Raw genomic sequence first — 54,744 nt, 5'->3', positions numbered from 1 at the left:
TCGCTCCCGAGCGCGTGCTCTACGTCGGAAACGACGTCAATGACCTCCCGTGCTTCGCCGTAGCCGGCTGGCCCGTGGCGGTCGCGAGCGCCCACGACGTCGTACGCGGCGCCGCACGCGCGGTCACCACCGTCCCGGGTGGCGACGGCGCGATCCGAGAGATCGCCAGCTGGATCCTCGGCCCCTCTCTCGATTCCCTCCCGAAGTAAGGACACCCCACAGTCATGAGCAACTCCCGTCTGCGCACGTTCGGTACCCGTGAGGTCGGCCCCGGTCAGCCCGTCTACATCTGCGGCGAGATCGGCATCAACCACAACGGTGAGCTGGAGAACGCCTTCAAGCTGATCGACGTGGCCGCCGAGGCCGGCTGTGACGCCGTCAAGTTCCAGAAGCGCACCCCGGAGATCTGCACCCCGCGCGACCAGTGGGACATCGAGCGCGACACCCCCTGGGGCCGCATGACCTACATCGACTACCGCCACCGCGTGGAGTTCGGTGAGGACGAGTACCGCCAGATCGACGAGTACTGCAAGAGCAAGAACATCGCGTGGTTCGCGTCCCCGTGGGACACCGAGGCCGTCGCCTTCCTGGAGAAGTTCGACGTCCCCGCCCACAAGGTCGCCTCCGCGTCCCTCACGGACGACGAGCTGCTGAAGGCCCTGCGCGCCACCAACCGCTCGGTCATCCTCTCCACCGGCATGTCCACCCCGAAGCAGATCCGCCACGCGGTCGAGGTCCTGGGCAGCGACAACATCCTGCTCTGCCACGCCACCTCCACCTACCCGGCGAAGGCCGAGGAGCTCAACCTCCGCGTGATCAACACGCTGGAGAAGGAGTACCCGAACGTCCCGATCGGCTACTCCGGCCACGAGACCGGCCTGCAGACCACCCTCGCCGCGGTCGCCCTCGGCGCCACCTTCGTCGAGCGCCACATCACCCTGGACCGCGCCATGTGGGGCTCCGACCAGGCCGCCTCCGTCGAGCCGCAGGGCCTGACCCGCCTGGTCCGCGACATCCGCACCATCTCGGCCTCCCTGGGCGACGGCGTCAAGAAGGTCTACGACTCCGAGCTCGGCCCGATGAAGAAGCTCCGCCGCGTCACCGGTGTCGTCGCCGAGGCGGAGATCGCCGCGGCTGCCGGCGAGCCGGTCCAGGTCTGACTGTTTTGTTACGACGACGGGACGGTCGTACGTCGATGAGCCCCCGCGCCGGGAACACCGGCCCCCACACACTCGCGTTCGTCGAGAGTCCGGTGCAGCTGCTGAACGTGCTGGAGTGGGCGCATGTCCATGCCCTGCGCGGGTCGGCGGAGCCGCTGCCGACCGTGCCAGGCCAGGTACGGCGCTCGGTGTCCGGCATAGCTGCGCCAGGCGCGGAACTCACGGTCGTCGTCCTGTCCCCGACGGACCCCATGACCCGGGGCCAGCTGCGCCGCATGGCGGACCTGGCCCGGGACGAGGGATACCGGGTCCGCTGGGAGGAGGCGCGGGGCGGCACCACCGCCCCCTTCCAGACGATCGGCGGCCTGGCGGGCTCGCTCCGCCGGGCCGACCGGATCGTGATGGGCGACCCCTTCTCCCGCTACGTACAACTCCTGCTGACCATCACCCGCGCCCGTGACCTGGTCGTGGTCGACGACGGCACGGCGACGATGGAGTTCGTCGCCCAGCTGGCGCGCGGCGAACGCCTGGTCCGCTGGCACCGCAAGGGCGGCCGCCCCGGCGCCCGGGACCTGCTCTTCGCGCCGGTCTCCTCGTCCGCCCGCCGCCGCCTCACCCCGAGCGACCGCCGACGCGTCGAGGTCTTCTCCTCCATGCCGATGACGGAGACCCCGGCGGGGGTGACGGTCACCGCGAACGACTTCGGCTGGACCCGCGCCCGCTTCGGGCCGCCGCGCATCACCAAGGGCGCCGACATGGTCGGCACCTCCCTGGTGGAGACCGGTGTCGTGGACGGCGACCGCTACCTGGAGGCCGTCCAGAACCTGGCCAAGGCCCACGGCGCGACCCGCTACTTCGCGCACCGCCGCGAGAGCACCGAGAAACTCCACCGGCTGGCCGCCGAGACGGGCCTGGAGATAGTCCGCCCGGACCTCCCCCTGGAACTGATCGCCCGCCGCGGCCCCATCGGCCGTACGATCCTGAGCTTCCCGTCGACCGTCGTCCACACCCTGCCCCTGGCCCTGGTGGGCACGGGCGTCCGGGTGGCCGTCTGCGACATCGACCCGACGTGGCTGACCGAGAACGCGTCACCGCGGGCGCAGGGGTTCCTTTCCGGGGTCACCGGAACGGCGAAGGACGTGCACAGGCTGGCGGCGGTGACGAGCCCGGCATAGGCGGCGGCTCACAAGACGGTGATCACGGCTCTGCCGCGGGCGTGGCCCTGTTCCGGGTGACGTACGCCCGCGGTCGGGCCGGCGGGCGGGCAGGCCCGGCCGATCGCGGGGGCGCGCATGAGTCGCAGACGGGGCGGGGCTGTGACCGTGCTCACACCGTCCGTCGTCACATCCCCTTCACGGGGTCCGTCAGTGCAGTGACAGCGACACAGAAGCGCTCACTGAGGAGACGGCGATGGCAACACGTTCGATCACGGCAGAGGTTCCGATGACCCCCCGGATGTTCGACGATCCCGCACAGCTCGTCCCCGAGTTGGCGGACGTGTCGGCGGCGCTGTTCCGGGCCACCGGCAACGGCTCGGTACCGCGCCCGACGATCGGCCTGGTCCAGCTGCGGGCCGGTCAGATCGTCGGCAGTACGTACCTGACCGTCCTGCACACGGGTTTCCTGCGGAAGGCCGGGGAGGGGGAGGAGCGGATCACGTCGGTGGCGTCGTGGCAGGACTCGCCGTACTTCACGGCCGCGGAACGCGCCGCGCTGGCCCTGACGGAGGCGGTACTCCAGCCCTCGGCGGACGGCGAGCGGGTCCCCGACGACCTCTACGCGCAGGCGGCCGAGGTTTACGATCCGAAGGCCCTCGCCACCCTGATGTTCGTTATCGGCCAGGTCAACTTCTTCATCCCGATCGCCCTGATCGCCAAGCCGGTACCGGGGCGGGCGTTCAACGCACCGTGGAAGTGAGCCGCGGGGGCCTGCTCAGCCCGGCTGTGGTGACGGTGTCACCCGATGCCGTGGCGCAGACACTGCGGGCGGGGTTCGGCGACGGCCGGTGCGAGACGTGGTTCTCCAGCTCGTCCGGTCGCCTGCCGGTCTTCCTGACCAACGGGGTGCGTGCGTCGGTCTCGTTGCTGGAAGGCGAGGGCGAACCGGGCGAACACGCCGTTGACCCCGGCGCCACCGGATCGAGGGGCGCTGGCCGACGGACGCACACTCGGTCAACGATTGCTGACCGCTGCGGGGGCGTCCTTGAGAGCGGTGAGGAATCGGGTGAAGGGGGAGGGTGAGAAGGCGAGGATGCCGGCGGTGGGGTCCTTGGAGTCGCGGATGGATATGCGGGTGGGAGAGTTCGCTATCTCTACGCAGGAGTCGCCGTCGCCGAAGCTTGAGTAGGACGACTTGTGCCAACGGTCGGGGACGGGCATCAGAGATCCTTCGCCACGCGGTTGATCAAGTCTCGTGACTTGTCGGGGTTGAGCGACGCGGCTTCCAGTTTTCGGAGGAGTGTTCGAAGAGCGGCGAGTTGGCCGTCGGAATCGATGTACGCCGCGCCGTTGGGGCCGTCTCGTACGACCGTGTCCAGCTTGGATACGGTGCCGCCCGCATACAGCATGGCACTCGCGGCGCCTGCGAACCCTTCCTCGGCGAAGGGGATGACCCGCACCGTGACGTTGTCCGCCTCGGAGACCTCCAGCACCTCTTGGAGTTGGGCTCGCGAGGCTGTGCGGTCGCCGACCATGATGCGCAGTGCCGCCTCGTGGATGATGGCGTCGAAGGGCGTGCGGTCGAGGACCGCCTTGCGTCGCAGCCGGTGCTGCACACGCAACTCCAGCTCCGTATGGGGCAGTTCCGGGATGCGGTAGGAGTAGACGGCGCGGGCGTAGTCCTCGGTCTGGAGCATGCCGGGGATGTACAGAAACTGTGCCTCTCGCAGGAACGTAGCGTGGTGTTCCAGTTCGGCGAGATCGAGGAAGGGCGCCGGCAGCAGGTTCCGGTACTCCTCCCACCAGCCTCGTGTGCGGTCCTTCGTCATGGCCACGAGAGCCTCGATCAACTCGCCGTCGGGGCAGATGTAGTTGGCGGCGAGAAGGCGTAGCCGTTTCTCGCTCACCCCGGCCAGGCCGGACTCGATCTGACTGATCTGCGGTGCGTTCACCCCGAGCAGTACAGCGGCCTCCCGCGACGTGAGGCCTGCCGCGTCCCGCAACCTGCGCAGTTCGACCGCCAACCGCAGCTGGCGCGCCGTTGGCTCGATCCTCTTTGTCACCGACGGGGCCTCCCCATACGCCGTCAAACGCGACTCGTTCGGGGCTAGATTACGCGACCGGCTTGCGAGATCTAAATATTGCCCCCTACCGTCAGTGATGCAACGGACACGCTATGGAAGTGCACCGCACCGTAGCTGTGCGGCGATGCCACCGTGCGTGAAATCCCCTTCATCTGACCGGAGTTGATGACGCATGCCCGAGACCTGGGACTACACGCTCTCCATCCCCAACGACCTCAGAGCGGTGACGATCTGCCGCCGCACCCTGCGGCTGATCCTGACGATGCACGGCTTGATCGGCTTGGTGGACACGGCGGAGCTGCTGGCTGCGGAACTGGTCTCGAATGCCGTGCGGCATACCAAGGGGCCGTCCGCTTTGAGGGTCCGGCGTTCCCCGGAGGGCACCGTGTGGATCGGGGCGTGGGATGCGGATCCCGTGCCTCCGAAGCCGCCGGGGTCGTTGGGGGCGGTGGCGGGCCTTGAAGAGGCGGGGCGGGGGTTGGGGCTGGTGGTGGCGTGTGCGGACTGCTGGGGGTGGCAGCCGTCGGCTCGGTTCGGGGAGCGGGGCAAGTTCGTGTGGTGTGAGCTGGCGGTGGCGTGATGGTGGGGTCGTCGCATGAGGCGTTGCATCGGATCTTCCAGAAGGATCCGGGGTTGCTGACGCATGCGTTACAGCGGGTGCTGGGCGTTCCGTTTCCCGAGACACGGGAGATCGCGGCGATGAACGTGGATCTGACGGAGATCGAGCCGATCGAGCGTCGGGTGGACACGTTGTTGCGGGCGGAGACGGACGAGGGGACGTATCTCCTGGTCGTCGAGTCGAAGGGAAAGGCGGACGATCGTAAGCGGGGGAGCTGGCCGTACTACCTGTCGTACCTGTACGAGAAGTACCGGTGTGAGCCGGTGCTGATCGTGATCACGCAGAGCAGTGCGACGGCGAAGTGGGCGGCGCAGCCGATCCAGCTCGGCTTGCGGGGGTGGGAGTCGCTGACGGTGCGTCCGCTGGTGCTGGGGCCGGACAACGTGCCGGTGATCGCGGATGTGCGGGAGGCCGAGGAGGACGTACCTCTTGCGGTGCTGTCGGCCATGACGCATGGGCGGGGCAGGCAGGCCCCGGCCATACTGGAGTCGCTGGCAGCCGCCCTGAAGACCATCGACCGTGACAGTGCCGCGGTGTTCGTGCAGTTCGTCGATTCGTGCCTGGTAGATCCCCGGGCGAAGCAGATGTGGAGGGACCTGATGACGGCGATCCAGTACTTCTGGCGGCACCCGCTGGCGGAACAGGTGCGTGAGGAAGGCCGGGAGGAAGGCCGGGAGCAGGGGCGGGTTCAGGAGCGTGCCGAGATGGTGCTGCGGCTCCTGGAGTGGCGCGGTGTTCCGGTGAGTGACTCGGTGCGTGAGCGGGTGGATGCCTGCACCGATCTGGACCGGCTCGAAATCTGGGCCCAGCGTGCCATGCACGTCACGGATGCCGCGGAGCTGTTCGTCGAGGAGTGAACGCCTGGGCCGCACGCTTCCCCGCAGCGTCGTGCCTCCGCGAGCCGCGTCAACGGCGCTGCGCGTCGCCTTCGGCGATGACCCTTCGGGCCACCCTTGACCCGGCTCGCTCCGGCACGGGTGAGAAGCGAGCGGGCGGCCTGGGAAGGCGGGGGCCCGGCCGGGGTTCGCGGGCGCCGGGCGCTGGAGGCTCGCCGTCGGTCGACGGGTGCCGGCGCGCCGCGCATGCACGCCGGGGGCTCGGGCGGCTTGCGGTGGGTGGTGATTGGCGGATGTGTGTTGTCGGGGGAGCGGAGGGTGTGGGGGCTGGTGACACGAATCCTCCGATCGAAGGGTCGGCCGTGGGCTGAGGGGGCGGGGCGGGCGCGGCGGTAGGTGTCCCCTGGGCCCGGCTGGGAAGTCGGGGGGTACAGCCTGCTGCGGATGGTCGTGGCGTGACGGAGGGCGGTCTCAGGTGCGTACCGTCGGAGTGGAGGAAGAGCTTCTGCTCGTCGACCCGGAGACGGGGCAGCCCCGGGCGCTGGCGGCTGCGGTGCTGGCGCGGGCGGCGTTGGCCGATCCGGGGCAGGACGTGTTCGAGAAGGAGCTCTACGGGCAGATGCTGGAGTTCGCCACCCATCCGCAGTCGGACATGGCGGAGCTGGGGGAGGAGATCATCCGGTGCCGCAAGGAGGCCGCCCGGCTGGCCGGGGAGCTCGGGTGTACCGTCGTCGCGCTCGCCGCGTCGCCGCTGCCCGTCAGCCCCTCCATCAGTGTGAACCGGCGCTACCAGTGGCTGGCCGAGCAGTACGGCATCGCCACCCGGGACCAGCTGGTGTGCGGTTGCCATGTGCACGTGGCCGTGGGGTCCGACGAGGAGGGCGTGGCGGTGCTGGACCGGTTGCGGCCGTGGCTGCCGGTGCTTGTCGCGATCAGCGCCAACTCGCCGCTGTGGCAGGGCAACGACACCGGGTACGCCAGCTACCGCAGCCAGGTGTGGTCGCGCTGGCCGTCCGCCGGTCCGGTGGAGCTCTTCCGGTCCGCGGAGCGGTACCACCGGCTGGTCGCGGACATGGTGGCCACCGGCGTCATCCTGGACGAGGGGATGGCCTACTTCGACGCCCGGCTGGCCCGGCGTTATCCGACCGTGGAGATCCGGGTCGCGGATGTCTGCCTGCGGGCCGGGACCGCGGTGCTGGTGGCCACTCTCGCCCGGGCGCTGGTGGAGACGGCGGCGCGGGAGTGGCGGGAGGGGCGGGAGGCCGTCGACCACGGGGTGGGGTTGCAGCGGCTGGCCGGCTGGCGGGCCGCGCGGTCGGGGCTCGGCGGGGAACTGCTCGATCCCGGCACCCTGCGGCCCCGTGCGGCACCCGCCGTAGTGGACGCCCTGCTCGCGCACACCAGGGACGCCCTCGCCGGCAGCGGTGACCTGGCGGCCGTGGCGGAGGGCGTGGAGCGGTTGCTGCGGTGCGGCAACGGCGCCGACGAGCAGCGGGAGCTGCTGGCGACGGCCGGGAGCCTGCGCGACGTCGTCACGGGGTGCGTGCAGCGCACCCAGGAGTGACGCCCGCCCCCCACCCTGCCCCCGTGCCCCCATGCCTCGCCCGGCGCCCCTCAGCCCGGCTTGCGGGCCAGGACGAACGCCCGGGGCCACTTCTCCGACTCCACCGGCTCCCGGATCAGGGTCGCCGCCACCTCCAGGCCCGCCTTGACCAGCATGTCGCCCACCGCGTACGCGGGACGCCAGTAGTAGCGCAGGTCGATCTCGCGGCCGAAGCGTTCGGAGAGGTGGAGGCCGGGCGGCTCGCCCTTCTGGAAGGCCAGCAGGACGTGGCCGCCGGGGACCAGGGTGCGGTGGAAGCCGGCGAAGGTCGCCGGGAGGTGGTCGTCCGGGACGTGGATGATCGAGTAGAGGGCGAGGATGCCGCCGAGGGTCTCGTCGGGCAGCTCCAGGGACGTCATGGAGCCCCGGTGGAAGCGGACGGCGGGGTGGGCCTCGCGGGCCAGGTCGACCATGGCGGGGGAGAGGTCGATACCGAAGGCCGGGACTCCCAGGTCGTGCAGATGGGCGGTGATGTCGCCCGGGCCACTGCCCAGGTCGGCGACCGGGGCGGTGCCGTTCGCCTTCACCAGTGCGGCGAACGCGGCGATCATCGACATGTCCACCGGCCGTTCGGGCAGGCCGGGGAAGGCGGCGGTGTAGTCCTTGGCGATCGTGTCGTAGGACGTACGGGTGGTCTGTATGAAGTCGGGGGTCTCCGGGTCCGTCACGGTCGCGCACGCTACCGGGCGGACGCGGTCCGCGTGGCGAAGTCGCGGTTGCGGCTCGATCCCGTTTCGGTGGATGGACAGGACCGGCGTGATCGTCGCCAGGCGTGGTATGCGTGGAAGAGGAAACATAGGTGTTACCCAGCCACGTCCGAGGTCATGCGTCCGCGGTCAGATTTTCTTCCCCTAACGGGCTGAACTTTTGTTGATCTCGGGTCAGTTGACCCTTCGGGCGTCCTACCCTTCAGAGGGTGAACCAATTGATGTCCACAGAGACCGAGGCCGACCTTCCCGGGGATGTGCTCCCCGGCGTGCTCAGCGAGGAACTGCACGCCGAACTCGTCGCCTTCCGCCGCGACCTGCACATGCATCCCGAACTAGGGAACCAGGAGTTCCGCACCACAGCCGCCATCAAGGAACGGCTGGAAAAGGCCGGTCTCCGGCCGCGTGTCCTCCCGTCGGGGACCGGGCTCATCTGTGACATCGGACCGGTCGGGGACGGGCTTCCGGTGCTCGCCCTGCGCGCGGACATCGACGCCCTGCCGATCCCGGACATGAAGACCGAGTGCGCGTACCGGTCCACCGTGCCGGACCGGGCGCATGCCTGTGGGCATGACGTGCATACGACAGTGGTGCTGGGCGCCGGACTGGTGCTCGCCGACCTGCACGAGCGGGGGCAGCTGCCGCGGCCCGTGCGGCTGCTCTTCCAGCCCGCCGAGGAGGTGCTGCCCGGCGGCGCCGCGGACGCCATCGAGGCCGGCGTGCTGGACGGGGTGGGGCGGATCATCGCCGTGCACTGCGACCCCCGCGTGGACGTGGGGCGGATCGGGCTCAGGACCGGCGCCATCACCAGCGCCTGCGACCGCATCGAGGTGGCCCTGGACGGCCCCGGCGGGCACACCGCACGGCCGCATCTGACCACCGACCTGGTCACCGCCGCCGCCCGGGTCGCCGTCGACGTGCCCGCGCTCATCGGGCGGCGCGTGGACACCCGCAGCGGGCTCGCCGTGACCTGGGGCCGGATCGAGTGCGGGCACGCGCCCAACGTGATCCCCCAGCACGCCGAGCTGTCCGGGACCGTGCGCTGCCTGGACCTGGAGGCCTGGCGGACGGCGCCGGACGTCGTGCACGCGGCGATCGACGAGATCGCGACCCTGCACCGGGCCAAGTCCGAGATCAACTACGTGCGCGGGGTGCCGCCGGTCGTCAACGACCCGGTGATCACCGAGCTGCTGCGGGACGCGATGACCGCCCGGCGCGGCACCGAGTCCATCGAGACCACCGAGCAGAGCCTCGGCGGCGAGGACTTCTCCTGGTACCTGGAGCACGTGCCGGGCGCGCTGGCGCGGCTCGGGGTGCGCACGCCGGGCGAGCGGACCGCGCGCGATCTGCACCAGGGCGACTTCGACGCCGACGAGCGCGCCATCACCGTCGGTGTGGAGCTGTTCACGGCCGCCGCCCTGATCGACGCGACCATGTAGTCGTACCGGCGGAAGTCGTATCAGACGGCGGGAGAAACGGTCAGCTTGCCGCACCCGCCGCCGTACGGCCCACAGGGGGCGAAGGAGTGTCCGATCGGCACCCCTTCGCCCCCTTGTGTCACCCTGCCGTAACCGTTGGTCTCTGCTTGTAACCCGGAGTCGGCACGGTTCGATAACGGCCCGGAGAAACCCCGTTCCCCTCCCCTTCTACGCGCGTTACTGTGCGCCGAAATCGCCACCGAGGGTGGACGGTTGGGGAAGCGGACCGATGACGGTGCCGTGGGGACGAAGGGGTGCTTGCTGTGCGTTATATCTCGGGTCGGAAAACTCGGTTCTCCCAAGCTGCGGTGACCGTTGCCGTCATCGCCCTCGCGGCCGCCGGATGCGGCAAGTCCAGCCAGGACAGTGGCGGGACGAGCACCACCTCGTCCGGCAAGTACAACGGCAAGGGCATCGGTCTCGCCTACGACATCGGCGGCAAGGGCGACCAGTCCTTCAACGACGCCGCCTACGCCGGCTTCCAGAAGGCCGAGAAGGACTTCGGCATCAGCGGCCGGGACATCGAGCCGCAGGACGGCGAGTCCGACGCGGACAAGGTGCAGCGCCTCGACACGCTGGCCAGGGCCGGCTACAACCCGATCATCGGGGTCGGCTACTCCTACGCGCCCGCGGTCAAGGAGGTCGCGGCCAAGTACCCCAAGATCACCTTCGGCATCATCGACGACAACGAGGTGACGGCCTCCAACGTCGTCGACATGGTCTTCGCGGCGGAGCAGTCGTCGTACCTCGCGGGTGTCGCCGCGGCCTCCGCCACCAAGAAGGACCACATCGGCTTCATCGGCGGCGTGGACGTACCGCTCATCCACACCTTCGAGGCGGGCTTCGACCAGGGCGCCAAGTCGGTCGACCCGAAGATCAAGATCGAGTCGCAGTACCTGACCCAGACGGCCCAGGAGGGCGGCTTCTCCAGCCCCGACAAGGGCAAGGCCGCGGCGCAGGGGCAGATCGACGCCGGTGCGGACGTCATCTACCACGCGGCCGGTCTCTCCGGCCAGGGCGTGATCGAAGCCGCCGCCACCGCCAAGGTGTGGGCGATCGGCGTCGACTCCGACCAGTACAGCCAGAGCGCGCTCGCCAAGTACAAGGACTACATCCTCGGCTCCGCGCTGAAGAACGTCGGCGGCGCCGTGTACGACCTGGTCAAGTCGGTCCACGAGGGCAAGCCGGAGAGCGGTGTCGTCAACGGCACCCTGAAGACCGGTGGCGTCGGCTTCGCGGACACCAACCCGAAGTACAAGGCTCTGACCAAGGTCGTCGCCGCCGTCGACAAGGCCAAGCAGGACATCATCGACGGCAAGGTCACCGTCAACACCAAGTAATGCGACATATATATAAGGCCGGGTGATCACCCGGCCTTGTACGGACGGGCGGTGGACGGCCGGAGGTGGGCCGCCCACGCGCCGTTGCAGTTCCCGCGCCCCTTGCCTACCGCAAGGGGCGCAGTGCTGTGCGTAGCCTTGGCCGTGACTGTGGCCACAGCTAGATAACGGACCGGACATTGGGGGTTTTCCGTCTGGTCTACGCGCGTTACGCTGCCGCGGAACCAGCGCCTGGTTTGGGCGCTTGCACGAAGGAGTCTCGTTCCATGCGCCGGGTGTCCCGTATTGCCGTTGCAGGCGTTGCAACCGCAGCCCTCGCCGTCACCGTTTCAGCGTGCGGCAGCTCGTCCAGCTCGTCCACCGGCAAGGGGGGCGCGTCCAAGGGTGTCGGCCTCGCCTACGACGTCGGCGGCAAGGGTGACCAGTCCTTCAACGACGCCGCCTACGCCGGCTTCCAGAAGGCCAACAAGGAGTTCGGCGTCACCGGCCGGGACATCGAGCCGCAGGACGGCGAGTCCGACGCGGACAAGGTGCAGCGCCTGGAGACCCTGGCCCGCGCCGGCTACAACCCGGTGATCGGTGTCGGCTTCGCCTACGCGCCCGCCGTCAAGGAGGCCGCCGCGAAGTACCCGAAGGTCAGCTTCGGCATCATCGACGACAACGAGGACCAGGCGAGCAACGTCGCCGACATGGTCTTCCACGAGGAGCAGTCCTCGTACCTGGCCGGCGTCACCGCCGCGCTGACCACCAAGTCCAACACCGTCGGCTTCATCGGCGGCGTGGACGTCCCGCTGATCCACAAGTTCGAGGCGGGCTTCGAGCAGGGCGTCAAGGACACCAAGAAGAACATCACGGTCAAGGCCCAGTACCTGACCCAGACCGCCCAGGAGGGCGGCTTCTCCAGCCCCGACAAGGGCGAGGCCGCCGCCGAGGGCCAGATCGGCGCCGGTGCCGACGTGGTCTACGCCGCCGCCGGTCTCTCCGGCCAGGGCGTCATCAAGGCCGCCGCCGCGCACAAGGTGTGGGCGATCGGCGTCGACTCCGACCAGTACAACCAGGCCGCGCTGTCGAAGTACAAGAACTACATCCTGACCTCGGCCCTCAAGAACGTCGAGGGCGCGGTGTACGACCTCGCCAAGTCCGTCATCAAGGACAAGAAGCCGCTGTCCGGCGAGATCCGCGGCTCCCTGAACAACGGCGGCGTCGGCCTGGCCGACTCCAACCCGGTCTTCAAGAACAACGCCACCCTGCAGGCCGCGCTCAAGAAGGCCGAGGCCGGCATCAAGGACGGCTCCATCACGGTCAAGACCTCCTGACTCAGGGGTCATGGCCTTGTCGTAGGCATGGTCAAAAGAACGCTGTAATGGCAGCGTTACGGCCACGGAACGGGGTGCGGGAAGGATGACCTTCCCGCGCCTCTGCCATAGATCCGGCACCTTCGGACGGTCTACGGCAGGGACACACCTCGTTCGCGCGGCAGAATGCTCGGAACGGATCGAGAGCAGCAAAAGCTCGGTCAGGTCCGGGCACTATTTAAAGCAGGGGCGCTACGCGCGTAGAGCGGCCCCTTTCCCTAGGAGAGTGCGCCATCGACGCGTCCAGCAGCCCTCCGCTCACCGCAGAGACGACAGCCGCGGTCGAGCTGGCGGGGATCACCAAGCGATTCCCGGGTGTCGTAGCCAACCACGACATCCACCTGTCCGTCCGCAAGGGCACCGTGCATGCCCTGGTCGGTGAGAACGGGGCCGGCAAGTCGACCCTGATGAAGATCCTCTACGGCATGCAGAAGCCGGACGAGGGCACCATCACGGTCGACGGCGAGCAGGCCGCCTTCTCGTCCCCGGCCGACGCCATCGCGCGCGGCATCGGCATGGTCCACCAGCACTTCATGCTGGCGGACAACCTGACGGTGCTCGAGAACGTCGTGCTCGGCAGCGAGAAGCTCTACGGCATCGGCGGCAACGCCCGGAAGAAGATCAAGGAGATCTCCGACCGCTACGGCCTCGGCATCCGCCCGGACGCCCTGGTCGAGGACCTCGGCGTCGCCGACCGGCAGCGCGTGGAGATCCTCAAGGTCCTCTACCGCGGCGCCAAGACCCTGATCCTCGACGAGCCCACCGCGGTCCTGGTCCCGCAGGAGGTCGACGCACTCTTCGACAACCTGCGCGAGCTGAAGTCCGAGGGCCTGTCGGTCATCTTCATCTCCCACAAGCTCGGCGAGGTGCTGTCCGTCGCCGACGACATCACCGTCATCCGGCGCGGTACCACCGTCGGCACCGCGATCCCCTCCGAGACCACCCCCCGCCAGCTCGCCGAGCTGATGGTCGGCAGCGAGCTGCCCACCCCGGAGACCGCCGAGTCCACCGTCACCGACAAGGCCGTCGTCACGGTGAAGAACCTCACCGTCTACGCCGGCGGCGGCATCGCCTCCCTCGGCGAGGTCGGCGCCCAGCCCGAGACCGCGACGGTCGGCTCGGCCGGCGCCACGGCACGCGGCGACGTCCTCGACGAGGCCACCACCCCCGGCGCCGCCAAGCGCGTCCTCGACGACGTCTCCTTCACCATCCACGCCGGCGAGGTCATGGGCATCGCGGGTGTCGAGGGCAACGGCCAGACCGAGCTGATCGACGCGCTCATCGGCACCAAGCACGCCGACTCCGGCGCGATCGAGTTCCTCGGCGAGGACATCACCGGCTGGCAGACCCGCAAGCGGCGGGAGTCCGGCGTCGGCTACATCCCCGAGGACCGGCACCGCCAGGGCCTGCTCCTGGAGTCCCCGCTCTGGGAGAACCGCATCCTCGGCCACGTCACCGAGAAGCCCAACGCGAAGGGCTTCTGGCTGGACATCAAGGGCGCCCAGGCCGACACCCGCCGGATCGTCGAGGAGTTCGACGTCCGCACCCCCGGCATCGACGTCACCGCCGCCTCGCTCTCCGGCGGCAACCAGCAGAAGCTGATCGTCGGCCGCGAGATGAGCCACAACCCGAAGTTCCTGATCGCCGCCCACCCCACCCGCGGTGTGGACGTCGGCGCGCAGGCGCAGATCTGGGACCGCATCCGGGAGGCCCGCCGTGAGGGCCTCGCGGTGCTCCTGATCTCCGCCGACCTGGACGAGCTGATCGGCCTGTCGGACACCCTGCGGGTGATCTACGACGGGAAGCTGGTCGCCGACGCCGACCCGGCCACGATCACCCCGGAGGAGCTGGGCTCCGCCATGACGGGTGCCGCGTCCGGCCACCTGGAACACGTAGACACCGCCCCAGAAGAACACGAAGGCGCCGCTGGTCCGGAGGACGAGGCCCGATGAAGAAGTTCGACAAGGAGCGGGTGCTCCTCGCGGTGGCCGGCCCGGTCATCGCGCTCGTCCTGGCGATCGCGCTGACGTCGATCGTGCTGCTGGCCTCGAACCGCAACCCGTTCGAGCCGTACGTGCTGATGCTCCAGCAGCTGCCGTACTCGGACATCCAGGTCCTGATCATCAACCAGGCGGCGATGTACTACATCGCGGCCATCGCGGTCGCCCTCGGCTTCCGCATGAACCTGTTCAACATCGGCGTCGACGGCCAGTACCGCCTCGCCGCCGTGATGACGGCCGTGGTCGGCGCCAACGTGGGCCTGCCCGCCTTCCTGCAGATCCCGATGCTGCTCCTGGTCGCCATGTTCACCGGCGCCTTCTGGGCCGGTATCGCGGGCGTCCTCAAGGTCACCCGGGGGGTCAGCGAGGTCGTCTCCACGATCATGCTGAACGCCATCGCCACCAGCGTCATCGGCTACGTCACCCTCTCCAACGTGTGGGGCGTGCAGGTCGGCAACAACATGACGACCGGCGTGATGAAGAAGTCCGGCTGGTTCCCCGGCATCAACCTGGGCTCCGACGTCGGCGACATCTACGGCATGGTCTTCGTCGCCATCGCCCTCGGCATCGGCTACTGGATCGTCCTCAACCGCACCCGCTTCGGCTTCGACCTGCGCGCCACCGGCGCCTCCGAGTCCGCCGCGGCCGCCTCCGGTGTCGACGCCAAGCGCATGGTCCTGGTCTCCATGCTGATCTCCGGCGCCGTCTCCGGCCTCGCGGGCCTCCCGCTGCTGCTCGGCGACTCCCACACCTACAGCCTCGACTTCCCGGCCGGCCTCGGCTTCACCGCCATCGGCATCGCCCTGCTCGGCCGCAACAACCCCGGCGGCATCGCCTTCGCCGCCCTGCTGTGGGCCTTCCTCGACAAGGCCTCGCCCGCCCTCGACTACGCCACCCCGGTGGCGTACGAGAAGGAGATCGCCACGATCATGCAGGGCCTGATCGTCTTCTCCGTCGTCATCTCCTACGAAGCCGTACGCCAGTGGGGCCTGCGCCGCCAGCAGCGCCAGGTCGGCGCGGAGCTCGCCGCGGCCGCCGCCCAGAACACCAAGAAGGAGGTGGCGGCCTGATGTCCACCGCGACCATCGCCAAGCCGCAGGCGAAGCAGCCCGGCAAGGGCGGCCGCCGAATGTCGCTCCCGGTACTCCTGCTGGTCATCGCGGGCGTCCTGATCCTGACCTCCGCCGTACGCCTGATCACCGGCGCCGACGGCATCACCTCGACCGGCCAGATGTCCACCGCGCTGCGCCTCGCCGTGCCGATCGGCCTCGCCGGTCTGGGCGGTCTGTGGGCCGAGCGCGCGGGCGTCGTCAACATCGGCCTCGAGGGCATGATGATCCTGGGCACCTGGTTCGGCGCCTGGGCCGGCTACCAGTGGGGCCCCTGGGTCGGCGTGGTCTTCGGCATCCTCGGCGGCGCGCTCGGCGCCCTGCTGCACGCCGTCGCCACCGTCACCTTCAACGTCAACCACATCGTCTCCGGTGTGGCCCTGAACATCCTCGCCCTGGGCGCCACCCGCTACCTCTCGAAGTTCACCTTCGAGAACGCCGAGGGCGGCTCCTCCAAGCAGTCCCCGCCGATCGACTCGCTCGGCCAGTTCAGCGTGCCGGGCCTGTCCGACTGGCTGAACACGCTCAACGAGAAGCACTGGTTCCTGATCTCCGACATCGCGGGCCTGGTCGGCGGTCTGCTCACCGACCTGTCCCCGCTGACGGTCGTCGCGGTCGCCCTCGTCCCGATCACCTGGTGGGTGCTGTGGCGCACCGCCTTCGGCCTGCGCCTGCGCTCCTGCGGCGAGAACCCGGTCGCGGCCGAGTCCCTCGGCGTCAACGTCTACAAGTACAAGTACATCGCGGTGCTCATCAGCGGTGGCTTCGCGGGCCTGGGCGGCGCCTTCCTCTCCATCGTCGCCTCCAACGTGTACCTGGACGGCCAGACGGCCGGCCGTGGTTACATCGGTCTCGCCGCGATGATCTTCGGCAACTGGATGCCGGGCGGCCTCGCCCTCGGCGCGGGCCTGTTCGGCTACACCGACAGCCTCAACCTGCGCGGCGGCACGGTGAACGTGCACGCCCTGATCCTGCTGATCGCGATCCTGCTGGTGTTCGGCGCCGCCTACCTGGCCTGGCGCAAGAAGTACGTCCCGGCCGCCATCACGGTCGTCATCTCGGTCCTGATGTTCATCTGGTATGCCACCACCAACGAGGTCCCGCGCCAGCTCGTGACCGCGACCCCGTACATCGTCACCCTGCTCGTCCTGTCGCTGTCCGCGCAGTCCCTGCGGATGCCGAAGGCGGACGGCCTGCCGTACCGGAAGGGACAGGGCAAGTGACCGCCGCGGCCGCCGGCTTCGACTGGGAGTCCCTGCGCGCGGAGGCCCGCGAGGCCATGTCCCACGCGTACGCCCCCTACTCCGGCTTCCCGGTCGGGGTCGCGGCCCTGGTGGACGACGGCCGCACGGTCACCGGCTGCAACGTGGAGAACGCGTCGTACGGCCTGGGCCTGTGCGCCGAGTGCGGTCTTGTCTCCCAGCTCCAGCGCACGGGCGGCGGCCGCCTCACGCACTTCACCTGCGTGGACGGCACGGGCGGGCTGCTCGTGCCGTGCGGCCGCTGCCGCCAGCTGCTCTACGAGTTCGGCGGCCCGGACCTCCTCCTGGACACCCCGGAGGGCGTCCTGCCCCTCTCCGAGATGCTGCCCCAGGCCTTCGGCCCGGCCCATCTCACCAAGTAACTCCCGTACGGCCCCTCCGCGTCCGGAGGGGCCGTACGCATCGCACTTCTTTCGAAGGGAACGCCATGGCCACCATGGACGCCATCTCCGTCATCCGCACCAAGCGGGACCGCGGTGAACTCAGCGACCAGCAGATCGACTGGGTCATCGACGCGTACACGCGAGGCGAGGTCGCCGACGAGCAGATGTCGTCGCTCGCGATGGCCATCCTCCTCAACGGCATGAACCGCCGCGAGATCGCCCGCTGGACGGCCGCGATGATCGCCTCCGGCGAGCGCATGGACTTCTCCTCCCTGTCCCGCCCGACCGCCGACAAGCACTCCACGGGCGGCGTCGGCGACAAGATCACGCTGCCGCTGGCGCCCCTCGTCGCCGCCTGCGGCGCGGCCGTCCCCCAGCTCTCCGGCCGCGGCCTCGGCCACACCGGCGGCACCCTGGACAAGCTGGAGTCGATCCCCGGCTGGCGCGCCCTGCTCTCCAACGAGGAGATGCTGTCGGTGCTGGACACCACCGGCGCGGTGATCTGCGCGGCGGGCGACGGCCTGGCCCCCGCCGACAAGAAGCTCTACGCCCTCCGGGACGTCACCGGCACGGTCGAGGCGATCCCGCTGATCGCCTCCTCGATCATGTCGAAGAAGATCGCCGAGGGCACCGGCTCCCTGGTCCTGGACGTGAAGGTCGGCACGGGCGCCTTCATGAAGACCATCGAGGACGCCCGCGAGCTGGCCTCGACCATGGTCGGCCTCGGCACCGACCACGGCGTGAAGACGGTCGCGCTCCTGACGGACATGTCCACCCCCCTCGGCCTCACGGCGGGCAACGCCCTTGAGGTCCGCGAGTCGGTGGAGGTCCTGGCGGGCGGCGGTCCCGCGGACGTTGTCGAGCTGACCATCGCCCTGGCCCGCGAGATGCTCGACGCGGCCGGCGTCCGTGACGCCGACCCGGCGAAGGCCCTTGCCGACGGCTCGGCGATGGACGTCTGGCGCCGGATGATCGCGGCCCAGGGCGGCGACCCGGACGCGGTGCTGCCGGTGGCGAAGGAACAGCACGTGATCAAGGCGCCGTCGTCCGGCGTCCTGACCCGCCTCGACGCCTACGGCATCGGCGTCGCCGCCTGGCGCCTGGGCGCGGGCCGCGCCCGCAAGGAGGACCCGGTGCAGGCGGGCGCGGGCGTCGAACTCCACGCCAAGCCCGGCGACACGGTGACGGCGGGCCAGCCCCTCCTCACCCTGCACACGGACACCCCGGAGCGCTTCGAGTACGCGCTCCAGGCGGTCGAGGGGTCCTACGACATCGCGGCGGCCGGTACGGCCTTCACCGCGTCGCCGGTGGTGCTGGAGCGCATCGCCTGACGACGGCCATGAGCGCGGCGCTGCCGGTCCGTCATCCCAGCAGCGCCGCCACGACCACCAGGACCGGCACCGACAGCACCGTCGACAGCAGGATCGAGTCGCGGGCCAGTTCCTCGCCGACGCGATAGGTGCTGGCGTAGGTGTACAGGTTCTGGGCGGCCGGCAGCGCCGAGGTCACCGTCACGTCGAGCAGGGGCGCCCCGTGCAGGTCGAAGACGGCCGATGCCAGGGCCCAGGCGGCCAGCGGTTGCCCCACCGACTTGAGGGCAACGGACAGGAACACCGGATGCCGGTCCCGGCCCCGGCCCGGCGGGGTGCTGCCGCGCAGCGAGATGCCGAAGGCGAGCAGGACCGCCGGGACGGACATGTTGCCGATCAGGGTCAGGGGGTCCATGACCGGGCCGGGCACCCGGATGCCGAGTGCCGAGACCGCGACTCCGGTGAGGGAGCCGACGGCTATCGGGTTGCGCAGCGGCGCCAGCAGCCGGCGCCACCAGGGGCCCTTCTCACCCATGCCGGCCACGTCGAGGACCGTCAGGGCGACCGGGGTGAGGACGACCACCTGGAAGAGCAGCACCGGTGCCACCAGGGACGCGTCGCCCAGCACGTACACCGCGATCGGGATGCCGAGATTGCCGGAGTTGACGTAGCTCGAGCACAGCGCGCCGATCGTCGTACGTCCCACGCCCCAGTGCCGTACGACGCCCACCGCCACGAACGCGCCCGCCGCCGCTGCCGTGCTCAGGGCCGTCACCAGGAGGCGGCTGGAGAAGATCACCGCCAGGTCGGCCTTGGCGAGGGTGGTGAAGAGCAGGGCGGGGGAGGCGACGTGGAAGGCGAGCTTGGTGAGGACCTCGCGGCCGTTCGCCCCCAGGTGACCGCCGCGGCCGAGGACATAGCCGACGGCGATGACGATTGCGATCACCGCGAAGCCGCTCAGCACCCCCTGCACGGGACCCCCTTGCGGGGGAGGAGACCGTAGGGCGTACCGGGCGCTGCTGATCCGTGGGGCATACAGCCAACCCTCTGCGCCGGTCAGGTGCAGGTCAACGTTGTGTTGCTTGTGATGCTTGTGATCTGCGCGACCGTGCGAGGGGCGGGCACGCCGTACCTACCGATGAGTTGTCAGGGCGTCACCGGTCTACCGCCTCGTGGATGCCCTGACCCCCGCCGTGCTGGTGCTGTCGGGCCCCGTCGCCAGGGACGAGGTGCCGGGGCTGTGCGACGACGTGCGCGAGCTGCTGGCGGTCACCGGTGCCGGAGCCGTCGTCTGTGACGTGGCCGGTCTCGGGCCGCCGGGGCTGGCGGCCGTCGACCTGCTGGCCCGGCTGGAACTGGCGGCCCGCAGGGCGGGAGGGCGGATCAGGCTCCGCGACCCCGACCCGGCCCTACGCTCCCTCCTCCGTTTCGTCGGCCTTCGCCTCCAGGTGGAGGGGGAGATCGAAGAGCGGGAACCAGCGCTTGGTGTCGAGGAAGAAGTGGAACCCGGTCAGCCGGCCGTCTGAGATCTCCAGGACCTGGACGGACCAGGGGCTCCAGCCGCCGGTGTCCGGGTCGGGCTTGTACTGGGCGAACCCGGGCAGGCCGTTGACCTGGACCGGGAACAGGCGCGAGCCCTCGCAGGCGGAGCCGATGGTGGTCATGAAGCCGGTGATGTCGTCGTGACCGGTGAGCCACAGGTCGAACGGCGGCATCGTCATGATGGCGTCCTCGTGGAGCAGTGCCGTCAGTGCCGTCATGTCATAGCCCTCGAAGGCCGCGACATAGCGCTCCAGGAGCTTCTGCTGCTCCTCGTCGAGCGGGTCGGAGACCTCGGCGGCGGCGCCCGACTGCTGCTGCTCGGCCAGGGTGGCCCGGGCCCGCTGCAACGCGCTGTTGACCGACGCGACGGTGGTGCCGAGGAGCTCGGCCACCTCGGTCGCCTTCCAGGCCAGCACCTCGCGCAGGATCAGCACCACCCGCTGCTTCGGCGGCAGCTGCTGGAGCGCGGCCATGAAAGCCAGCCGGATCGACTCCTTGGCCACGGCCGCCTCCGCCGGGTCGTCCACCGTCGGCAGCACGCGCGCGTCCGGCACCGGCTCCAGCCAGGTGTTGTCGGGGCGGGGCGAGAGCGCCGCCTGGGCCAGCGGCGTCGACTCGCTGAGGTCCATCGGCCGGGCCCGCTTGTTGCCCGCGCTGAGCATGTCCAGGCACACGTTGGTCGCGATCCGGTACAGCCACGACCGCAGGCTGGAGCGGCCCTCGAACTTGTCGTAACTCCGCCAGGCCCGCACCAGGGTGTCCTGCACCGCGTCCTCGGCCTCGAAGGACGAGCCGAGCATGCGGTAGCAGTACCCGGTCAGCTCGGTCCGGTGCTTCTCCAGTGCGACGTCCAGCTCCGCCGTCGCCGTGCTGTCGGTCATCTTCCGTCCACCCACCCCTGTGGCCGTTCCTGTTCGCGCGCCATTGCGCTCCAGCACTTCGGAAGGTATCGCAGGGGACTGACAATGGCGCCCGGAGTGGGGAAACGTGCAGGTGAGATGGGGTGCGCCCACGGGGGTGGGGTGCGCGGTGGGATGGCGGGTGCGGCGTCGTCGTGGCTTGTCGCGCAGTTCCCCGCGCCCCTTTCGGGGCGCTCCAGTGAGGGCGCTGATCAGTGAGCGTTCGCCAGGACCTGCCTGCGTGCGGCCACCGAGCCCAGGACCGTGATGGTCACGACGCCCAGGATGGCGAGGAGGCCGACGCCGACCGTGCCCGACCAGCCCTCCGCGTGGAAGGCCATTGCCCCTACCGTGCTGCCCGCGCTGGAGCCGATGTAGTAGGCGGACTGGTAGAGGGCCGAGGCCTGGGCGCGGCCGTGGGTGGCTGTCTTGCTGACCGCGGAGGAGGCCACCGCGTGGCCCGCGAAGAAGCCCGCGGTGATCAGGACCAGGCCCAGCAGGACCAGGGGGAGCGAGTCGGCCAGGGAGAGCAGCAGGCCGGTGGCCGTCGTGCCGCCCGCCAGGTAGAGGGCGCCCCGGCGGCCCAGGCGGCCGACCAGGCGGCCCGCCGTGGACGCGGACACCGTGCCCACCAGGTACACCAGGAAGATCGAGCCGATGATGCCCTGGGGGAGCGAGAAGGGCTCCTCGGTCAGCCGGTAGCCGATCACCGTGTACACGCCGCCGAAGACGGTCATGAACAGCGCGCCGATCGCGTACAGGCGGCGCAGCAGCGGGTCGGCCAGGTGGTCGCGGACCGTGCCGAGCAGCCGGCGCGGGTGCAGCGAGCCCGCCTTGAAGTGCCGCGGGGCGGGGAGGAGGAGCCGGAAGGCGATCGCGCAGCCGACCGCGATCGCGCCCACGACGCCCACGGCGACCCGCCAGCCCCACTCCTGCGCGACCCAGCCGGTGATGACCCGGCCGCTCATCCCGCCGACACTGTTGCCCGCGACGAACAGGCCGATCGCCGTGACCAGCGCCTTCGGGCGGACCTCCTCCGCCAGGTACGCCGTCGCCGACGCCGGCAGACCGGCCAGCGCGGCGCCCTGGACGCCACGGAGCACGATCAGCACGCCCAGCGAGGGTGCGAAGGGGACCAGCAGTCCGACGGTCACCGCCACTGCCAGCGACGCCGTCATGACCGTACGGCGCCCGAAGCGCTCGGAGAGGGCGCTCATCGGGAGGACGAACAGCGCCAGACCGCCGGTCGCCGCCGCCACCGTCCAGCTCGCGTCGCTCGCGGACACGCCGTAGCCGTCCGAGATCAGCGGGAGCAGCGCCTGCGTGGAGTAGAGGAGGGCGAAGGTCGCGACACCGGCGAGGAAGAGCGCGAAGCTCATCCGGCGGTAGCCGGGACCGCCCGGGGTCAGGCGGGAGTCGGAGGCGGGGCGGGACGGGACGGCGTCCAGGGTGGTGGACGCCCCGGTACTGGCGGGAGACATGCCTCGAACGTACGGACCACCACGCTGATCCGTCCAATGCATGGAATCGTCATAATCGTTCCCATGGAGCATCAGCAGAGGTCAGCGGAGCGCCTGTCACCGTACAGTGACACAGAAGACATGGCGATGTTGCTGGCGCCCCGCCTCGCGTACTTCGCCGGCGTGGCCCGCACGGAGCATGTCACCAGGGCCGCCCAGGAGCTCGGCGTCCCCCAGTCCACCCTCTCCCGCGCGATGGCCCGCCTCGAACAGGACCTGGGCGTCGACCTCTTCACCCGGCACGGCCGCACCGTCTCCCTCACCCCCGCCGGCCGCACCTTCCTCGCCTCGGTGGAGCGCGCCCTCGGCGAGGTGCGGCGCGCCGCCGACGAAGTACGCGCCGACGCCGACCCCACGACGGGGAAGGTCGCCTTCGGCTTCCTGCACACGATGGGTGCGGAGACCGTCCCCGGCCTTCTCCAGGCCTTCCGCGTCGACCACCCGCGCATCCGCTTCAGCCTCGTCCAGAACTACGGCGAGGCGATGATCGAGAAGCTGCGGGCGGGCGAGCTGGACCTGTGCCTGACCTCCCCGGTACCGGACGCCCCGGACCTGGCCGCCCGCCGCCTCGACGAACAGAAACTGCGCCTGGTGGTGCCCGCGGACCACCCGCTGGCCACCCGCAGGCGCATCCGCCTCGCGGAAGCCGCCGACGAGACCTTCGTGACCCTGGAACCGGGCTACGGCCTCCGCCGCATCACGGACGACCTGTGCAAGGAGGCGGGCTTCAAGCCGAGGATCGCCTTCGAGGGCGAGGAGGCGGAGACCCTGAGGGGCCTGGTGGCGGCCGGCCTGGGGGTCGCGCTGCTCCCCCCACCCGCCTTTCCCCGCCCGGGAGTCGTGGAACTGACGGTCACAGCCCCAAGAGCGGCCAGAGAAATCGGCCTGGCCTGGCTGGAGGGCCACCCGGACACACCCCCAGTGGCCGCCTTCAAGAAGTTCCTGCTTTCAAGGCGCGGGAGTCTCCTTCCCTAGGGGCGCGGGGAACTGCGCAAAACCACCCACAACCCGCACCCCGTAACCGGACGTCAGCCCCTACGAAGCGACCGGCCGAAGCCCGCGGCAAGTGGCATCCGCAACCCGATCGGCGGCGGCGCAGCCAGCGCGTCCTCCACCGGCCGCGACACAGCCCGCCCGTACAACGCCCCCATGACGAAGTCCGAAGCGAGCGCGAGGACTTCGTCCCGGTGCTGATGCAACCCGTGGCCGTCCGAGTGCACCTCGAACCGGCACACCTCCCGATTCGCCTTCTTCGCCCGCGCCGCCAGCCGGAACGACAGCTCCGGATCGGTCCGTTCGTCGTTCGTGCCGTGCACGATCAGCACCCGCCGCCCCACCAGCTGGCGAACCGGTTCCTCCGGCGCCGCCACGTCCGTCTCGGGCAGCCAGGGGGCGATGGAGACAACGCAGTTGACGGCCTCGTGGCCGCCCGCGTGCAGTGCGGCCCGGCCGCCCATGCCCACGCCCAGGAGGCAGACGGGAACGTCGCCGTAGCGCCGTACCACCTCGTCCGCCGCCCACGTCGCGTCCCCCGCGAGGTTCGCCTCGCTGCCGTTCCAGCCGCGATAGCGGTAGTGGACGACGTGCGCGGCCAGTCCCTCGCCGCGGCCGTCGCGGGCGAGCTTGCGGCCGAGCGCGCGGACCAGGGCCGTCGCCCATACGGGGGACGGCCTGCGCGCGGAGACCTCCTCCCCGCCGGGGAGGAGCAGGACCGCTCCGGTCGCCGTCGTCGGCTCCTGGCCTACTGCCCTGCTCAGGCTGGCCGTTCGGACCGGCGTCGCTTGCTGTGCCATGACAGAACAGTGTCAGAAGAGGCGGTGTACGCGACCCGTCCGTGCGGTCACCATTGCGTATCGACGGAAACGGAAATCTCCGAGTACCGAGCGATCTACGCGCGTAGGAGTTAGAGTGCGGAAATGACGAGCCAGAGCACCGCGAACACCCCGACGCCGGAGCAGATCCGCCGGGCGCCGAAGGTTCTGCTGCACGACCACCTCGACGGCGGCCTGCGTCCGGGAACCGTCGCCGACCTCGCCCGGCAGATCGGGTACGCCGCCCTTCCCGAGACCGACCCGGACAAGCTCGGCATCTGGTTCCGCGAGGCCGCCGACTCCGGTTCGCTGGAGCGGTACCTGGAGACGTTCTCGCACACCGTCGGTGTCATGCAGACCAGGGACGCCCTCGTCCGGGTCGCCCGCGAGTGCGCCGAGGACCTCGCCGAGGACGGCGTCGTCTACGCCGAGGTGCGGTACGCCCCCGAGCAGCACCTGGCGCAGGGGCTGACCCTCGAAGAGGTCGTCGAGGCCGTCAACGAGGGCTTCCGGCAGGGTGAGGCCCTCGCCCGCGAGAACGGCCGGCGGATCCGGGTCGGCGCCCTGCTCACCGCCATGCGGCACGCGGCCCGCTCGCTGGAGATCGCCGAGCTCGCCAACCGCTACCGGGACCTGGGCGTGGTGGGCTTCGACATCGCCGGGGCCGAGGCGGGCTACCCGCCCACCCGGCACCTCGACGCCTTCGAGTACCTCAAGCGCGAGAACAACCACTTCACCATCCACGCCGGTGAGGCCTTCGGGCTCCCGTCCATCTGGCAGGCGCTGCAGTGGTGCGGCGCCGACCGGCTGGGCCACGGGGTGCGGATCATCGACGACATCCAGGTCCACGAGGACGGCACGGTCAAGCTCGGCCGGCTGGCGTCGTACGTCCGCGACAAGCGGATCCCGCTGGAGCTGTGCCCCAGTTCCAACCTCCAGACCGGGGCCGCCGACTCCTATGCCGGCCACCCGATCGGGCTGTTGCGCCGGCTGCACTTCCGGGCCACCGTGAACACCGACAACCGGCTGATGTCCGGGACCAGTATGAGCCGCGAATTCGAGCATCTCGTCGAGGCGTTCGGTTACACGCTCGACGACCTGCAGTGGTTCTCCGTCAATGCGATGAAATCAGCGTTCATTCCTTTCGATGAACGACTTGCGATGATCAATGACGTCGTCAAGCCCGGTTATGCAGAACTCAAATCCGAATGGCTGTTCCAGCAGACCGCCTCCACCAGCGGTTCTGTCGACACGGAGGGCTGATCGGGCATCCGGACGGGGAACGGAATGCGGACGGGCCTTCACTGTCCGTCCGCATTTCGGTGTTTGCGGCGGGCAGTCCGGCATGTTTACGGTCGTGGACCGCTCAGCGTGTTATCCATCCCCGTCTCCGCATTCCAAGGACGCATTGACGATGAAGCAGTCTGCTGCCAAGACCCTCGGTGTCGCCGCTCTCGGTGCCGCCTTCGCCGCCGTCGGCGCGGGCGCGGCCAACGCGGCCCCGGCCGTCCCGGACTCCCAGGCCCTGGACACCGTCACCAAGACGCTGCCGGCCGAGAACGTCTCCAAGGCGCTGCCGGGTGCCGGCGAGGCCGTGGCGCAGGGGCAGAGCGCCCTCCGTGCCGGACTGACCGCCGTTCAGCCGGCCGTCGAGCAGGTCGTCGCCGGCGGTCCGACCAAGCCCGTCGCCGGTCTGCTCGGCGGACTGCCGGTCCAGGGCCTGCCCACGCACGGCCTGCCGGTGAACGGGATTCCGCTCGGCTGACCTCTCCCCGGCCGAGCGGCAACGCCGTTGGGGCGCCCCGGTATCCACCGGGGCGCCCCAACGGCGTTGTCCCACAAGGGGATCACCAGGCGGTGGCCTTCTCCTCCGAGGGGAGGAGGATCCACAGCGCGAGGTAGAGCAGGAACTGCGGGCCCGGCAGCAGGCAGGACAGCAGGAAGATCACCCGCATCGTCGTCGCGGAGGTGCCGAAGCGCCGGGCCAGCGCGGCGCACACTCCGCCGATCATGCGGCCATGGGTGGGGCGGGCGAGGCTGGACATCTGCGGCTCCTTCGTGAGCATCCGGTGCGAGGCGGCCCTTCCGGCCCCCTCGTCTACCCCCAACGCTACGAAGACGAACCGGGTCGAAGCGTCGCTCTACGGGGCGATCCCGACCCTGGGAATCGTCGGGGTACGACCCTGAGCCGCTTCCTCCTGGGGGAGGGCAGCGGGCCGCCGCCGCTCACCCCGCCGGCGCAGCCGGGAGCGGGCCGCCGGAACCACCGCCAGATGCGCGATCACCACACCGGCCGTGTTGAGCAGGATCGAGTCGACGTCCACCACCCGGCCGGGCACCCCGGTCTGGAGCAGGGCGATGCCCAGCGAGATCATGGCGCCCGCGGCGGCCGAACTGATCAGGGAGGCGAGCGGGGAGACCCGGAGCTTCCCGTGGGCCATCGGACCCAGCACACCCAGCGGGGCGAGCAGCGCGAGCCCCTCGCCGATCCGGTGGGCCGCCTCGCGCCAGCCGAGCGCCAGGTCGGTGCGGATACCGGCGAAGGGGTGCAGGTTGGCGGGCATCACCCAGGGCACGTGCAGCGGCCGCAGCATCAGCCAGGCGACGAACACGAGATGTGCGACAAGGAGGACACCCCCTGTCACACGGACGCGGATCGCGGCGCTGCCGCCGATGGAGCCTTGACGCTGCACGCCCCCCAAGACGCGCCCGCGCACACGATCGGTTCCGGATGTGAGGGGTGAGGCCTTGAACACACACCCCCGAGACGCCCCCCAGGAGACGCGCCCCGTCAGGGGCGCGGGGAACTGCGCGACCAGCCCCCACCGGCCCGCACCCGCCGCACGACCTTCCTTGACACCCCCCAAGGCGCCCCGACGCCCCTCACTTGGAAGCCACCTCGGTGGACGGGGGCCGGCTGCCACTCGGAGAGTTCCGCACCGCGTCCGTGCACTCGTACCGCCGCAACGCCTCCGTCCCCGGCCCCCCGAGGATCACCGACCCGTCCCCCTCCGCCGCCGCCGAGTCGGACAGCGTGCACACGATCTGGGCGAGCGCGTACGACGTCAGCTGCGGCGGCGACGTACTCAGCCGCAGCGTGTCGTCGGGATCCCCGGCCCGCGGTCCCCAGACGCTCATCCCGCCCCGCACGTACGTCGTGTAGCCGGCCTCCTTCTCGGCGGCCGACGGCGTCTCGGCGAGCTGGTCGAGCAGCCCCTGGGCGACGAGCACCCGCCGCTTGGCGTCCGCCGAACCGTCGGGGACGCGCACCTCCCGGTCGACCGTCACCAGCGAGGAACCGCACAGCAGGAACACCTGCACCGGCACCCCGTGCGCGTCCTGCGCCGACAGATCCGGCTGGGTCATCGAGCACGGCACCCGCGAGGGCGCCCCGCCGAAGTCGGTCGGCACCTCGGTGGCCCGGATCCCGCACCCGGAGAGCGCGAGCGCCAGCCCGGCGACGGCCACAAGTCTTCCTGCGTGCATCAGGCGCCCTTCTCCCCGGCTTCCCCGGCGTCCTTGCTCTCCTCCGCCGGCTGCGAGGCGTCCCCGTCCCGGGGCAGCCGGAGGGTGAACACCGCACCGCCCTCGGGGGAGTTCGCGGCGGTGATGGAACCGCCGTGGATACGGGCGTTCTCCGTCGCGATGGACAGGCCCAGGCCGCTGCCCTCGGAACGCGGCCGGGAGGCGCTGGCCTTGTAGAACCGGTCGAACACGTGCGGTAGCACATCCTCCGGGATACCCGGACCGTGGTCCCGCACCGCGATGACCAGAACCTCCCCGTCGATCCGCACCGACACCCGCACCGGCGAACCGCCGTGCTTGAGCGCGTTGCCGATCAGGTTGGCGAGGATGACGTCGAGGCGGCGCGGGTCGAGGCGGGCGTGGATGCCGCGCTCGGCGTCCAGGTCCACCGCGTCCAGCCAGGCGCGGGCGTCGATGCAGGCGGTGATCTGGTCGGCGATGTCGACGTCGTCGAGGACGAGACGGGCCGTGCCGGCGTCGAAGCGGGTGACCTCCATCAGGTTCTCGACGAGGTCGTTGAGCCGGCGCGTCTCGCTGACCACCAGCCGGACGGCGGGCTCGATCATCGGGTCCACCGACCCGGACTCCGCCTCCAGCTCCTCCTCCAGGATCTCCGTCACGGCGGTGATCGCGGTGAGCGGGGTACGGAGTTCATGGCTCATGTCCGCGACGAACCGCCGCGACGCGTCGTCCCGCGCGGCCATGTCGTCGACCCGCTTCTCCAGCGCCTCGGCGGCGTCGTTGAACGTCCGGGAGAGATCGGCGAGTTCGTCCGTCCCCGACACCCGCAGCCGGGTGTCCAGCCTGCCCTCGCCGAGCCGCCGCGCGGCGACCCCCAGCCGGTGCACCGGCTTCAGCACGGTCGTGGCGGCGGCCTGCGCCAGCAGTGCCGAACCGATGAGAGCGAGCCCGGTGGCGATCCCCAGCGACCACGCCAGCGAGTTGAGGTCCTTCGCCTCCGGCTCCAGCGACTTCATCATGTAGCCGGTCGGCCCGCCGCCGATCAGCCGCGTCCCGGCGACCAGGTACGGCGTGCCGTGGTCGACGACCCGCTGCCAGTACAGGTGGTACGCCGCCGTGTTGGAGTCGGTGACCTTCTGCTGCTTGTCGACGGCCTTCCGCAGCGAGGTCGGCACGTCGTCGAGCGCGAACGCGCTGAGCCCGTCCGAACTGCCGTACACGGTCTTGCCGCCGGTGTCCTCGCCGACCAGCAGCACGCTGAACCGCTGGCTGCTGTTGGCCATCTGCCCGGCCGTGCGCTGCAGTTCGTCCTGCGTCGGATGCACCGGCAGCGCACCGGCCCGGTTCTGCATCTCCTGCTGGAAGTCGCGCAGCACCGCGTCCTGGGTACGGGTGAGCACGGCCTCGCGGTTGAGCCAGTACGCGATGCCGGACGCGGACACGGCGGCGGTCAGCGCGACCAGCCCGAAGACGACGACGAGCCGCAGCCGCAGACTGGTGAAACGCAGCCGGGACATGGCTCCCTTGCGATCCGCGGCCCAGCCGCGGAAACCCCCCTGCGCGTCCGTCACTGAGGGGCGTCCAGGCGGTAGCCGACACCACGCACGGTACGGATCAGGGTCGGCGACGAGGGCACGTCCTCCACCTTGGCGCGCAGCCGCTGCACACAGGCGTCCACGAGCCGCGAGTCACCGAGGTAGTCGTGCTCCCAGACCAGCCGCAGCAGCTGCTGCCGGGACAGCGCCTGCCCAGGCCGCCGGCTCAGTTCGAGCAGCAGCCGCAGCTCGGTCGGCGTCAGCTGGAGATCCTCGCCGTTCTTCGTCACGGTCATCGCGGACCGGTCGATGACGACGTTGCCGTAGGTCGCCGAGTCGCTGGACTCCCGCTCCCCGCGGCGCAGCACGGCCCGGATCCGGGCGTCGAGCACCCGGCCCTGGACCGGTTTGACGACATAGTCGTCGGCCCCGGACTCCAGCCCGACCACCACGTCGATGTCGTCACTGCGCGCGGTCAGCAGAATGATCGGCAACTGGTCCGTGCGCCGGATCCGCCGGCACACCTCGAACCCGTCGATGCCGGGCAGCATGACATCGAGGACGATCAGATCGGGCCGCTGCTCACGCAACAGCTTCAGACCGTCCTCACCGGTCGCAGCGGTGGCCACCCGGTGTCCCTGGCGCGTCAGAGAAAGCTCCAGGGCCGTACGGATGGCGTCGTCGTCCTCGATCAGCAACAGGGAAGGCACGGGCTCATTCTGGCCCATGCAGGGCCTGTCGTACGACCTGTGCGGCGCGCAGCTCCCCGCAAACCTCTGTACCGCCACCACCTGTGCACCTTCTGTGGACGCTCTGTGCCGGACCCCTGTGACAGGTCTGTGACAGTCGGCGGATACGGCCGTGAAGGTGGCCCGGCAGTCTTTTCGGCACGGGCAGCCGAGCGGAGACGAGCGAGCGGCCCGGGCAAGCCGAACTACCGGAAGTCCACGACGGGGGGCGCGAGATGAACACGCTGATCGGTCACAGCACCAGCGCAGTGATCACGCGTCTGCACGACGTGAACCGGGGTTCCGAGAAGTCCGGTGCCGTGAGCGGGCGGGGGTGCGCTCGCGGCACCGGGCGTCAGCACACCGCCTACATGACGGTGGTCGACGCCCGCACGGGGGACGTGCACGGGGGATCCGCCTATCGGGAGGACACGGGGGAGCACCGCTCGCTGACCGAGGCGGAGTTCACCGCCTACGTCCAGGAGCGCCGCGCCTCCCTGTACGCGACCGCCTACCACCTGACCGGTGACCGCTACGAGGCCGAGGACCTGCTCCAGAGCGCGCTGTTCTCGACGTACCGGGCGTGGGAGCGGATCAGCGACAAGGCCGCGGTCGGCGGATACCTCCGCCGCACCATGACCAACCTGCACATCAGCGCCTGGCGGCGCCGCAAGCTCAACGAGTACCCGACCGAGGAACTGCCGGAGACGCCCGGCGACACGGACGCGATGAGCGGCACCGAGCTGCGCGCGGTCCTGTGGCAGGCGCTGTCCCGGCTCCCCGAACTCCAGCGCACCATGCTGGTCCTGCGCTACTACGAGGGCCGCACGGACCCGGAGATCGCGGAGATCCTCGACATCAGTGTCGGCACGGTGAAGTCCAGCATCTGGCGGTCGCTCCGCCGGCTGCGCGAGGACGAGGTCCTCAGCTTCGGCCGTGACGAGGAGAACGCCTTCGGGGAGCTCGTCGCCTGAAGGTAAGGGGATCCGGGGGGATCCTGACGGGGGAAACCGAGGGAAACGGGGGACCTGGGGGAGGGTCCGGGGGGACCCACGGGAAACACGGGGGAGAACGGGTCCGGGGGGACCCGGGGGGAAAGCACGGGGGAGCTCCGCCACGGGGGACACGGGGGTGTTCGGCGGAGCGACGGGGGAAGCGGGACTGGAGGGCCGGGGGGTCCATCCAGTCCCGCTTTTTTTGTTCCCGCTGCTTCGTCCGTTCGTCCGTTCGTCCGTCGCGGCCGTCAGGCGGTCGCTGTCCGGTCGTGGGTCCGCCGGCCCACCGCGGCCGCCGCCATGCGGCCCAGCGCCTCGTCCCGGTCGCACGGGTACGCGCCCAGCGACACCTGGCGGGCCACGATCGTGCGTTCCGCCCGCATCAGCCGCCAGCCGCGCCGCAGCAGGAACGGCACCGACTTGCGGCCCTCCTTGAGATCGCGCAGGAAACGGCGGCGGAACGTCTTCACCGGGCCCCGGCTCAGGCAGAGCGCATCGGCCAGGAACCCCAGTTCGCGGCAGCGGTCCACGATCTCGGCGGCGAAGATGCCCTCGGCGATGAACAGGGGGGTACGGCCGATGTCGAGCGTCTCGGCGCCGGTGCGGGCGCTCAGTGCTATGTCATATACCGGTATCGGCGCCGACCCCGTGGCGCACAGCCGCCCGATGGCCTCGACCGCGACCGCCGCGTCCCAGGACTCCGGGTGGTCCCAGTCGATGTCCGAACTCCCCGCCACCAACGGCAGCGTCGGGTCGTCGCCCTCTTTGTAGAAGTCGTCGAGGCGCAGGACGGGAAGCCCGGAACGGGCGGCGACGAGTGACTTGCCCGAGCCCGAGGGGCCGCACAGCAGCACGACGCGGGCGGGGGGCGGGGGATGAATGCTCACGGAACACCAGTTTGACGTATGGGAAGCCTCCTGCCGACCCCGCGGGTCGCCTTTGGAGCGTGAGTCACACCTCAACTACCCTGTGTATCGACACGATTACCCTGCGCACCAGAAGGTGGCACCAGCGATGTCCCGACACGCGTCCTCCCCGACCCCTACCGCTCGGCGTGCCCTGGCCGCCCTCGCCACGGCAGGTGTGGCGCTCGGAGCAGGCGCCGCGACGGCCGCCGCGGACACCCGGCCGGCGGTGGACGTGGTGCGGACCGGGCCCACCCCGCTCGGCCGAGTCGACCCGCAGGCGGGCGTGCAGGCGCTGGGCGGCGTACTGCCGTACGTCACCGGGGCGGTGGCCGGGCTCAAGCCCAACCCCCTTGCGGGGACCGGCGTGGACCCGCTGGACAACGGGGTGGGGACGCGACTGGCCGACTTCAAGCCGCTGACGTCGAAGATGCTGACGGGGCCGGTGGCCGAGGCGTCGTCGATCGGGGCGATTCCGGTGGTGGGGCAGGCTCTGGGGGGCTGAGCGTGGTGGGGAACTGCGGGCCCAGCGGTGGCTGGTCGCGCAGTTCCCCGCGCCCCTTTCGGGGCGCTGCAGTGCACGTCAGTACGAAGAGCCGGACGCTCCCAGCGAACCCGTCGGGTGCCAGACCGTCTTCGTCTCCAGGAACGCCGTCATGCGCTCGATGCCCGGCGTCTCGGAGTAATCCACAGGCTGTGGACGCAGGACGCGCTTCAGGTTGTCGGCCGCCGCGATCTCCAGCTCCTTCGCCAGCGCCTCGTCGGCGCCCGCGAGGTCGATCGCGTTGACGTCCTGGTGGGCGGCGAGCGGCGCCGCGATCTCCGCCGTACGGCCGGAGAGGACGTTGACGACTCCGCCGGGGACGTCGGAGGTGGCGAGCACCTCGGCGAGGGAGAGGGCCGGGAGCGGCGCCTTCTCGGCGGCGACGACGACGGCCGTGTTGCCGGTGGCGATCACCGGGGCGACGACCGACACCAGGCCGAGGAACGACGACTCCTGCGGGGCCAGGACGGCCACGACTCCCGTCGGCTCGGGCGAGGAGAGGTTGAAGAACGGGCCCGCGACCGGGTTGCCGCCGCCGACCACCTGGGCGATCTTGTCGGTCCAGCCCGCGTACCAGACCCAGCGGTCGATCGTCGCGTCCACGACGGCGGCCGCCTTGGACTTGCCGAGGCCCTCCGCGTCGGCGACCTCGCGCACGAACTGGTCCCGGCGGCCCTCCAGCATCTCCGCGACGCGGTAGAGGACCTGGCCGCGGTTGTAGGCCGTGGCGCCCGCCCAGCCGCCGAAGGCCTTGCGGGCGGCGACGACCGCGTCCCGGGCGTCCTTGCGGCTGGACTGCGGTGCGTTGGCCAGCCACTTGCCCTTGGAGTCGGTCACCTCGTACACCCGGCCGCTCTCGGAACGCGGGAACTTCCCGCCGACGTACAGCTTGTAGGTCTTGAAGACGGACAGACGCTCATTGGTGCGGTCAGACATCGAGGTACGCCTCCAGGCCGTGGCGACCGCCCTCGCGGCCGAAGCCCGACTCCTTGTACCCGCCGAACGGCGAGGTCGGGTCGAACTTGTTGAACGTGTTGGACCAGACGACGCCGGCGCGCAGCTTGTTCGCGACGGCCAGGATCCTCGACCCCTTCTCGGTCCAGATGCCGGCGGAGAGGCCGTACTGCGTGTTGTTGGCCTTCGCCACCGCCTCTTCCGGGGTGCGGAAGGTGAGGACCGACAGGACGGGGCCGAAGATCTCGTCGCGGGCGATGGTGTGGGCCTGGGTGACGTTCGTGAAGAGCGTCGGCGCGAACCAGTAGCCGGCGGAGGGGAGTTCACAGGCCGGGGACCAGCGCTCGGCGCCCTCCGCCTCGCCCTGGTCGGCGAGGGTGGTGATGCGGGCCAGCTGCTCGGCGGAGTTGATCGCGCCGATGTCGGTGTTCTTGTCCAGCGGGTCGCCGAGACGGAGGGTGGACAGACGGCGCTTCAGGGAGTCGAGGAGCTCGTCGTGGATCGACTCCTGGACGAGGAGGCGGGAGCCCGCGCAGCACACCTGCCCCTGGTTGAAGAAGATGCCGGTGACGATGCCCTCGACGGCCTGGTCGATGGGGGCGTCGTCGAAGACGATGTTGGCGCCCTTGCCGCCCAGTTCGAGGGTGAGCTTCTTGCGGGTGCCCGCGACCGTGCGCGCGATCTCCTTGCCGACGGCGGTGGAGCCGGTGAAGGCGACCTTGTCGACGTCGGGGTGGGCGGTGAGCGCGGCGCCCGCGTCGCCGTAGCCGGGGAGGATGTTGACGACGCCCTTGGGCAGGCCCGCCTGGCGGCAGATGTCCGCGAAGAACAGGGCGGACAGGGGGGTCGTCTCGGCGGGCTTGAGGACGACCGTGTTGCCGGTGGCGAGCGCCGGGGCGATCTTCCAGGCCAGCATCAGGAGCGGGAAGTTCCAGGGGATGACCTGGCCGGCCACGCCGAGCGGCCGCGGGTTCGCTCCGAAGCCGGCGTGGTCGAGCTTGTCGGCCCAGCCCGCGTAGTAGAAGAAGTGCGCGGCGACCAGGGGCAGGTCGGCGTCGCGCGTCTCCTTGATCGGCTTGCCGTTGTCCAGGGTCTCCAGGACGGCCAGCTCGCGGCTGCGCTCCTGGATGATCCGGGCGATGCGGAAGAGGTACTTGGCGCGCTCGGAGCCCGGCAGCGCGGACCACTTCTCGAACGCCTTCCGGGCGGCCTTGACGGCCCGGTCGACGTCCGCCTCACCGGCCCGGGCGACCTCGGAGAGGACCTCCTCGGTGCTGGGGCTGACGGTCTTGAAGACCTTGCCGTCGGCCGCGTCCGTGAACTCGCCGTCGATGAAGAGGCCGTAGGAGGGGGCGATGTCGACGACGGAGCGGGACTCGGGCGCCGGTGCGTACTCGAATGCGGATGCCATGGTGATCAGTCCACCGTCACGTAGTCGGGGCCGGAGTAGCGGCCGGTGGCCAGCTTCTGACGCTGCATCAGCAGGTCGTTCAGGAGCGAGGAGGCGCCGAAGCGGAACCAGTGGTTGTCCAGCCAGTCCGCTCCCGCGGTCTCGTTCACCAGGACGAGGAACTTGATGGCGTCCTTGCTGGTCCGGATGCCGCCGGCGGGCTTGACGCCGACCTGGACACCGGTCTGCGCCCGGAAGTCGCGCACGGCCTCCAGCATGAGGAGGGTGTTCGCGGGGGTCGCGTTCACCGCCACCTTGCCGGTCGACGTCTTGATGAAGTCGGCGCCCGCGAGCATGCCCAGCCAGGAGGCCCGGCGGATGTTGTCGTACGTGGACAGCTCGCCGGTCTCGAAGATGACCTTGAGGCGGGCGGCGCCCGAGGCCTCCTTCACGGCGGTGATCTCGTCGTACACCTTCAGGTAGTTGCCCGCGAGGAACGCGCCGCGGTCGATGACCATGTCGATCTCGTCGGCGCCGGCGCTCACGGCGTCGCGTACGTCGGCGAGCTTGACGTCGAGCGCCGCGCGGCCGGCCGGGAAGGCGGTGGCGACCGAGGCGACCTTGACGGACGAACCGGCGACGGCCTCTTTCGCGGTGGCCACCATGTCGGGGTAGACACAGACGGCGGCCGTGGCCGGGGTCGTACGGTCCGTCGGGTCCGGGTGGACCGCCTTGGCGCCGAGCGCCCGGACCTTGCCCGGGGTGTCCGCGCCTTCCAGCGTCGTCAGGTCGACCATCGAGATGGCGAGGTCGATGGCGTACGCCTTCGCGGTGGTCTTGATGGAACGGGTGCCGAGGGAGGCGGCACGCGCCTCCAGGCCGACCGCGTCGACGCCGGGCAGCCCGTGGAGGAAGCGGCGCAGCGTGCTGTGGGACGCGGTGACGTCAGCAAGTGCGTGGGGTGCGGTGGTGGGCATGGTCACCAGCCGAGCATATCTACGCGCGTAGCGGCTGTACACCCCGAGAGGGCGGTTCTTCTGTGCGAGCAACCACGTACGACCCGCACGCGCACACGGTGACCAAGACCCCACGGCGCGCGGGCGCACAGCTGAGGCAGAATCGGCGCATGACCACGCCCCTCGTCAAGGACCGCATCTACCGCTCGCCCCAGGCGCTGACCGGTGGCGTCCTGCTCCTCGTCATCGTCGGCTGGCTCGGCATCGACGCGCTGGTCCGCGGGCACGGCCGTACTCCCTGGCTGGCCCTCGCCGCGCTCATCCTCCTCGTGCCGCTGGTCGTCGCCTTCACGCTGCGCCCCGCGGTGTTCGCGGGCGAGGACCGGCTGCGGGTGCGGAACCCGTTCCGGGTGATCACGCTGCCGTGGGGGGAGATCGCCTCCCTGCGGTCCGGTTACTCGAACGAGGTGATCGTCAAGTCCGGTGCGAAGTACCAGCTGTGGGCGATCCCGGTGTCCCTGCGGAGCCGCAAGAAGGCGGCGCGCCAACAGGCGAAGGCGCAGGCGGACGCGCGACGCGGGCGGTCGGGGACGGGCGCCGGGGGTGCCGGGCGCGGACTCGGGGGGTTCGGCGGGTTCGGCGGGTTCGGGGGATTCGGGGGGCAGGCCGAGCCCGAGCAGGCGAGCGGGGCCCTGCGTGCGGAGACGGACAAGGTCATGGACGAACTGCGGGAGATGCTGGAGAGCAAGGGACCGGAGGAGTCGGCGCAGGGCGAGGTCACGGTGCGGTGGGCGTACGAGGTGGCTGCGCCGGCGGTGGCGGGGGCGGTGTTGCTGGCGATTCTGCTGGCGGTGGGGTAGGGGGCCGCCGGGGTGGGGGTGCGGGTTGTTGGTCGGGGGCGGTCCGGTGGGGTGTTTGCGCAGTTCCTCGCGCCCCTGGGGTGGGGCGGTGGGCGTGTGTCGAGGAGTCCTGCGCGCTTTCATGAGGGAAGGTTCTGCGGCTTTCACCTCGTAGGTGAAGTTCCCGGTGTGTCGATCCCCTCTTGGCCTGCGGGTGACGTCACTGGAAGTGGCTGGCCAGGCGTCCCACGGGAGGCTCGGCGCGGATCTCGGCGGCCTCGAAGGAGACGCGCTTGTCCTGGCCGGCGAGTACGACCGTTTTCCCCGCGATGGTGGCGACGGTTGTGGGCCAGCCGGACCACCCATCCACCCCGAAGTTCTTCACGCCGATGCAGACCAGGGCGAACTCGACCGCGTTGTGTCCTCGCGCCTGCCATAGATCCGCGGCACCGACCGGGACGGCGAAGGCGAAGAACCTCAAGGTGACCGACGTTTCGCGTTCGTCGATGAGAACGGAGGTCAGGTCGTAGTCGCTGAGCGGTGGCGGAGGTGAGCCCAGGACTTCGCGAAGGGTCTCGCGACGGGTCACCTCGGCAGACCAGTCACGGTCAGTCATAGAACGCCTTCGCTGTCGTGGGCGGCAGCACTCGGTGCAGGTGCTGGTCGAGTCGGCTCTCGAACCATCGGCGAGCTGTGTATGGATCCGCGTCGTCGGAGCGGTAGGCGTTGAGATGGCCGGCCCGGATCGTGGCATGCGCGGTGAAGTCCAGCGAGAACCCCGGTCCGCTCACCGCGACCGTGATCCAGTGCCCTTGGTCCTGGACGACGGGTCCGAACTCGATGTCGACCACGGTGCGGCGAGGAACACCCCTCATCCGCAGGTCCTCGCCCACGGCGAAGAACTCCATCTGGACCTCGAACCGGTCGCAGCCGGCTTCGGTCCAGGATGCAGGAGCGAGGTCCGGAAAGCGGGGCAGTTCCACGCGCAATTTCACACCGGGGCCGGCGGGACTCAGGTGCACCGATCTGAGAACCAGGTGCTCCAAGGGCGGCAACTCGGTGTAGAGAGCGGTCAGCCGCTCGGAGTCGATCAGGAGCTCTGGCCAGGTGCCGGCTGACATGGGTAGGTTCCCCCCACTCTGGGCGCTTCGCGCCCGACGAGGGCAACCGATCCTCGTCCCAGGGACGGTCGGAGAGCAACAAAGAGCACTTGAGCTGGGATGATAGCGCTCGTCCACCGGCTGTGGTCCGAGCCGGCCGTGTTCGGGCCGGTCGTTTCCTGCCCGACGGCGCATGAAACGGTCACGAAAGTTCGAGGCTAGAGTGGACTGTACGGTCCACTGTGCGGAGGTCGGGTGATGCGGGACAAGGAGCTGACGGCCAAGGGGAAGGCCACCCGGCGCCGGATCGTCGAGGGGGCCGCCGAGGTGCTGCGGGAACAGGGGGTCGGCTCCGTGACCCTCGACGACGTCATGGCGCGGACCGGCACCAGCAAGAGCCAGCTCTTCCACTACTTCCCGCACGGCAAGGACGAGCTGCTGCTCGCCGTCGCACGGTTCGAGGCGGAGCAGGTGCTGGAGGACCAGCAGCCGTATCTCGGCCGCCTCGAGTCCTGGGAGGACTGGGAGCGGTGGCGGGACGCGGTGATCGCCCGTTACGAGGCGCAGGGCGACACCTGTCCGCTCGGGTCGCTGTTCCTCCAGGTCGGGCGGTCGACGCCGGGGGCGCGGGCGATCGTGGTCGAGCTGATGCGGCGCTGGCAGGAGAGCCTGGCGGCGGGCATCCGCGCGGTGCGGGCCGGAACCGATGTGGACGCCGACACGCGGGCCGCCGCCCTGCTCGCCGCGATCCAGGGCGGGGTGTCCATCCTGCTGGCGACGGGAGACTCCGCCCACCTGCGGGCCGCCCTCGACCAGGGGATCGCCGACCTGCGCCGTGACCTGGAGACAGGCCCTAGGCCGCGATGACGGCCGCGGTCGTACGGCCGCCGTCCACGTCGAGCACGATGCCGTGCACGAACGACGACTCGTCGGCCGCCAGATACACCGCCGCGCTCGCGATCTCGTCCGGCGTGCCCATCCGGCCCGCCGGCGTCCCCCTCATCATGACCTCGGCGACACCGACGTCCTCGGCGTCCGCCGCCAGCACCACCCCCGGCGAGATCGCGTTCACCCGCACCCCACGCGGCCCGAACTCCGCCGCCCAGGCGCGGGTCAGCGTCTCCATCGCCCCCTTGGTGGAGCTGTACAGCGCGCCGACGGGTATGCCCAGCCGCGCGATCCAGGACCCCAGATTGACGATCGCCCCGCCGCCGGCCTCCGCCATGGCGGGCGCGACGGCCGCCGTCAGGAAGAACGGGGCCTTGACGTTGACCGCGTAGACCTGGTCGAAGGTCTTCTCGTCGGTGGCGGTCGTCGCGTCGCCGGGGTAGATGCCCGCGTTGTTCACGAGCACGTCGATACGGCCGCCCAGCACCCGTGTCGCCTCCTCGGCCAGCGCCCGCGAGGCGGCGGCGCTGCCGTCCAGGTCGGCCCGCACGAAGTCGGCACGTCCGCCCCGGGCCCGGATCCCCTCGACCACCTCGGCCCCGCGCGCGCCGCTGCGCCCCGTGACGACGACATGCGCCCCCTCGGCGGCGAACGCCTCCGCGACCGCCCGCCCGATGTTGCTGGTCGCGCCGGTCACCAGCGCTGTCCTGCCCACCAGCCGCTTGGCCATGATCAGCCCTCCGTATCACTCGATTCCCCGTCAGGTGCGGCCCACTGTGCGCCTGAGAGAATGGACTGGCAAGTCCAGAAAATGGGGAGCTCGAACCCGGCCGGGCGGCTGTCGGCGTCGGTCCGTGGCGCGCGGGTGCGGGGCGAGCGAACCGTCGCGGTCGCCACGCCCCGCACCCTCACCGCCGGAGGGGCCCGGCGGTCAGCTGCCGACGAGCATCTGCCAGGTCTGCGGTCCCACCTGGCCGTCCACGCCCAGGCCGTGCGCGGACTGGAAGGCCCGGGCGGCGCTGTCGGTGCCGGAGCCGAAGCTGCCGTCGACGGCGAGGCCGTAGCCGAACTTGTTCAGCTCCACCTGGGCGGCCCGGACGTCGTCGCCGCTGGAGCCCTGCTGGACCTGGACGATCAGTGCCGACCAGGTCTGCGGGCCTATCTGGCCGTCCACGCCCAGGCCGTGCGCGGACTGGAAGCTCTTGGTCGCGGCGAGGGTGGCCGGCCCGAACTGGCCGTCGGCGGTGATCGAGGCACCGTGGTAGCGCAGCAGGTACTGCGCGGCCAGCACATTGTTCCCGGTGTCGCCGTCGATGACATTCGGCCAGGGCGGCGCGACGGTGCCACCGCCCGAGGCACCGTTCCCGGTACCCACGAGCATCTGCCAGGTCTGCGGACCCACCTGGCCGTCCACGCCCAGGCCGTGCGCGGACTGGAAGGCCCGGGCGGCGCTGTCGGTGCCGGAGCCGAAGCTGCCGTCGACGGTGAGGTTGTAGCCGAACCGGTTCAGCTCCACCTGGGCGGCCCGGACGTCGTCGCCGCTGGAGCCCTGCTGGACCTGGACGATCAGTGCCGACCAGGTCTGCGGGCCTATCTGGCCGTCCACGCCCAGGCCGTGCGCGGACTGGAAGCTCTTGGTCGCGGCGAGGGTGGCCGCCCCGAACTGGCCGTCGGCGGTGATCGAGGCACCGTGGTAGCGCAGCAGATACTGCGCCGCCTGCACGCTGGGCCCCGTCATGCCGTCGGTGATGTTCGGCCAGGACGGCAGGATGACACCGGTACCGCCGCCGCCCGTGCCGCCCCACTGCCCGAAGTCGGCGGCCATCGCCTGGTCGAGGTCCGCGTCGTGCCCGGCGACCGTGATGTCGTTCTGGACCTGCCGCAACTGCGCGCGGCTGTCCCAGTTCCCGCCGGACCACGCGTACGTCTGCCAGCCCCAGGCGACCTTCCCGTTGTCGAAGAGTTCCTTGATCACGTGGTAGCCGCCGTAGGCACCGGTCCGGGACCGGCCGATCACCGAGGCGACACCGTCGAAGTAGGAGTTGAGCGCGGAGTACATCGAGGGCTGAAGGTCGAAGTCGACGCTGAAGTAGATCGGCCGCGACGACGGCATCCCGTTGGCCAGCGCTTGCCGCTGCGCCTCGGTGGCATGCCCGGCCCCCTGGGAGTAGGGGTCGGCGGGGACGCCGCTCTGCCAGGACTGCAGCCCGTCGGACTCCCAGTTGGAGACGATGCCCAGATCCGCGGCGGTCAGGGCCTGGGCCTCGGACAGGGTGAGGACCTTCGGGTTCGGCAGCCAGCTGAGGTATCGGCATACGAAGCCGTAGCCCGCCGCGGCGACCGAACCGGCGGTGAGCGACGCGTCGGAGTAGTCGATCCCGTAGCCGGTCGCCGCGGAAGCCGCGGACGCCGACTGGGCGAATCCGATGCCGGCCGCGGTGGCCAGCGCGGCGCCGCCGGCGAGGGTCAGCAGTCTGCGCCGGGACAATCGATGGCTGTGGTCAGGCAGGTTCATGACACGTTCCCATCATTGACGTCTGGTTGTGGTGAGCAACGCGGGAGCCGCTGGGCGACGCGGCATTCGAGCCCTGCCGGAGCCAACTGCCCAGCGCTTGGGCGGTGCCGGTCGGAAGCAGCGCTGCAGGTGATCTTTGGGCCCCGGTCCGGCCCGTGTCCACAGTGAGTCGGGATCTGGTGGGATTGCGGGACGGCACCGGCACTGACCTGCCGGGATCCGCAGCAGCGTGACGATTCGGCGGCACGGCTCTCGGCGCGGCCGCGGGGGCGCCGGTGCCGTGGAAGCAGCGGGAAGCAAGGTGCTCGCCGATGGCCCGGCCCCGCGGTCTGCCGTACGGCGAGAGCGGGCCGCCCCGTCGCCGAGTGGGGTACGGCGGTACGTTGTGCCGATGCCTGATTCCCTGCCACCCGGCGGCGCTGTCCTTGACGCTGACGAACTGACCGCCCGCTGGGCGGACCCCTGGCGGCCGGAACAGGTCGCGGCCCGCTTGGGTGGGGTGGGCGTGCCCTGGTGCGTTGCGGCCGGGTGGGCGCTGGACCTGTTCCGTGGCGGGCAGTCGCGGCCGCACGGTGATCTGGAGATCGCCATTCCCGCGGCCGGGTTCGCGGAGGTCCGGGACCGCTTCCCCGAGTACGCGTTTGACGCGGTCGGCTCAGGACGGGTGTGGGCGGGGGCGGGAGACGAGGTGCTCGCGGCGACGCACCAGACGTGGGTGCGGGATCCGGCGAGCGGTCAGTTCCTCTTCGACGTCTTCCGGGAACCGCACGAGGGCGGGACCTGGATCTGCCGGCGGGACGAGAGCCTGCGGCTGCCGTACGACGCGGTCATCGAACGGACCGCCGACGGCATCCCCTACCTGGTGCCGGAGTTGGTGCTGCTGTTCAAGGCGAAGGAGCCACGGCCCAAGGACCAAGCCGACTTCGACGGGGTCCTGCCCCTGCTGAGCCGGACACGGCGCGAAGCTCTCAACGGGTGGCTGACCGACCTGCATCCCGGACACTCCTGGCTGGCGAGGCCGGCCATGCAGTGACGAGACCGACTGCCCCGCGCTCGGCGGCCCGGTTGTGCCGTGTGCGAGACACGGTCAGCCGTCACATCTCCGATCGCCCTGCCCCGTCCTGGACGGTCACGGCAGAGGTGAAGTCCTCGGCGTCGTGCAGTTGTTGGCCTCCGAACTGGTCACCGACGCCTGCGCTCCGGCCGCAGGGCCAGGTCGAGCAGTCCCGGGAAGCGGGTCTCGAACTCCGCTCGCCGCAGGCGGTTGACCCGGCGCGGTCCCTCGTCCCGCTGTTCGACGAGACCGGCCGCCCGCAGCACGGAGAAGTGGTGGCTGAGGGCGGCCTTGCCGACGGGCACGTCGAAGCTGCCGCAGCTGCGGGACCACTCGGCGCTGGCGGCCAGCTCCCGGACGAGCGTGAGACGTACGGGGTCGGCGAGCGCGGCGAGCGCGGTGAGGACGGGCACCTCGTCGGGGTGGGTGTGCTCGGGGGCGGCCCGGTGGCTCGTGCCGGCCATGCCGTCCTCCTCGTCGCCGTGTTCCGCTTGCCGAGTGTTCGATGAAAACCATACACTCCCGAGTGTTCGATCCATGTTGAACACTCGCTGAGGGGTGTGTGCGGTGCGCGCGGTCGAGTTCCAGGAGTACGGCGGTCCTGAGGTCCTGAAGGCCGTGGAGGCGGCGGTCCCCGAGCCGGGCCCCGGCGAGGTGAGCATCGACGTGGCGTACACGGGCGTGAACTTCGCGGACCTCAAGGCACGTTCGGACGGCTACCGGGTGCCGGGCCTGCCGTTCCGTCCGGGGCTGGAGGTCTCGGGCCGCGTCAGGACCCTCGGCGCCGGCGTCACGGACCTCGCCGTCGGCCAGGAGGTGGCCGCGCTGACACAGGGCGGCGCCTACGCGGACGTGGTCGTGACGGAGGCGGCGACGGTCTTCCCGCTGCCGGCAGGGGCGGACCTGCGCACCGGAGCCACCCTCCCGTCCGTCCTGCCGACGGCATACGCCCTCGTCCACACCGTCGGACGCCTCCAGCCCGGCGAGACCGTCCTCGTGCAGGGTGCGGCGGGCGGGGTCGGCACGGCGGCCGGGCAACTGGCGAAGGCGGCGGGCGCGGCCGCGGTGTACGGCGTGGTGTCGAGCGCGGCGAAGGCGGCGTACGCACGGGACCACGGCTACGACGAGGTCTTCGTCGGCGACTTCGAGGAGCCGGTGCGGGAGGCGACCGGCGGCCGGGGCGTCGACCTGGCCCTCGACCCCGTCGGCGGCAGGACGCTGCGCGCGAGCCTGTCGTCCCTGGCCCGCTTCGGCCGCCTGGTCTCCTACGGCAACGCGAGCGGCGAACCGGCCTGGACGGCGGGCCAGGCGGAGCTGTACCCGCGGGGCCTGTCGGTCGCCGGTTTCTCCATCCTGACGCTCGCCCAGACGGCGCCGGACGTGCTGCGGGAGCTCTCCGCTCGGGCCTTCGCCAAGGCGGTGGACGGCACGGTGACCCTGCCGGTCACGGCCGAGTTCGCCCTGGAGGAGGCGGCGGAGGCACACCGCCTGATGGGCGCCCGGACGAGCACGGGGAAGCTCCTGCTGCGGGTCGCGGGCTAGCGGGCCAGCGGGCCGAGGAGCACCCGAACCGCCGACCGGGGACGGTGGTTCGGCCGCTGGGGCCTTCGGATGCTCCGCCGCTCGTCCTGGTGCACGCGCGGGGCGCGGATGCCGCCGACCGGGAGGCGGTTCTGCCCGCCCTCGCCCGGAGCCGGAGGGCGTATGCCCTCGATCTTCGCGGTCACGGCCGGAGCGGCTGGCCGGGGGACTGCTTCGACCTCGGCGGTCGGCGGAGCCGTTTGTGGTGGTGCCCCAATTGGCAACGTTGTCCCGGTCCGAGTGGGTCGCCGTCGTCGCCGGGGCCCTCGGTGTCCGTCCCGGCCTCCCTCGCGCCGCCGGTGCGTCCCACCCCGCGGCCCGGCACGTCCAGCGCCTCCGCCGGACCTGACCTGTCCCGCCGGGTGCCGATCACGTCGTCCCGTCGTCCGACCGCCGGCACGGCCGCCACGCCGAAGGCCGCCGCGGGCGCGGCCGGGCGGCCGGCCGGCACCACCATCCGGATCGGCACCTGGTCCGCGGGCGTGATCCGCGGCGGGCAGGACGAGGTGGACGCCTGCAAGGACGCCGTGCAGTGGGCGGGCCCCAATATCGGCACCGAGGCCGGCTACGAGATGCGGACCGTCGTGATCGTCGGTCACGACTACTGCGGGTTCGACTCGTTCGCCACCCTCCGCGTCGGCACCGAGGTCACCATCAGCACCCCACGCGGCACCTGGACGTACACGGTGTACGCCAACTACGTCACCCCGGGCCGCGGCGCCCCGGCCGCCGGGCTCTGCTGGGGCGACCTCACCTTGCAGTCGTGCGTGGGGCCGGACACGGGGTTCAGCTATCTGGTGCGGGACTGAACTCCTCAAGGCGCGCTCGGCCACACCAGCAGCATGTACGCCCCGCAGTACGCCGAGCCCGCGACGGCCGCCGTCAGGGCGAGCACGCGTACGCGTGTCGAGGCGCGGGCGAGGTGGCCGGCCACCGGGAGCAGGAGCGGGAAGCCGGGGAGGAGGAAGCGGGCGCGCGGGAAGTAGACGCCGCCGCTGGCCGCCACGATCAGCAGCAGGACCGCGCTGAAGACGAGGAGCGGGAGCGGTTGGCGGTCCGCCGCCGACAGCGCGAACAGGACGACGGAGGCCAGTATCGTCAGGCTCACCACGACGAGGAACAGCTCCGGGCGCGAGACCTGCCCGAACAGGTGCCGCAGCCAGCGCAGGGTCTCCGCGCCGCCGTCCAGTTCGTTGTGCCACATCCGCTGTACGGCGAAGTAGCCGTCCCAGCGGCCCAGTCTGACGCCCACCCAGCCGACGTACGCGCACCAGCCGAGGGGGGCCGTCAGGGCTGCCGTCAGGGCGCGGGGCGAGAAGCGGGTGCGGAGGGCGAGCAGCGCGGTGACCGTGACCGCGGCGGCCAGCGCGATGCCGGTCGGGCGGGTCAGCCCGGCGAGTACCGAGCCGGTGGCCGCGTACAGCCAGCGTTCGGTCAGTACCGCGTACAGCGTCCATGCGGCGAACGCCGTGAAGAGGGACTCGGTGTAGCCCATCCACTGGACGAGCCCGACCGGGTACGCCGCCCAAAGCACGGTGAGGAGGACGCCGACCCGGCGGCCGGCCAGCCGGTCGCCCACCGCGAACACCCCCCAGGCGGCGACCAGCGACGCCAGCCACGCGAGGGCGAGACCGGTGCTGGCCCGGGTGCCGGGGGTCAGGACCGCGACGGCCTTCACCAGGAGCGGGTACAGCGGGAAGAACGCCAGGTTGTTGTGGTCGTACGCGGTGCCGAGGACGTGGGCGTACCCGTGGTCCGCGATGCCCAGGTACCAGCGGGAGTCCCACTGCGTCGCCAGCATCGGCCACACGCCGTGGTGGCGCCGGTGCGCCCAGACGGCGAGGAACACCAGGCCGGTGAGCCGTACGGCGAGATACGCGGCGAGTGCGGGAGCCGCCCGGCGCAGCGCGTGCCGGGGGACGGCGGCCGCCGTGCGGTGGTGGGGTCGTCGGGTGCCCGGGATGTGCCCGCGGGGGGCGGTGTCGGGGGCGGTCGAGGACACGGCGGCGGCTCCAGTACGACGGCTGTTTCGGCGGGTGTTACCCGTTCACCGTTTCCCGGCCGCCGGGGCGCCGCGCGGAGCCCGCGTCAACTGCCGTCTGGAAATCACCCGATGGGGTGCTACGGACCCGTACATGGGGCAATGAAAAGGTTTAGTCCAGTTGGTATTCACCGCCCGCTGCCAGCCTCCGGGCCATGACGCCTCCCCTGAACACGCCCCGCATGGGCATCCCCGCCGAACTCGCCGACCGGCTCACCATGCCCGAGCGGCACGAGTACCTGCGGCATGCGCTGTCCCGGCGCGGTCTGCTGCGCTCCGGCGCCGTCGCCGCCGCGGCGGGCGCCGGGCTCGCCGCGGCCGGCGGTGCCGCCGGTGCCGCCACGCCCGATCTGATCACCCGCTCCGCCACCGAGGCCGTGGACGGCGCGTTCGTGGCGCCGTTCGGCAGACACCTGACCTACGGCGCCGACCCGCGCACCCAGATGCGGGTCTCGTGGCAGGTGCCGCTGCCCGTCCGCAACCCCTACCTGCGCGTCGGCCTCAGCCCGCTCGACCTCGGCCACCGCGTCCGCGCCGAGATCCGCGACCTGTTCACCCCGGCCGGGGTCGGCAAGAGCGCCGACATCGACCAGTACTACGTGCACGCGGCGCTGGACGGGCTGCGGCCGGGGACGACGTACTACTACGGCGTCGGGCACGACGGCTTCGACCCCGCCGGTCCGGGTGCCGCGCACAGTGTGTACTCCTTCACCACCGCCCCCGCCGACCGCGCCGTCCGGCCGTTCACCTTCACCGCGTTCGGAGACCAGAACCCGAGTTACACCTCCATCGGCCTCAACGCCCTGGTCCAGGCCCAGAACCCGGCCTTCCACCTGCACGCCGGCGACATCTGCTACGCCGAGGAGACCGGGCACGGGCTGCCCGCCGACAGCAGCAACTACGACGCCCGGCAGTGGGACCAGTTCCTCGCCCAGATCGAACCCCTGTCCAGTCGGGTGCCGTGGATGGTCGCGTTCGGCAACCACGACATGGAAGCCTGGTACTCGCCCAACGGGTACGGCGGCAACGAGGCCCGCTTCACCCTGCCGGGCAACGGGTTCGACCCGGCGAACGCGCCGGGCGTGTACTCCTTCGTGCACGGCAACGTCGGGGTCGTGTCGGTCGACGCCAACGACGTGTCGTACGAGATACCCGCCAACCTCGGCTACAGCGGTGGCAGGCAGGCCGCCTGGCTGGACAAGCGGCTCGGGGAGCTGCGCATGGACCCCGGTGTCGACTTCATCGTGGTCTTCCACCATCACTGCGCCTACTCGACGACCAGTTCGCACGCCTCGGAGGGCGGGGTGCGCGAGCAGTGGGTGCCGCTGTACGAGAAGCATCAGGTGGATCTCGTCGTCAACGGACACAACCACGTCTACGAGCGGACGGATCCGGTGGTGCGGGACCAGGCCGTGCGTGCGCTGCCGATCGGCGGTACGCACGAGCCGGTGCGCGGGGGTGTGGTGTACGTGACCGCGGGGGCGGGCGGCGAGAGCGTCTACAGCTTCCCCGTGGCCGACAGCTACGAGGGGCACGAGGACCAGGTCGGGGACGTGCCGACGTACTACACCGGGTCCGGCGGCAAGGTCACCGAGAACGTCGACTGGTCGCGGGTGCGGTACACGGGGTACTCGTTCATCCGCGTCGACGTGAAGCCGGCCGTGCACCGGGGCGGGACGGCCACGCTGACGGTGCGGGCACTGGCGGCCACGGGGGCCGAGGTGGACCGGTTCACGGTCGCGCGCAAGGCGGGCTGAGCGGGGTGCCGGCCGAGGGGCGCCCGCTGGGTGGGGCGTCCCTCGGTGGGGCGGCTGCGGGTCGGGGGCGCTTCGTCAGATGCCCGCTGCCGTCGACAGGTCCCGCTTGATCGCCGCGAGCAGTTCGGCGGCCCTCGCGCGGGCCGCGGGAAGGGCGGTGTGGTCGGCCACCGGGACCACTGCCTCCAGGTAGCACTTCAGTTTGGGCTCGGTGCCGCTGGGGCGGACGATGACGCGGGCGCCGGTGAGGGTGTAGCGCAGGCCGTCGGTGGGGGGCAGCTTGTCCGTACCCCGGGTCAGGTCCTCCGCCTTGGTGACGGGGAGGCCCGCGAGTTCGGTCGGGGGGTGCTCGCGGAGCGTCTGCATCGCCTGTGCGATGACGGAGAGATCCTCGACGCGGACCGAGAGCTGGTCGGTGGCGTGCAGGCCGTGCTCCACGGCGAGGTCGTCGAGCAGGTCGAGGAGGGTGCGGCCCTCCTCCTTGAGGACCGAGGCGAGTTCGGTGATCAGGAGGGCCGCGGTGATGCCGTCCTTGTCCCGGACGCCGTCGGGGTCGACGCAGTAGCCGAGGGCCTCCTCGTAGCCGTAGCGCAGGCCGTCGACGCGGGCGATCCACTTGAAGCCGGTGAGGGTCTCCTCGTAGGGCAGCCCGGCCTTCTCGGCGATACGGCCGAGGAGGGACGAGGAGACGATCGACTCGGCGAAGACGCCGGTGGCGCCGCGGCGGACCAGGTGGGCGGCGAGGAGGGAGCCGACCTCGTCGCCGCGGAGCATGCGCCACTCGCCGCCGTCCTTGACGGCCGCGGCGCAGCGGTCGGCGTCGGGGTCGTTGGCGATGATCAGGTCGGGGTCGGTCTCGCGGGCCTTCGCGAAGGCCAGGTCCATCGCGCCGGGCTCTTCCGGGTTGGGGAAGGCGACGGTCGGGAAGTCGGGGTCGGGGTCGGCCTGCTCGGTGACGAGGGCGGGGGTGGGGAAGCCGGCGCGGGCGAAGGCGGCGAGGAGGGTGTCCTTGCCGACGCCGTGCATGGCTGTGTAGACCGTGCGGGCGGTGCGGGGGGAGGTGGGGGACAGGACGGCGTCCGTACGGGCCAGGTAGGCCTCCAGGACCGTGTCGTCGAGGGTTTCCCAGCCGGTGTCGGGGCGGGGGACTTGGTGGAGGGTGGTGATCGCCTGGATTTCGGCGGCGATCTCCGCGTCTGCGGGCGGGACGATCTGGGAGCCGTCGCCGAGGTAGACCTTGTAGCCGTTGTCGCGGGGCGGGTTGTGGCTGGCGGTGACCTCCACGCCGGCGACCGCGCCCAGGTGCCGTATGGCGAATGCCAGGACGGGGGTGGGGAGGGGGCGGGGGAGTACGACGGCCTCGAGGCCGGCGCCGGTCATGACGGCGGCGGTGTCGCGGGCGAAGTCGGCGGACTTGTGGCGGGCGTCGTAGCCGACGACGACGGTGCCGGCGGTGTGGCCGTGGCTCTTCAGGTACGCGGCGAGGCCGGCGGCGGCTCGGATGACGACGGAGCGGTTCATGCGCATCGGGCCGGCGCCGAGTTCGCCGCGCAGGCCGGCGGTGCCGAACTGGAGGGTGCCGCTGAAGCGGGCCGACAGTTCGGTGAGGTCACCGGCGTCGATGAGCTTGGCGAGCTCGTCGCGGGTCTCCGGGTCGGGGTCCTCGGTCTGCCAGGCTCGGGCCCGGGCGATGAGATCGTCGTGCACGGTCGTCGTCCAACCTCTCGTGGTGTGCCTGCGGCGCCTGTGCTGCTTCGGTGGGGGTGCGCGTAGCGCCTACGGGTGGTGGTGAGTCGGGGCCGGGGCGGGGAGTCTCCGTCCTCGGACCGGCGGTGGACCATCTCGGGCGGTGCGGGGTGACGAACGCCGGCCGCTGCGGGCGGAAACTCCCCGCCCCGTCCCCTTCCCGCCGTGGGCGGTCAGCATCGCGTCCCGTCCCGTTCGTGGCATGGGTGACGACCGGTGTCCCGTTCAGGTCCTGTCGTGGGTGACTGCAGCGCCCCGCAAGGGGCGCGGGGAACTGCGCGATCGGCCGCGACGGGCCTGTCGACGCCGTCGGACCGCATGTGGCTACCCGGACGGCGTCCTTCAGAGCCTGCCCAGTACCTGCGCCAGCAGCTCGCCCATGCGTGCCGCCGAGTCCCGGCCCGCCTGGAGGACCTCCTCGTGGTTGAGGGGCTCGCCGGTCATGCCCGCGGCGAGGTTCGTCACCAGGGAGATGCCCAGCACCTCGGCGCCCGCCTCGCGCGCAGCGATCGCTTCGAGGACCGTCGACATGCCCACCAGGTCCGCGCCGATGACGCGGGCCATGCGGATCTCGGCCGGCGTCTCGTAGTGCGGGCCGGGGAACTGTGCGTAGACGCCCTCTTCGAGGCTGGGGTCGATCTCCTTGCACAGGGCGCGCAGGCGGGGGGAGTAGAGGTCGGTGAGGTCGACGAAGTTGGCGCCGATGATGGGGGAGGTCGCCGTCAGGTTGATGTGGTCGCTGATGAGGACCGGCTGTCCTGGACGCATGCCCTCGCGCAGGCCGCCGCAGCCGTTGGTGAGGACGATCGTCTTGCAGCCCGCGGCGACGGCGGTGCGGACGCCGTGGGCGACGGCGGCGACGCCCCGGCCCTCGTAGTAGTGCGTGCGGCCCAGGAAGACCAGCGCGCGCTTGTCACCGAAGGAGTACGAGCGGATCTTGCCGCCGTGCCCCTCCACGGCCGGCGGCGGGAAGCCGGGCAGCTCGGTGACCTGGAACTCGGCGTCGGGGGCGCCCAGGGCGTCGACGGCCGGAGCCCAGCCGGAGCCCATCACGAGGGCGACGTCGTGGGTCTCGGCGCCCGTGAGCTCGCGCAGGCGAGCGGCGGCCGCGTCGGCGGCGGCGTGGGGGTCGCCCTGGATGTCGTCCGGAAGAAGAGATGCGTTCACGCGCATGAGAGTAGCCGGTTTGTGCCTACGCGCGTAGATGACGGAGCTCATGGGATTGCGATCGTTGTCTTGTCGTTTCCGATGAAGGCTGTGACGCAGGTAACTTTGTGCCGACTGTGGGCGGTCTGTGCGGCTTGCGCGGAGCGGTCAGACGCCGGTGACGAAGATGTCCTTGTCGTTGAAGACCTCGACGACGAAGATCAGCAGCCGGCCCACGCTCACGGTGTACTCGATGAGGATGCTCTGCGTCAGCCGGATGGTCCGGTCGTCCCCTGTGGAGCTTATGGGCCGGGACAGCTCGGGGAACGGGTCCTGGGCGAGCATCATGATGCCCTTGTCGAACGCGGCGCGCTGCTGTTCGTCGAGCCGGTCCCTGGCTGCCGCCGCCTGCTCGGTGTAGTACACGGTGTAGGCATTCCTGCCGGTCATGGCGGCCTCCAGTTCCTCTGTCGGTTGGTCAAGTCTAGGGGCGGCTGCCCTCAGCAGGGCCGCTTGCGCAGCTCCATCACGTAATCGTGTGGTGCGCCGGCCGACTCCGCGGCGTCGGCGATCTCGCCCAGGTAGCGGGCGGAGGGCAGGCCGCCCTCGTAGCCGTCGAGGACGTAGAGCCAGGCGGTCTCCTCGCCCTCCAGGGTGTGCACCCGGACCCGGGCACGGCGGTAGATGCCCAGGGCGACGCCCTCCCAGCGGTCCATGGACTCCTCGTCCATCGGGGCGAGGTCGTAGAGGCCGACGAAGACCTGGGAGAGCGGGTCCTCGACGATCGTCGCCAGGGCGCCCTCCCAGCCCATCTGCTCGCCGCCGAAGGTCAGCCGCCATCCGTTCAGCCACCCGGTGGCGCGCAGGGGCGAGTGCGGGGCGCGGCGGGACATCAGCCGCGCGTCGAGATTGCCGGCGTACGCGGCGTAGAGCGACGACATGGGGAGAGGGTACGGCAGGCGTCCCGTGCGTCACTCACGTCCCCGGAGGCGCCGGGCGCGGCCCCCGGGCGATAGCACCTTGAAGCGTGCGGGACAATGGAGTACGTGACTCGGATCGTGATCATCGGTGGCGGACCCGGCGGCTATGAAGCGGCGCTGGTGGCCGCGCAGCTCGGCGCGGAGGTGACCGTCGTCGACTGCGACGGTCTGGGCGGAGCGTCGGTGCTGACCGACTGCGTGCCGTCGAAGACCCTTATCGCTACGGCCGAGGTCATGACGACCTTCGATTCGTCGTACGAGGAACTGGGGATCATCGTCGCCGACGACACCCCGCCGCTGGAGCAGGCGGCGCGGGTGGTGGGCGTCGATCTCGGGAAGGTCAACCGGCGTGTGAAGCGGCTTGCTCTTGCCCAGTCGCACGACATCACCGCGTCGGTGACGCGGGCCGGTGCGCGGGTCATGCGGGGGCGGGGCCGGCTGGAGGGCATGCAGGCCCTCGACGGGTCGCGGAAGGTCGTGGTCGCGGCCGCGGACGGGAGCGAGGAGACGCTTGTCGCGGACGCGGTGCTGATCGCGACCGGCGGGCATCCGCGTGAGGTGCCCGACGCCCAGCCGGACGGCGAGCGCATCCTGAACTGGACCCAGGTGTACGACCTCACCGAGCTGCCCGAGGAGCTCATCGTGGTCGGGTCGGGTGTCACCGGCGCCGAGTTCGCCGGCGCCTACCAGGCGCTCGGGTCGAGGGTCACGCTGGTGTCGTCGCGGGACCGCGTGCTGCCGGGCGAGGACCCGGACGCGGCCGCCGTCCTGGAGGACGTCTTCCGGCGCCGGGGCATGAACGTCATGGCGCGCTCGCGGGCCGCCGCCGCCAAGCGGGTCGGCGACCGGGTCGAGGTGACGCTCGCGGACGGGCGGGTCATCAGCGGTTCGCACTGCCTGATGGCCGTCGGCGCCATTCCGAACAGCGCGGGGCTGGGGCTGGAGGAGGCCGGGGTCAGGCTGCGCGACTCCGGGCACATCTGGACCGACAAGGTGTCGCGGACGACGGCCCCGGGGGTGTACGCCGCCGGTGACGTGACCGGTGTCTTCGCTCTCGCGTCGGTGGCCGCCATGCAGGGGCGGATCGCGATGTACCACTTCCTGGGCGACGCGGTGGCCCCGCTGAACCTGAAGACCGTCTCGTCGAACGTCTTCACCGATCCCGAGATCGCGACGGTGGGGTACACGCAGGCCGACGTGGACGCGGGCAAGATCGACGCCCGGGTGGTGAAGCTGCCGCTGCTGCGCAACCCGCGCGCGAAGATGCAGGGCATCCGGGACGGCTTCGTGAAGATGTTCTGCCGGCCGGGGACGGGGATCGTGGTGGGCGGTGTGGTCGTGTCGCCGCGGGCCTCGGAACTGATCCATCCGATCTCGATCGCCGTCGACAACAATCTGACGGTCGAACAGATCGCGAACGCATTCACCGTGTACCCGTCTCTTTCGGGGTCGATCGCCGAGGTGGCGCGGCAGCTGCACACCCGGAAGACCGGCAGCGAACTCTGACGGCCGGAACCGACTCCCCGCTGGTCACGGGGAGTTGTCGGTCATGCGTGCGGCATAGTCGGGCGGAGTAGGTCCTATACCACTTCTGACCCTGCTGTGCGAACAACTTCTGCTATTCGGCGCAAACTGCTGAAAGCAGACGGTCGTTGGGGTTACTGTCAGTTTCGTGTTCGCTGCAGAACGTCGCCAATTGATCCTCGAAATGGTGCGAGCGAACGGGGCCGTGTCGCTCCGTGAGCTCGCCCGCGTCGTCCAGACCTCCGAAGTGACCGTACGGCGGGACGTGCGCGCGCTGGAGGCAGAAGGACTCCTCGACCGCCGGCATGGCGGTGCGGTACTGCCGGGCGGTTTCACGCGGGAGTCCGGCTTTCCGCAGAAGTCTCATCTCGCGACCGCCGAGAAGACGGCCATCGCCGATCTCGCCGCGGGGCTCGTCGAAGAGGGCGAGGCCATCGTGGTCGGTGCGGGTACCACCACGCAGGAGCTCGCACGCCGCCTGGCGAGAGTGCCCGGCCTCACCGTCGTCACCAACTCGCTGCTGGTGGCACAGGCGTTGGCCCATGCCAACCGGGTCGAGGTCGTGATGACCGGCGGTACCCTGCGGGGCTCCAACTACGCGCTCGTCGGCTCCGGTGCGGAGCAGTCCCTCCAGGGGCTGCGCGTGTCGAAGGCCTTCCTGTCCGGGAGCGGCCTGACGGCCGAGCGGGGGCTGTCCACGTCCAACATGCTGTCGGCGTCCGTCGACCGGGCGCTGGTGCAGGCCGCCGCCGAGGTCGTCATCCTCGCCGACCACACCAAACTCGGTACGGACACGATGTTCCAGACCGTGCCGACCGATGTCATGACCAGGCTGGTCACCGACGAGCCGCCGGCCCACGACGACCGTGCGCTCACCGAGTTGCAGGCCCTGGCCGATCAGGGGGTGCAGATCGCCGTGGCCGGGGCGTCGGGAAACCCGGGGGGTGACCAGGTCCCGGCGCGCCAGCAGCATCAACAGCGTCGGGACGTCGCCCTGCCGGGGCCGCGGCGGAGTCAGGGGCCGGGGGCGTCGGGGTTGCGGTCGGCGTCGATGCTTCAGGGGGAGCCGCCGACGGGGGCTGAACGGGGGCGGGTTGCTGATATGCGGCGGCGGTAAGGGTGCCCAGTCGCCGTAGGGGTGGGGGTCGTGGGCGGGTGCGGGGCCGTTGTGGCTGGTCGCGCAGTTCCTCGCGCCCCTAGGTGAGTCCGCGCAACGTCAGCTCCAGCAATCTGTCTGCCAGATCCGGGTCCCCGGGTGACTCCTCACTTGCCAGGGCGATGGCGTGGGTGAGTTGGAGGAGGTCGGTGATCTGGACGTCGGGCCGTACTGTTCCTGCCTCCTGAGCTCGGGTCAGCAGGGCCGTGCCCGCCTCCCGCATCGGGGTGCCGCAGCGGGACAGGGCCGAGGGCGGTGAGGCCGACATCAGGGCCCGCGACAGGCCCCGGTATGCCGCCGCATGAGTGACCACCTCGTGGAGCCAGGTCAACAGGGCCCGGCACGGGTCGGGGGCCGTCTGCAACTCGTCAGCCTTGGCCAGGAGTTCACTCACCGCGTCCTCGAAGACCGCGCTCATCAGGGCGTGCCGGTTGGGGAAGTGGCGGTAGAGGGTGCCGATGCCCACGCCCGCCCGGCGGGCCACGTCCTCCAGCGAGGCGTCCGTGCCGTGCTCGGCGAAGACGGTGCGGGCCTCGGCGAGCAGCCGGTCGTGGTTGCGGCGGGCGTCGGCGCGCATGGGGCGTTCCATGTTCCAGAAAGTCGGGTGCCCGGCGAACGGGTGACGTTCGCCGGGCGGTGTGGTTCGGGGTGTCGTCAGTCCTTGATCTCGCAGATGACGGCGCCGGAGGTGAGGGAGGCGCCGACCTCGGCGGCGAGGCCCTTGACGGTGCCGGTCTTGTGGGCGTTGA

Annotated in this window: 57 protein-coding genes (1 of these 57 only partly in view); 29 read left to right on the top strand and 28 right to left on the bottom strand. The window is 70.9% G+C overall.

Annotated features, from left to right (window positions below; all coding sequences use genetic code 11):
- The 4 genes from ACWGKQ_RS05620 to ACWGKQ_RS05605 form a co-directional block, all read left to right on the top strand.
- Positions 1-209: the final stretch of a cytidylyltransferase domain-containing protein gene (locus tag ACWGKQ_RS05620; RefSeq protein WP_453290579.1), read on the top strand. It extends 1,042 nt beyond the left edge of the window; the window shows 209 of its 1,251 coding nt (coding positions 1,043-1,251); its start codon lies off the left edge, out of view; its stop codon occupies positions 207-209.
- A gap of 15 nt (positions 210-224) precedes the next feature.
- Entirely contained in the window at positions 225-1,160 is a 936-nt protein-coding gene (locus ACWGKQ_RS05615; protein WP_453290578.1) for an N-acetylneuraminate synthase family protein, read from the top strand.
- A 35-nt stretch (positions 1,161-1,195) separates the two neighbouring features.
- Positions 1,196-2,335 carry a hypothetical protein gene (locus ACWGKQ_RS05610; protein ID WP_453290577.1) on the top strand — a complete coding sequence of 380 codons (1,140 nt, stop codon included), beginning with the start codon at positions 1,196-1,198 and terminating at the stop codon, positions 2,333-2,335.
- Positions 2,336-2,570: 235 nt separating this feature from the next.
- On the top strand, positions 2,571-3,077 hold the full coding sequence (locus tag ACWGKQ_RS05605; RefSeq protein WP_453290576.1) for a carboxymuconolactone decarboxylase family protein: 507 nt from the start codon (positions 2,571-2,573) through the stop codon (positions 3,075-3,077).
- Positions 3,078-3,331: 254 nt separating this feature from the next.
- Here the strand turns inward: ACWGKQ_RS05605 and ACWGKQ_RS05600 are convergent, their stop codons facing one another.
- Both ACWGKQ_RS05600 and ACWGKQ_RS05595 read right to left on the bottom strand, forming a co-directional pair.
- Positions 3,332-3,538, bottom strand: a complete 207-nt coding sequence (locus ACWGKQ_RS05600) for a DUF397 domain-containing protein (RefSeq protein WP_453290575.1) — start codon at positions 3,536-3,538, stop codon at positions 3,332-3,334.
- On the bottom strand, positions 3,538-4,380 hold the full coding sequence (locus ACWGKQ_RS05595) for a helix-turn-helix domain-containing protein (RefSeq protein WP_453290574.1): 843 nt from the start codon (positions 4,378-4,380) through the stop codon (positions 3,538-3,540). Before ACWGKQ_RS05595 ends, ACWGKQ_RS05600 begins: the two co-directional genes overlap by 1 nt.
- Before the next feature lie 193 nt (positions 4,381-4,573).
- Here ACWGKQ_RS05595 and ACWGKQ_RS05590 point away from each other — a divergent pair, with 193 nt between their 5' ends.
- From ACWGKQ_RS05590 to ACWGKQ_RS05580, 3 genes are all read left to right on the top strand, one after another.
- Entirely contained in the window at positions 4,574-4,981 is a 408-nt protein-coding gene (locus ACWGKQ_RS05590) for an ATP-binding protein (protein ID WP_453290573.1), read from the top strand.
- Positions 4,981-5,877, top strand: a complete 897-nt coding sequence (locus ACWGKQ_RS05585; RefSeq protein ID WP_453290572.1) for a hypothetical protein — start codon at positions 4,981-4,983, stop codon at positions 5,875-5,877. The genes ACWGKQ_RS05590 and ACWGKQ_RS05585 overlap by 1 nt, the downstream gene beginning before the upstream one ends.
- 454 nt (positions 5,878-6,331) lie before the next feature.
- Positions 6,332-7,420 (top strand): glutamate--cysteine ligase 2, encoded by a 1,089-nt coding sequence (locus tag ACWGKQ_RS05580; protein ID WP_453290571.1) that lies wholly within the window; start codon positions 6,332-6,334, stop codon positions 7,418-7,420.
- A gap of 50 nt (positions 7,421-7,470) precedes the next feature.
- Here the strand turns inward: ACWGKQ_RS05580 and ACWGKQ_RS05575 are convergent, their stop codons facing one another.
- Positions 7,471-8,127, bottom strand: a complete 657-nt coding sequence (locus ACWGKQ_RS05575; RefSeq protein WP_453290570.1) for a class I SAM-dependent DNA methyltransferase — start codon at positions 8,125-8,127, stop codon at positions 7,471-7,473.
- A gap of 260 nt (positions 8,128-8,387) precedes the next feature.
- Here ACWGKQ_RS05575 and ACWGKQ_RS05570 point away from each other — a divergent pair, with 260 nt between their 5' ends.
- From ACWGKQ_RS05570 to ACWGKQ_RS05535, 8 genes are all read left to right on the top strand, one after another.
- Entirely contained in the window at positions 8,388-9,605 is a 1,218-nt protein-coding gene (locus tag ACWGKQ_RS05570) for a M20 family metallopeptidase (RefSeq protein ID WP_453290569.1), read from the top strand.
- Between the two features lie 347 nt (positions 9,606-9,952).
- Positions 9,953-10,984 (top strand): BMP family lipoprotein, encoded by a 1,032-nt coding sequence (locus ACWGKQ_RS05565; protein WP_453290568.1) that lies wholly within the window; start codon positions 9,953-9,955, stop codon positions 10,982-10,984.
- A gap of 266 nt (positions 10,985-11,250) precedes the next feature.
- On the top strand, positions 11,251-12,300 hold the full coding sequence (locus ACWGKQ_RS05560; protein WP_453290567.1) for a BMP family lipoprotein: 1,050 nt from the start codon (positions 11,251-11,253) through the stop codon (positions 12,298-12,300).
- Between the two features lie 272 nt (positions 12,301-12,572).
- Complete coding sequence (locus ACWGKQ_RS05555) at positions 12,573-14,291, top strand: ABC transporter ATP-binding protein (RefSeq protein ID WP_453290758.1); 1,719 nt, start codon at positions 12,573-12,575, stop codon at positions 14,289-14,291.
- On the top strand, positions 14,288-15,409 hold the full coding sequence (locus ACWGKQ_RS05550; RefSeq protein WP_453290566.1) for an ABC transporter permease: 1,122 nt from the start codon (positions 14,288-14,290) through the stop codon (positions 15,407-15,409). Before ACWGKQ_RS05555 ends, ACWGKQ_RS05550 begins: the two co-directional genes overlap by 4 nt.
- Entirely contained in the window at positions 15,409-16,671 is a 1,263-nt protein-coding gene (locus tag ACWGKQ_RS05545) for an ABC transporter permease (RefSeq protein ID WP_453290565.1), read from the top strand. The genes ACWGKQ_RS05550 and ACWGKQ_RS05545 overlap by 1 nt, the downstream gene beginning before the upstream one ends.
- Positions 16,668-17,072, top strand: a complete 405-nt coding sequence (locus ACWGKQ_RS05540) for a cytidine deaminase (RefSeq protein WP_453290564.1) — start codon at positions 16,668-16,670, stop codon at positions 17,070-17,072. Before ACWGKQ_RS05545 ends, ACWGKQ_RS05540 begins: the two co-directional genes overlap by 4 nt.
- A gap of 74 nt (positions 17,073-17,146) precedes the next feature.
- Positions 17,147-18,424: a thymidine phosphorylase gene (locus tag ACWGKQ_RS05535; RefSeq protein WP_453290757.1), complete on the top strand. Its 1,278-nt coding sequence runs from the start codon at positions 17,147-17,149 to the stop codon at positions 18,422-18,424.
- Positions 18,425-18,455: 31 nt separating this feature from the next.
- On the opposite strand, the gene ACWGKQ_RS05530 is transcribed toward ACWGKQ_RS05535, so the two are convergent.
- The gene (locus tag ACWGKQ_RS05530) at positions 18,456-19,376 is read right to left on the bottom strand and encodes an AEC family transporter (protein ID WP_453290563.1); all 921 of its coding nucleotides are present in this window, start codon (positions 19,374-19,376) and stop codon (positions 18,456-18,458) included.
- A 199-nt stretch (positions 19,377-19,575) separates the two neighbouring features.
- On the opposite strand from ACWGKQ_RS05530, the gene ACWGKQ_RS05525 reads away from it, so the two are divergent.
- A complete protein-coding gene (locus ACWGKQ_RS05525) occupies positions 19,576-19,929 on the top strand; it encodes an STAS domain-containing protein (RefSeq protein ID WP_453290562.1) in 354 nt (117 codons plus the stop codon).
- Here the strand turns inward: ACWGKQ_RS05525 and ACWGKQ_RS05520 are convergent.
- Both ACWGKQ_RS05520 and ACWGKQ_RS05515 read right to left on the bottom strand, forming a co-directional pair.
- On the bottom strand, positions 19,813-20,826 hold the full coding sequence (locus ACWGKQ_RS05520) for a sigma-70 family RNA polymerase sigma factor (RefSeq protein ID WP_453290561.1): 1,014 nt from the start codon (positions 20,824-20,826) through the stop codon (positions 19,813-19,815). The genes ACWGKQ_RS05525 and ACWGKQ_RS05520 overlap by 117 nt on opposite strands.
- Before the next feature lie 230 nt (positions 20,827-21,056).
- Positions 21,057-22,325 (bottom strand): MFS transporter, encoded by a 1,269-nt coding sequence (locus ACWGKQ_RS05515; protein WP_453290560.1) that lies wholly within the window; start codon positions 22,323-22,325, stop codon positions 21,057-21,059.
- Positions 22,326-22,388: 63 nt separating this feature from the next.
- Between ACWGKQ_RS05515 and ACWGKQ_RS05510 the strand changes: the two genes are divergently transcribed.
- Positions 22,389-23,339 (top strand): LysR family transcriptional regulator, encoded by a 951-nt coding sequence (locus ACWGKQ_RS05510; protein ID WP_453290559.1) that lies wholly within the window; start codon positions 22,389-22,391, stop codon positions 23,337-23,339.
- Positions 23,340-23,392: 53 nt separating this feature from the next.
- Here the strand turns inward: ACWGKQ_RS05510 and ACWGKQ_RS05505 are convergent, their stop codons facing one another.
- A complete protein-coding gene (locus ACWGKQ_RS05505) occupies positions 23,393-24,157 on the bottom strand; it encodes an alpha/beta hydrolase family protein (RefSeq protein WP_453290558.1) in 765 nt (254 codons plus the stop codon).
- 123 nt (positions 24,158-24,280) lie between these two features.
- Between ACWGKQ_RS05505 and ACWGKQ_RS05500 the strand changes: the two genes are divergently transcribed.
- Together ACWGKQ_RS05500 and ACWGKQ_RS05495 are read left to right on the top strand one after the other, a co-directional pair.
- On the top strand, positions 24,281-25,438 hold the full coding sequence (locus ACWGKQ_RS05500; RefSeq protein ID WP_453290557.1) for an adenosine deaminase: 1,158 nt from the start codon (positions 24,281-24,283) through the stop codon (positions 25,436-25,438).
- A gap of 151 nt (positions 25,439-25,589) precedes the next feature.
- Positions 25,590-25,940 carry an ATP-binding protein gene (locus tag ACWGKQ_RS05495; RefSeq protein WP_453290556.1) on the top strand — a complete coding sequence of 117 codons (351 nt, stop codon included), beginning with the start codon at positions 25,590-25,592 and terminating at the stop codon, positions 25,938-25,940.
- Between the two features lie 82 nt (positions 25,941-26,022).
- Here the strand turns inward: ACWGKQ_RS05495 and ACWGKQ_RS05490 are convergent, their stop codons facing one another.
- From ACWGKQ_RS05490 to afsQ1, 5 genes are all read right to left on the bottom strand, one after another.
- A complete protein-coding gene (locus ACWGKQ_RS05490) occupies positions 26,023-26,220 on the bottom strand; it encodes a PspC domain-containing protein (RefSeq protein ID WP_189265849.1) in 198 nt (65 codons plus the stop codon).
- A gap of 96 nt (positions 26,221-26,316) precedes the next feature.
- Positions 26,317-26,868 carry a VanZ family protein gene (locus ACWGKQ_RS05485; RefSeq protein WP_453290555.1) on the bottom strand — a complete coding sequence of 184 codons (552 nt, stop codon included), beginning with the start codon at positions 26,866-26,868 and terminating at the stop codon, positions 26,317-26,319.
- A gap of 190 nt (positions 26,869-27,058) precedes the next feature.
- Positions 27,059-27,661: a hypothetical protein gene (locus ACWGKQ_RS05480; RefSeq protein WP_453290554.1), complete on the bottom strand. Its 603-nt coding sequence runs from the start codon at positions 27,659-27,661 to the stop codon at positions 27,059-27,061.
- Positions 27,661-29,232: an ATP-binding protein gene (locus ACWGKQ_RS05475; protein WP_453290553.1), complete on the bottom strand. Its 1,572-nt coding sequence runs from the start codon at positions 29,230-29,232 to the stop codon at positions 27,661-27,663. The genes ACWGKQ_RS05480 and ACWGKQ_RS05475 overlap by 1 nt, the downstream gene beginning before the upstream one ends.
- Positions 29,229-29,906 carry a two-component system response regulator AfsQ1 gene (afsQ1, locus tag ACWGKQ_RS05470; protein WP_174855921.1) on the bottom strand — a complete coding sequence of 226 codons (678 nt, stop codon included), beginning with the start codon at positions 29,904-29,906 and terminating at the stop codon, positions 29,229-29,231. Before afsQ1 ends, ACWGKQ_RS05475 begins: the two co-directional genes overlap by 4 nt.
- A 254-nt stretch (positions 29,907-30,160) precedes the next feature.
- On the opposite strand from afsQ1, the gene ACWGKQ_RS05465 reads away from it, so the two are divergent.
- Positions 30,161-30,898 (top strand): SigE family RNA polymerase sigma factor, encoded by a 738-nt coding sequence (locus tag ACWGKQ_RS05465; RefSeq protein WP_453290552.1) that lies wholly within the window; start codon positions 30,161-30,163, stop codon positions 30,896-30,898.
- 269 nt (positions 30,899-31,167) lie between these two features.
- Here the strand turns inward: ACWGKQ_RS05465 and ACWGKQ_RS05460 are convergent, their stop codons facing one another.
- Positions 31,168-31,806, bottom strand: coding sequence for a uridine kinase family protein (locus ACWGKQ_RS05460; protein WP_453290551.1), 639 nt, complete (start codon positions 31,804-31,806; stop codon positions 31,168-31,170).
- A gap of 127 nt (positions 31,807-31,933) precedes the next feature.
- Here ACWGKQ_RS05460 and ACWGKQ_RS05455 point away from each other — a divergent pair, with 127 nt between their 5' ends.
- Positions 31,934-32,329, top strand: coding sequence for a hypothetical protein (locus ACWGKQ_RS05455; RefSeq protein WP_453290550.1), 396 nt, complete (start codon positions 31,934-31,936; stop codon positions 32,327-32,329).
- A gap of 78 nt (positions 32,330-32,407) precedes the next feature.
- Here ACWGKQ_RS05455 and ACWGKQ_RS05450 read toward each other — a convergent pair whose 3' ends face one another.
- The 3 genes from ACWGKQ_RS05450 to deoC are packed head-to-tail and all read right to left on the bottom strand — an operon-like array spanning position 32,408 to position 35,689.
- A complete protein-coding gene (locus ACWGKQ_RS05450) occupies positions 32,408-33,304 on the bottom strand; it encodes an aldehyde dehydrogenase family protein (RefSeq protein ID WP_453290549.1) in 897 nt (298 codons plus the stop codon).
- Positions 33,297-34,733, bottom strand: coding sequence for an aldehyde dehydrogenase family protein (locus tag ACWGKQ_RS05445; RefSeq protein WP_453290548.1), 1,437 nt, complete (start codon positions 34,731-34,733; stop codon positions 33,297-33,299). Before ACWGKQ_RS05445 ends, ACWGKQ_RS05450 begins: the two co-directional genes overlap by 8 nt.
- Before the next feature lie 5 nt (positions 34,734-34,738).
- Positions 34,739-35,689: a deoxyribose-phosphate aldolase gene (gene deoC / locus ACWGKQ_RS05440; protein ID WP_453290756.1), complete on the bottom strand. Its 951-nt coding sequence runs from the start codon at positions 35,687-35,689 to the stop codon at positions 34,739-34,741.
- A 149-nt stretch (positions 35,690-35,838) separates the two neighbouring features.
- Here deoC and ACWGKQ_RS05435 point away from each other — a divergent pair, with 149 nt between their 5' ends.
- On the top strand, positions 35,839-36,528 hold the full coding sequence (locus tag ACWGKQ_RS05435) for a PH domain-containing protein (RefSeq protein ID WP_453290547.1): 690 nt from the start codon (positions 35,839-35,841) through the stop codon (positions 36,526-36,528).
- A gap of 199 nt (positions 36,529-36,727) precedes the next feature.
- Here the strand turns inward: ACWGKQ_RS05435 and ACWGKQ_RS05430 are convergent, their stop codons facing one another.
- A complete protein-coding gene (locus ACWGKQ_RS05430) occupies positions 36,728-37,123 on the bottom strand; it encodes an Imm50 family immunity protein (RefSeq protein ID WP_453290546.1) in 396 nt (131 codons plus the stop codon).
- A complete protein-coding gene (locus ACWGKQ_RS05425) occupies positions 37,116-37,628 on the bottom strand; it encodes an Imm50 family immunity protein (protein WP_453290545.1) in 513 nt (170 codons plus the stop codon). Before ACWGKQ_RS05425 ends, ACWGKQ_RS05430 begins: the two co-directional genes overlap by 8 nt.
- A 237-nt stretch (positions 37,629-37,865) precedes the next feature.
- Between ACWGKQ_RS05425 and ACWGKQ_RS05420 the strand changes: the two genes are divergently transcribed.
- A complete protein-coding gene (locus ACWGKQ_RS05420) occupies positions 37,866-38,474 on the top strand; it encodes a TetR/AcrR family transcriptional regulator (RefSeq protein ID WP_453290544.1) in 609 nt (202 codons plus the stop codon).
- On the opposite strand, the gene ACWGKQ_RS05415 is transcribed toward ACWGKQ_RS05420, so the two are convergent.
- A complete protein-coding gene (locus ACWGKQ_RS05415) occupies positions 38,461-39,225 on the bottom strand; it encodes an SDR family NAD(P)-dependent oxidoreductase (RefSeq protein WP_453290543.1) in 765 nt (254 codons plus the stop codon). The two genes, ACWGKQ_RS05420 and ACWGKQ_RS05415, sit on opposite strands and share 14 nt — an antisense overlap.
- Before the next feature lie 201 nt (positions 39,226-39,426).
- Positions 39,427-41,010, bottom strand: a complete 1,584-nt coding sequence (locus ACWGKQ_RS05410; RefSeq protein WP_453290542.1) for a peptidoglycan-binding protein — start codon at positions 41,008-41,010, stop codon at positions 39,427-39,429.
- A 391-nt stretch (positions 41,011-41,401) separates the two neighbouring features.
- Between ACWGKQ_RS05410 and ACWGKQ_RS05405 the strand changes: the two genes are divergently transcribed.
- Positions 41,402-42,043, top strand: coding sequence for a nucleotidyltransferase domain-containing protein (locus tag ACWGKQ_RS05405; protein WP_453290541.1), 642 nt, complete (start codon positions 41,402-41,404; stop codon positions 42,041-42,043).
- A gap of 149 nt (positions 42,044-42,192) precedes the next feature.
- Here the strand turns inward: ACWGKQ_RS05405 and ACWGKQ_RS05400 are convergent, their stop codons facing one another.
- Complete coding sequence (locus ACWGKQ_RS05400; protein ID WP_453290540.1) at positions 42,193-42,528, bottom strand: ArsR/SmtB family transcription factor; 336 nt, start codon at positions 42,526-42,528, stop codon at positions 42,193-42,195.
- A 103-nt stretch (positions 42,529-42,631) separates the two neighbouring features.
- Here ACWGKQ_RS05400 and ACWGKQ_RS05395 point away from each other — a divergent pair, with 103 nt between their 5' ends.
- Entirely contained in the window at positions 42,632-43,606 is a 975-nt protein-coding gene (locus ACWGKQ_RS05395) for a quinone oxidoreductase family protein (RefSeq protein ID WP_453290539.1), read from the top strand.
- On the opposite strand, the gene ACWGKQ_RS05390 is transcribed toward ACWGKQ_RS05395, so the two are convergent.
- Entirely contained in the window at positions 43,603-43,791 is a 189-nt protein-coding gene (locus tag ACWGKQ_RS05390) for a hypothetical protein (RefSeq protein ID WP_453290538.1), read from the bottom strand. The genes ACWGKQ_RS05395 and ACWGKQ_RS05390 overlap by 4 nt on opposite strands.
- A gap of 123 nt (positions 43,792-43,914) precedes the next feature.
- Between ACWGKQ_RS05390 and ACWGKQ_RS05385 the strand changes: the two genes are divergently transcribed.
- Positions 43,915-44,454, top strand: a complete 540-nt coding sequence (locus ACWGKQ_RS05385) for a hypothetical protein (RefSeq protein WP_453290537.1) — start codon at positions 43,915-43,917, stop codon at positions 44,452-44,454.
- Positions 44,455-44,459: 5 nt separating this feature from the next.
- Here ACWGKQ_RS05385 and ACWGKQ_RS05380 read toward each other — a convergent pair whose 3' ends face one another.
- Positions 44,460-45,647 (bottom strand): hypothetical protein, encoded by a 1,188-nt coding sequence (locus tag ACWGKQ_RS05380; protein WP_453290536.1) that lies wholly within the window; start codon positions 45,645-45,647, stop codon positions 44,460-44,462.
- Between the two features lie 221 nt (positions 45,648-45,868).
- Here ACWGKQ_RS05380 and ACWGKQ_RS05375 point away from each other — a divergent pair, with 221 nt between their 5' ends.
- On the top strand, positions 45,869-47,443 hold the full coding sequence (locus ACWGKQ_RS05375; protein ID WP_453290755.1) for a purple acid phosphatase family protein: 1,575 nt from the start codon (positions 45,869-45,871) through the stop codon (positions 47,441-47,443).
- A gap of 75 nt (positions 47,444-47,518) precedes the next feature.
- Here the strand turns inward: ACWGKQ_RS05375 and ACWGKQ_RS05370 are convergent, their stop codons facing one another.
- From ACWGKQ_RS05370 to ACWGKQ_RS05355, 4 genes are all read right to left on the bottom strand, one after another.
- Positions 47,519-49,150 carry a phospho-sugar mutase gene (locus ACWGKQ_RS05370; RefSeq protein ID WP_453290535.1) on the bottom strand — a complete coding sequence of 544 codons (1,632 nt, stop codon included), beginning with the start codon at positions 49,148-49,150 and terminating at the stop codon, positions 47,519-47,521.
- Between the two features lie 381 nt (positions 49,151-49,531).
- Complete coding sequence (locus tag ACWGKQ_RS05365) at positions 49,532-50,356, bottom strand: purine-nucleoside phosphorylase (protein ID WP_453290534.1); 825 nt, start codon at positions 50,354-50,356, stop codon at positions 49,532-49,534.
- Between the two features lie 147 nt (positions 50,357-50,503).
- Entirely contained in the window at positions 50,504-50,785 is a 282-nt protein-coding gene (locus ACWGKQ_RS05360; RefSeq protein WP_453290533.1) for a type II toxin-antitoxin system RelE family toxin, read from the bottom strand.
- A 50-nt stretch (positions 50,786-50,835) separates the two neighbouring features.
- Positions 50,836-51,276, bottom strand: a complete 441-nt coding sequence (locus ACWGKQ_RS05355; RefSeq protein ID WP_453290532.1) for a gamma-glutamylcyclotransferase — start codon at positions 51,274-51,276, stop codon at positions 50,836-50,838.
- 96 nt (positions 51,277-51,372) lie between these two features.
- On the opposite strand from ACWGKQ_RS05355, the gene ACWGKQ_RS05350 reads away from it, so the two are divergent.
- Together ACWGKQ_RS05350 and ACWGKQ_RS05345 are read left to right on the top strand one after the other, a co-directional pair.
- On the top strand, positions 51,373-52,821 hold the full coding sequence (locus tag ACWGKQ_RS05350) for an NAD(P)H-quinone dehydrogenase (RefSeq protein ID WP_453290531.1): 1,449 nt from the start codon (positions 51,373-51,375) through the stop codon (positions 52,819-52,821).
- Positions 52,822-52,987: 166 nt separating this feature from the next.
- Positions 52,988-53,956: a DeoR/GlpR family DNA-binding transcription regulator gene (locus ACWGKQ_RS05345; protein ID WP_453290530.1), complete on the top strand. Its 969-nt coding sequence runs from the start codon at positions 52,988-52,990 to the stop codon at positions 53,954-53,956.
- A 79-nt stretch (positions 53,957-54,035) separates the two neighbouring features.
- Here the strand turns inward: ACWGKQ_RS05345 and ACWGKQ_RS05340 are convergent, their stop codons facing one another.
- Positions 54,036-54,584, bottom strand: a complete 549-nt coding sequence (locus ACWGKQ_RS05340; protein WP_453290529.1) for a TetR/AcrR family transcriptional regulator — start codon at positions 54,582-54,584, stop codon at positions 54,036-54,038.
- Positions 54,585-54,744 lie beyond the last annotated feature (160 nt).

This window comes from Streptomyces sp. NPDC054770 (genome assembly GCF_053611985.1).
This window is presented reverse-complemented; position numbering and strand designations above follow the sequence as displayed.

Bases quoted from the DNA above. Each gene is read 5' to 3' on its own strand.
- ACWGKQ_RS05465 (WP_453290552.1), top strand. From the start codon at position 30,161: ATGAACACGCTGATCGGTCACAGCACCAGCGCAGTGATCACGCGTCTG.
- ACWGKQ_RS05455 (WP_453290550.1), top strand. From the start codon at position 31,934: ATGTCCCGACACGCGTCCTCCCCGACCCCTACCGCTCGGCGTGCCCTG.
- ACWGKQ_RS05425 (WP_453290545.1), bottom strand. From the start codon at position 37,628: ATGTCAGCCGGCACCTGGCCAGAGCTCCTGATCGACTCCGAGCGGCTG.
- ACWGKQ_RS05590 (WP_453290573.1), top strand. From the start codon at position 4,574: ATGCCCGAGACCTGGGACTACACGCTCTCCATCCCCAACGACCTCAGA.
- ACWGKQ_RS05450 (WP_453290549.1), bottom strand. From the start codon at position 33,304: ATGTCTGACCGCACCAATGAGCGTCTGTCCGTCTTCAAGACCTACAAG.
- ACWGKQ_RS05355 (WP_453290532.1), bottom strand. From the start codon at position 51,276: ATGTCGTCGCTCTACGCCGCGTACGCCGGCAATCTCGACGCGCGGCTG.
- ACWGKQ_RS05600 (WP_453290575.1), bottom strand. From the start codon at position 3,538: ATGCCCGTCCCCGACCGTTGGCACAAGTCGTCCTACTCAAGCTTCGGC.
- ACWGKQ_RS05445 (WP_453290548.1), bottom strand. From the start codon at position 34,733: ATGGCATCCGCATTCGAGTACGCACCGGCGCCCGAGTCCCGCTCCGTC.
- ACWGKQ_RS05400 (WP_453290540.1), bottom strand. From the start codon at position 42,528: ATGGCCGGCACGAGCCACCGGGCCGCCCCCGAGCACACCCACCCCGAC.
- ACWGKQ_RS05405 (WP_453290541.1), top strand. From the start codon at position 41,402: ATGCCTGATTCCCTGCCACCCGGCGGCGCTGTCCTTGACGCTGACGAA.
- ACWGKQ_RS05535 (WP_453290757.1), top strand. From the start codon at position 17,147: ATGGACGCCATCTCCGTCATCCGCACCAAGCGGGACCGCGGTGAACTC.
- ACWGKQ_RS05415 (WP_453290543.1), bottom strand. From the start codon at position 39,225: ATGGCCAAGCGGCTGGTGGGCAGGACAGCGCTGGTGACCGGCGCGACC.
- ACWGKQ_RS05520 (WP_453290561.1), bottom strand. From the start codon at position 20,826: ATGACCGACAGCACGGCGACGGCGGAGCTGGACGTCGCACTGGAGAAG.
- ACWGKQ_RS05615 (WP_453290578.1), top strand. From the start codon at position 225: ATGAGCAACTCCCGTCTGCGCACGTTCGGTACCCGTGAGGTCGGCCCC.
- deoC (WP_453290756.1), bottom strand. From the start codon at position 35,689: ATGCCCACCACCGCACCCCACGCACTTGCTGACGTCACCGCGTCCCAC.
- ACWGKQ_RS05375 (WP_453290755.1), top strand. From the start codon at position 45,869: ATGGGCATCCCCGCCGAACTCGCCGACCGGCTCACCATGCCCGAGCGG.
- ACWGKQ_RS05545 (WP_453290565.1), top strand. From the start codon at position 15,409: ATGTCCACCGCGACCATCGCCAAGCCGCAGGCGAAGCAGCCCGGCAAG.
- ACWGKQ_RS05610 (WP_453290577.1), top strand. From the start codon at position 1,196: ATGAGCCCCCGCGCCGGGAACACCGGCCCCCACACACTCGCGTTCGTC.
- ACWGKQ_RS05495 (WP_453290556.1), top strand. From the start codon at position 25,590: ATGAAGCAGTCTGCTGCCAAGACCCTCGGTGTCGCCGCTCTCGGTGCC.
- ACWGKQ_RS05420 (WP_453290544.1), top strand. From the start codon at position 37,866: ATGCGGGACAAGGAGCTGACGGCCAAGGGGAAGGCCACCCGGCGCCGG.
- ACWGKQ_RS05515 (WP_453290560.1), bottom strand. From the start codon at position 22,325: ATGTCTCCCGCCAGTACCGGGGCGTCCACCACCCTGGACGCCGTCCCG.
- ACWGKQ_RS05340 (WP_453290529.1), bottom strand. From the start codon at position 54,584: ATGGAACGCCCCATGCGCGCCGACGCCCGCCGCAACCACGACCGGCTG.
- ACWGKQ_RS05570 (WP_453290569.1), top strand. From the start codon at position 8,388: ATGTCCACAGAGACCGAGGCCGACCTTCCCGGGGATGTGCTCCCCGGC.
- ACWGKQ_RS05605 (WP_453290576.1), top strand. From the start codon at position 2,571: ATGGCAACACGTTCGATCACGGCAGAGGTTCCGATGACCCCCCGGATG.
- ACWGKQ_RS05510 (WP_453290559.1), top strand. From the start codon at position 22,389: ATGGAGCATCAGCAGAGGTCAGCGGAGCGCCTGTCACCGTACAGTGAC.
- ACWGKQ_RS05410 (WP_453290542.1), bottom strand. From the start codon at position 41,010: ATGAACCTGCCTGACCACAGCCATCGATTGTCCCGGCGCAGACTGCTG.
- ACWGKQ_RS05490 (WP_189265849.1), bottom strand. From the start codon at position 26,220: ATGTCCAGCCTCGCCCGCCCCACCCATGGCCGCATGATCGGCGGAGTG.
- ACWGKQ_RS05505 (WP_453290558.1), bottom strand. From the start codon at position 24,157: ATGGCACAGCAAGCGACGCCGGTCCGAACGGCCAGCCTGAGCAGGGCA.
- ACWGKQ_RS05560 (WP_453290567.1), top strand. From the start codon at position 11,251: ATGCGCCGGGTGTCCCGTATTGCCGTTGCAGGCGTTGCAACCGCAGCC.
- ACWGKQ_RS05430 (WP_453290546.1), bottom strand. From the start codon at position 37,123: ATGACTGACCGTGACTGGTCTGCCGAGGTGACCCGTCGCGAGACCCTT.
- ACWGKQ_RS05350 (WP_453290531.1), top strand. From the start codon at position 51,373: ATGGAGTACGTGACTCGGATCGTGATCATCGGTGGCGGACCCGGCGGC.
- ACWGKQ_RS05480 (WP_453290554.1), bottom strand. From the start codon at position 27,661: ATGCACGCAGGAAGACTTGTGGCCGTCGCCGGGCTGGCGCTCGCGCTC.
- ACWGKQ_RS05550 (WP_453290566.1), top strand. From the start codon at position 14,288: ATGAAGAAGTTCGACAAGGAGCGGGTGCTCCTCGCGGTGGCCGGCCCG.
- ACWGKQ_RS05500 (WP_453290557.1), top strand. From the start codon at position 24,281: ATGACGAGCCAGAGCACCGCGAACACCCCGACGCCGGAGCAGATCCGC.
- ACWGKQ_RS05360 (WP_453290533.1), bottom strand. From the start codon at position 50,785: ATGACCGGCAGGAATGCCTACACCGTGTACTACACCGAGCAGGCGGCG.
- ACWGKQ_RS05585 (WP_453290572.1), top strand. From the start codon at position 4,981: ATGGTGGGGTCGTCGCATGAGGCGTTGCATCGGATCTTCCAGAAGGAT.
- ACWGKQ_RS05435 (WP_453290547.1), top strand. From the start codon at position 35,839: ATGACCACGCCCCTCGTCAAGGACCGCATCTACCGCTCGCCCCAGGCG.